The sequence below is a fragment of the Variovorax sp. 05N34 genome, from assembly GCF_056397405.1.
The window spans coordinates 224,655-282,325 of sequence record NZ_JBFTNI010000010.1; the positions used below are offsets into that span (position 1 = coordinate 224,655).

The window sequence follows — 57,671 nt, forward strand, 5'->3', positions numbered from 1 at the left end:
TGTGCATGCGGGGCGGCGATAACGCTTTGAAGCACTAGCGGCGGCGCGCGCGAAGCCCGTGAGTATAGCCCAACGCGACACCACACGCCAAATGGAAGTGTTGCGGCCTATTTTGTCTTGTCGGAACGCAATGCGCCAAGGGCAGCGAACGGGTTGGGCCGCTCTGCCTCTGCTGCCTCGAAGTCGGGGTCCACGGCGGAGAGTCGCATCGGCTCAGGACAAACCTCGTGCCGCGGCGTGACGGGGATTTCCATCAGAAGTTCGTCTTCAATGAGCTCGTGAAGGTTGAAGTCACGACTCGCCACGAGCACGTCCTCTTCCGCCTCCTCATCTTCCGCCGCGGCGGTCGCTTCGTCGGCGGCAAAACGAAACCAGCGGTCGATATGCAGCGTCACCTCGACAGGCGCAAGGCAACGTTGGCATACCAGCTGAACCCGAACTTCCGCGGTCAGGTGTAGCCACGGCACGTTGGCGCCTTCCGGCCCGTTGCGGGTCTGGCCGGCGGCTTCCCATCGAACGGTCAAATCGTCAGCGGGGGCCGCCAACTCGGCGCGCAGGCGTTCGTAGTTCTGGAGGGGCTCGTTTGCGGAAAGGACTGCAGCAGATGCGGCGAAGCCATTCACGTCGAGCCGGCTGGGGGCAAATTCTCTCGTCATCCGCGCCAGTCTAAACCGCTCGCGCACAATCATGACCATGCAACGCCAAGTGATTCTTGCCTCGACATCGCGCTATCGCCGGGAACTCATGCTCCGACTGCGCCTGCCTTTTGACATTCAGGCGCCTGAAGTTGATGAAACTGCAATGGAAAGCGAAACGCCAGCCGCGCTCGCCGATCGACTGGCACTCGAAAAAGCAAAAGCGGTCGCGCGCCTTTTCCCCGAAGCGATCGTGATTGGATCCGACCAAGTGGCCGACCTGCACGGCGAGCCCCTTGGAAAACCTGGGGACCACGCACGTGCTACAGCCCAATTGCGGCGAATGCGCGGCCAAACCCTGATCTTTCAGACGGCAGTCGCGGTTGTTTGCCAAAGCACCAGCTTCACCCAGCGCGACCTTGCGCCGGTAAAGGTAACTTTTCGCGACTTGAGTGACGCAGCCATCGAGGCTTACTTGAACGCGGAGCAACCCTACGACTGCGCCGGTAGTGCCAAGAGTGAAGGCTTGGGCATCGCATTGCTCGATGCCATCGAAAGCGATGATCCAACCGCCCTCATCGGCCTGCCGCTGATTCGAACAGCCAGGATGCTGCGCGCGGCAGGAGTCGACCTGCTGTGAATATCGAGGCCTACGGAAAGCTGTACCTCGTGCCGGCACCGCTGGACTTCGGGTGTGACGAGCAACTGGATCTTCAAGCCACAGTGCCACGTGGCACCCTACAAGCGGCCGCCCAGATCACGCACTGGATCTGCGAGAACGCGAAGTCGGCTCGGGCCTACCTCAAGCGGATCGACGCCATCTTGCCGCTCGCGGCCCCGCTCCAAGCTCTGCAGATCCAGGAATTGCCGCGCGAAGTGCACAAGAAAGGCGACCACGGCGGCCAGTTCGATGCCGGCCCTCTTCTTTCCGCTGCGCTCGAAGGGCACGACGTTGGCCTGCTCAGCGAAGCAGGCATGCCCGCCGTCGCGGATCCGGGATCGTCCGTAGCGAGGGCAGCGCATGAGTTGGGCATCGCGGTCGTTCCGCTGACCGGTCCTGTATCTCTGCTGCTCGCGCTGGCAGCGAGCGGGCTCAATGGTCAGAACTTCGCTTTTGTTGGGTATCTCCCGCAGGACACCGAGGCGCGAATCCGGCGCATACGCGAGCTCGAAGCGCTTGCCCTGAAGACCGGCCAGACGCAGCTTTTCATCGAAACCCCCTATCGCAATGCCGTGATGCTGCAGGCGTTGACGCAGACGCTCCAGCACAACACCCGCCTGGCCGTCGCGAGCGGGCTCACCCTGGGGTCTTCGCACGTTCGCAGCGAAACGGTCAAAGCCTGGCGCGCGCGTCCTCGGCTGGCGGAAGAGCGTGCGCCGGCGGTATTCGCCATCGGCCGCTGACCACCCCGCCGACGCCATGACGGTCGTTTCCGCAAGCATGCGCTGGGCTTCGCGAGCGCAGTTCTTCTGTTCAGGATTTGTCTTTGCGACGTGGGGAGTCCACATCCCCACCGTGAAAGCGCACTACGGCGTCGATGAAGCGCAATTGGGGCTCGCGCTGCTCGCGGCAGGAGTGGGGGCGCTCCTGGGCCTGACGCAGGCGAGTCGATGGATCGGCCGCTACGGCGCGGCTCGTGTGGCGGGCGTTTGCGGTTCGATATATGCGCTGCTGCTGGCAGGTTTGTTGATCGCGCCAGGCTATGCCGCGCTGCTCGTCCTACTCGCTGCATTCGGTATCGCCACGAGCGTCTTCGACGTGGCAATCAATACCGAGGCAGCGCAACTCGAGCTTCGAGGCGGCAAACCGTTGATGAGCGGCATGCACGGCATGTTCAGCCTCGGCGGCATGGTTGGCGCTACCACGGGCAGTGCGGCCATTGCAGCGGGGATGGCCGCGCACCACCATCTGTTGCTCGTCGCGGCGGCGATGGCGCTCACCGTCTCACTGTCCGCGCGGCGGATGCTCCCGAAAGAGGCAACGGCGTCCGCCAGCGCGGCCGAAGGCTTCCGGATGCCTCGCGGCACTCTCGCGGTACTCGGGGTGCTGGCGGCGCTCGGACTGATTGCCGAAGGCGCCATTTACGACTGGAGCGTCCTCTATCTTCAGCAGGAATTGGGCAGCCCGCAGCAGCAAGCCGCCCTCGCCTATGCGAGTTTTTCCGCGGCAATGGCTCTGACCCGCTTCGGCGGCGATGCCCTGCGCGCGCGCTTTGCGCCGGACGTGCTCCTGCGCGGCAGCGCGCTGCTCGCCGCCTTGTCGATGACGCTGGTGCTGATCACGGACACGCCCTGGATGGCCCTGATCGGATTCGCAGGTGTTGGCGTCGGCTTCGCCAATGTGGTGCCGATTCTTTTTGCGGCCGCTGCGCGCGTGCCGGACGTCGATCCGGCACAAGGCATCGCCGCGGTATCGGCCGTGGCCTACCTCGGCTTCATGTCAGGGCCGCCGGTGATCGGCTTCCTTGCGCAGCTCAGCAGTCTGACGGCCGCGCTGTACGTCGTGGTGGTCTTTGCCGCCGGACTCGCCGCGTCGGCGCGCCGCGCCAATTCAGAGTAGCCCGCTCAATTCAGCGCAAAGCAGGCGCGGCGTGCAGGGCTCGCACCGAGGCGTCGCCGAGGGCTGCACCAAATTTCTTCGCAAGCTTCTCGGCGACGTTGTCGCGACGCGTGTAGTCGATGACTTCTTCAGCTTTGATCACCTCGCGGGCCACATAGTCGACATTGCCGAGCTGATCGGCGAGCCCTAGTTCGATCGCCTGCTGGCCACTCCAGAACAGACCGCTGAACAAGCCGGGAGTGTCCAATTTGAGCCGATTGCCGCGGCCGGTCTTGACCACGTCGATGAACTGCGCGTGGATCTGATCCAGCATTTGCTGCGCGTGCGCACGCTGGGCGTCATTCATCGGGCTGAATGGATCCAGGAAGCCCTTGTTTTCGCCCGCGGTCAGAAGCCTGCGTTCCACGCCGACCTTGTCCATGAGGCCGGTAAATCCGAAACCGTCCATCAGCACACCGATGCTTCCGACAATGCTGGCCTTGTCGACGAAAACCTTGTCGGTTGCGGCGGCAATGTAGTAAGCGGCGGAAGCACAGGTCTCCTCGACAACGGCGTAGATCGGCTTTTTGTACTTGGCGCGCATACGCTTGATTTCGTCGTTGATGATGCCGGCCTGCACCGGACTGCCGCCGGGCGAGTTGATCAGCAGCACAATGCCCTTTGCGCCGTCGTCTTCGAACGCCGTCTTCATAGCCGCGACCACGAATTCAGCGCTCGCATCCGCGCCCGCCGCGATTTCGCCCTTGATTTCAACCACAGCGGTATGCGCGGTCGTCTTGGCGGCTGTTGGCGTCGCGCGCGAAACGGCAAACCACGCCAGGAAGATGAAGAACGCCAGCCACGCGAGCCGAACGAATATCTTCCAACGGCGGCTGGCTCGTTGTTCGCGCAAGGCAGCAAAGGCCAGCTTTTCAAGGGTCGCGCGCTCCCAGCCGGCTTGCTGCGTCGGGTCGTTCTTTGACATGATCGTTGGGTTAGGGCCGGGCGCAGTGCGCTCGAGAGGCTCGAAACCCTCGGGCTCCTTGCGGGTGGAATCTGTCATTTCAGAAGACGAGAGGTTGGAGGTTCCAGTCAGTATGCCAGTGGACAACGCCGTCATGCTCGCTCAACGCGATCTTCACCAGCCCGCCACGGCAAGGGCCCCCGGCACATTCCCCTGTGTCGGGCTTGTAGACGGCACCATGGGTTGCGCACAGCAGCCACTGCCCGGAGTCGTCGAAAAAGCGATCGGGCTGGAAGTCCAACTCCATCGCGACGTGGCTGCAGCGGTTCAGAAAGGCATATGGCCGGCCTTCGAATCGGATCGCAAAGGCGCGGCATGCTTGCCCGCCATGCACCACATCGAACGGCACGCCACGCCCGCCCTCGACCAGATCAGCGGCATTGCAAAGAGGAATGCACTCGCTCATGCGCGAATTGTCACGCGTTCCCAAGAAGCCAGTCGGTCAAACCAGAGACTGAATGCGCCACATGCAGCGGAGACAAGGCGTCGAACTCATGGGGTTTGTGGGCTCCGTAGCTGACGCCGACACTCGCACAGCCGGCGTTGATCGCGAGTTGCAGATCGTGCGTGGTGTCCCCGATCATGAGGGTTCGTTCGGGGCACGCATCGAGCTCTTCCATCAGTTCGAGCAACATCCGGGGATGCGGCTTTCCGAAGGTCTCGTCGGCCGTGCGAGAAGCATCGAACCGATCGCGCAAAGCAACTGTAGCCAGCGCCTCATTCAGTCCGCGGCGCGATTTGCCGGTTGCGACGGCGAGCATGTAGCCGCGCGCCCGAAGCGCATCGAGCATCGGCAGAACGCCGTCGAACAACACAAGATCGTCCTGATGCTGAAGATAGTGATAACGATAGCGCGCACCCAGTTCGGCGTACTTTTCCTTCGGTACGTCCGGGGCGGCTCGAGCGAGCGCTTCGGCAAGGCCGAGGCCAATCACCCAGGCGGCGTCGTTTTCGCTCGGCTTGGCACCGCCGACGTCGACCACCGCCGCCTGAATGCACCGAACGATGAGGCGGGTCGAGTCGTAAAGTGTCCCGTCCCAGTCAAAAGCAATCAGATCGAAACGGCGTGGGCGGCTATCAGTCATGTGGAATCGTCGAGGAATGGGTCGCGAGCACTTCAAGTGCAGCTTGGGGCATCAACGCGTGCAGTTCAGGCGGCAGATTGGCCCGAAGCTCCATGCGTTCATTGGTCGCTGGATGGGTGAATTGCAAGAGCCACGCATGCAGAAACATGCGTTTGAGGCCGATTTTCTGGAGGGCTCGATTGCGCTCGAAATCGCCGTATTTGTCGTCGCCCGCGATCGCGTGACCTGCCGATGCAAGATGCACTCGGATCTGGTGCGTTCTGCCAGTCTTGATGGTGACCGACAGCAGTGATACAGGCGCAGTGTCTCCCTTCAGGGTGAAGCTGGAAAGCACCTTCACCAAGGTGACCGCCCGCATGGCGTCCGGGTGGTCCTTGGCGACGACCCGCACGCGCCGCTCTCCTGCATCAGAGGTGCCGTCAGCACCCGGCAACAAATACTTGGCAAGGGACGCGTCAAGTACCTTCTTGTTGGCCGGCCAACTTCCTTCGACCAGCGCGAGATAGGTCTTGCCGGTCTCGCGCTCGCGGAACTGGTTTTGCAGCGCGGTCAATGCGCTGCGCTTCTTGGCGACCAGGAGGATGCCCGACGTTTCCCGGTCGAGCCGATGCACGAGTTCCAGAAATCGGGCGGCAGGCCGCGCCCTGCGCAATTGCTCGATGACCCCAAAGCTCACGCCGCTGCCGCCATGAACCGCCACGCCCGCAGGCTTGTCGATGGCGACCAACGCATCGTCTTCATGGATCACAGGGAATTCACGGGCGGGCGCTGGCGCAGATGCGCCCTCCTCTGACCGAGGTGATACGCGGACCGGAGGAAGACGCAAGACGTCACCGGAGGCCAGGCGAGTCTCGGCCTGCACGCGCCCCTTGTTGATGCGCACCTCTCCCGACCGGATGATCCGATAGACGTGGGTCTTCGGTACGCCCTTGAGTTGGCGGAAAAGGAAGTTATCCAACCGCTGCCCGGCAGACTCTTCGTCGACCGTCAGAAAGCGAACTTCGGTCGCCGCGGGGCTCGGCTTCGCACCTATAATGTTTTTCACCAGCGCGGCCATGTAAGTGCTTGATTAATCAGAAGTTTAGAGCACTGCAAGCGGCGCTGTGAGGTCGATGCCGCTTTGATGTCGAGTTCGCAAGCCACGCGCAAACGCGCAAGGCGGCGGGCACTGCACCCGAGTCAAGCCGACGCCCACGAAACACCGATACGGAATACCCCAGCCGGCAGGCTCATAGCTGCCGGCGGATCGAAGCGAGTACCTTGTGTTGATGCTATTGGTTCAACTTGTCCTGCGTTGGCTGATGCCGACGAGTTCGGGCATTGAGCCGCCAGCTGTGCGCGCCACCATTGCGCCAGTCGCCGTTGACAACACGGCGAGTCAACATCACGTCGGGCTCGCGCCCATCCATGCGCCCCCACCCTGGCCGGCATCGAGTTGACTCTCGATGCGGCTGCTCGCGCTCGCGCGGCAGCCACCATCTGCCAGGGCTTAGCGGCAATTCCTTCGTTTCGCGACGCGTCGTCCGTGCATCGTTAGGTCCGTCATGGACCGGTAGAACGAGACGAAACATACAGAAGGACAACGCATCATGAAACGGATGCTGATCAACGCCACGCAGGCCGAAGAGCGCCGCTTGGCCATTGTCGACGGGCAAAAGCTCCTCGACTACGAAATCGAAATCGAAGGACGCGAACAGCGCAAGGGCAACATCTACAAGGCCGTGGTAACGCGCGTCGAGCCGTCGCTTGAAGCCTGCTTTGTCGACTACGGCGAAGACCGCCACGGCTTCCTGCCGTTCAAGGAAATCTCAAAACAATATTTCGCCGAAGGCGTGTCGGCAAGCCAGGCTCGCATTCAGGACGCCATCAAGGAAGGCCAGGAACTGGTCGTCCAGGTCGAGAAGGAAGAGCGCGGCAACAAGGGTGCGGCGCTGACGACCTTCATTTCGCTGGCCGGACGCTATGTCGTCCTGATGCCGAACAACCCCCGCGGCGGTGGCGTGAGCCGGCGAATCGAGGGCGACGACCGCGCCGAATTGAAGGAGGCGATGGACCAGCTCGAATACCCCAAGGGGATGAGCATCATCGCGCGCACGGCAGGCATCGGGCGCTCGGCCCCAGAGCTGCAGTGGGACCTGAACTACCTGCTGAAGCTCTGGACCGCCATCGATGGCGCAGCCCAGGGCGGCAAGGGCGCCTTCCTGATCTACCAGGAATCGTCTCTCGTGATCCGCGCCATTCGCGACTACTTCAATCACGACATCGGCGACATCCTGATCGACACCGACGACATCTACGACCAAGCGCAGCAGTTCATGGCGCATGTGATGCCGGAGCATGCGTCGCGCGTGAAGCGCTATCGCGACGATGCGGCCCTTTTCAGCCGGTTCCAGATTGAGCACCAGATCGAATCGGCCTATGCCCGGACCGTGCAGCTCCCGAGCGGCGGCGCAATCGTCATCGATCACACCGAAGCACTCGTGTCGGTCGACGTCAACTCGGCACGCGCCATCAAGGGCGGCGACATCGAAGAAACCGCCACTCGAACCAACCTCGAGGCTGCCGACGAAGTGGCGCGCCAGATGCGCTTGCGGGATCTGGGCGGGCTGATCGTGATCGACTTTATCGACATGGACGAGTCCAAGAACCGCCGCGAAGTCGAAAGCCGCCTGCGGGACGCGTTGCGACAAGACCGTGCACGCGTTCAGTTCGGTTCGATCAGCAAGTTCGGACTGATGGAAATGAGCCGCCAGCGGCTGAAGCCGGCGCTCAGCGAAGGCTCCTCCATCCCCTGCCCGCGATGCGGCGGTTCCGGCCACATTCGCGACACGGAGTCGAGCGCTCTGCAGATCCTTCGAATCATTCAAGAAGAATCGATGAAGGACAACACCGCGGCCGTCCACGTGCAGGTTCCGGTCGAGGTTGCCTCGTTCCTCCTGAATGAAAAGCGCCCGGAGATCGCCAAGATCGAACTCAAGCAGCGCGTGACCGTGCTGATGGTGCCCAGCAAGACGCTCGAAACGCCCAACTACAAGCTGGAGCGGCTCAAGCACGACGATCCGCGCCTCGACCACATCGAAGCAAGCTACAAGATGGCAGACGAGGTCGAGGACCCAACTTCGGTGACCCGTCGATCGCAGGAGCCCACCAACAGGCAGACGCCGGTGATCAAGGGCGTCCTGCCCGATGCGCCGGCGCCTGTGATGGCACCGAAGCCGGAAGCCGCTCGCCCTCCAGTCGCGACGCCGGCAGCTGCAAGCCAAGCGCCGGCGGCCCCGGCGCCAGTCAAATCGGCGGAATCCGGACTCTTTGGCTGGATCAAGAGCCTTTTCGGTGCTGCTCCGGTTGCCGCCCCCGCTCCCGCCGCCATTCCAGTCGAAGCTCCGAAACCTCGCAAGGAAGGCCGCACGGCTCGAGACGGCGAAGCTCCACGCACCGCTCGAGACGGCGAACAGCGTCGCGGGCGCGGCGAAGGCCGCAACGGTCGCGAGGGTGAACGTCGCGGTGGTCGCTCCGGCGAGCGCCGCGAGGGGGAACGCCGCGAAGGCGAACGTCGCGAAGGACGCAACGAAGCGCGCAACGACAACCAGACCCGGGAACCGCGAGAAGCACGGCCCGTCCGCGACGGAGAACGCCGCGGTCGCGGCGAACGACGCGAAGGCGATGCACGCCAACAGCCGATCGAGGCGGCGGATGTTCAATTCGACGCGCAGGCAATGGCCTCGACCAGCCCTCCGGACAACTCCGCAGCGCCCTCCGAACGCACTCCGCGCGCTCGCGGCGAGCGCAGAGACCGTACGGGTGAACGTGGCGAACGTGGCGAACGCAGCGTCGAAGCCACCCGCGACACGAGCCTCAATGCGGAAGCGACGCCGAATGCTGGACAAGCCGAGCGCGGCGGGCGGAATGCTCGGGAAGAGCGCGCACCCCGCGGCGATCGCGGTGATCGCGGCGAAGGACGTCGGGAACGGCGCAACGAGAGCGTCGCACAAGCCGGGGAGATTTCTACTCCGGAACAGCAGCCGATGCTTGATCGCGACGCTGTTGCGGCGACGGACGGCCATGAGGACCGCGGCCAGGAAGCGGAACTTGCACCGCGCCGCGAAGGCGACGAGCGCCGCGGGCGTTCCCGTGATCGCTACGGCCGCGACCGTCGCGACCGCGCACCGCGCGAAGAGACCGATGCGGCTGCTCCGCTGACGGCTCCAGCCATCGCAACGGCCATGGCGACGCCGGCGGCCACGGAAGGCGATCATCTCCGGGAAGTGTCGGCGCCGGCTCGCAAAGAACCCGCGCTGGCCGTCGCGGCAGCGCCGATCGTAGTCGAGCCTCGCGTGTCTGCCCGCGCACTTCCGAAGGTCCAGCCATTCGTCCTGCCTCTGGACGAACTGGCGCAGGTCGCCGAAGGATCGGGCTTGCATTGGGTCAATTCGGATGCAGAGCGGGTTGCGCAGGTCAGGGCTGCCATAGCGGCAGAGCCGAAGCCGGCACACATTCCCCGCCCACGGCCGCCGGCGATCGTCATCGATGAAGGCCCGCTGGTCTTGGTCGAAACTCGCAAGGACCTGGCCGGAATGGTGTTGCCCTTCGAGAAGGCCACGCAAGACACGGGCGCTCACCCCTGAACTGGGGAGGCTCGCCCTCCGTCTCGATCAAAGGGAGGCTTGTCCTCCCTTTTTTTTTTGTCTTGTGGGCGGCGAGGCGCAGAAAAAGCGGGGACCGCCCTCATCGCCAGACTCCGCCGACACGAGTGTCCGCCAAATGCTGGCACGCGGCGTCCTTCACCTGACCATCATTACGACCACCGCGCCCCGAGGGGCCGCGGCGCGGCTCGCTATTTCCTCTCACGGGAGCTCCAGCTCCCATCCGAAACGGCCTTCCCGAGTCATTCCTGAGGCCGCATCGCCCAAACGACTCCCGTTGGGATTTCTTCACGTTTCGCCAAACGGCGTATGTAAACAACACCTTTTCCTACAGCCTCGTTAACAATTTGTCATACCAAAGGACTACACTGTCACCGAGCATGTTGCGATGCACCAAGCATCCGAACGCTTCCCTTTACAGAGGGGAAGCCTAGGCCGTTTGGCGGAAGATGTACGGCTTTTGTTGACACGACAGCGGCAGCAGCATATGTTCAAATTCTTGCCGATAGTAGTAAAGCGTTACACTGCCCCGCTCACTCGATTGAGGCAGCACCCGATACGGGAGAAGTTCAAATGTTTCGTTCCGACTCGACCGCAAATGGCAACGTGGTCCGGCGTTTTTCTTCCGAAGGGGGTGGCCCTTCGGTGCCCCCTGCTTACGCGCAGCCAAGGCGGTTGAGCTACTTAGAACGCACAGCCAAAAGGATGATCGATATCGTCGGTGCGCTCATTTTCTTTGCCCTTTTCGGCCCGCTGTACCTCATCGTGGCGTTGAGCGTGGCCGTCAGCATGGGTCGGCCGGTGCATTTCTGGCAAAACCGGCTTGGCGAACGCGGGCAGCGGTTTCGCTTCTACAAGTTTCGCTCGATGGTGCGCAACTCGGAGGACGTACTGGATGAGTTCCTGAGCCGCAACGACATGGCCAGGACCGAATGGGACACGTTCCAGAAGCTCGAAAAAGACCCGCGGATCACCCCCATCGGAATGTTCATTCGCAAGCTCAGCCTGGACGAACTGCCCCAGTTCTGGAACGTACTGAAGGGCGACATGAGTCTCGTCGGGCCACGCCCCTGCATGGAACGCCAGCGGAGTCTCTACGGAAAAGGCTGGGAACACTACTGCGCAGTGCGCCCCGGCATTACCGGCCTTTGGCAAGTGAGCGGCCGCAACCGGCTCTCCTATGCGCGCCGCGTCGAACTCGACGTTGAATATGTCTGCAACTGGTCGCTCTGGCTCGACATCAAGATCCTGCTGAAAACGGTTCGGGCCGTCGTGAGCGGAGAGGGGTCTCGATGAATTCCGTCCAGCCCGTCGTGCTCTGCGGTGGTAGTGGCACGCGCCTGTGGCCACTTTCGCGCAAGACTCTGCCCAAGCAGTTCGCCCCCTTGGTGGACAACAAGAGCCTGCTCCTGCTCACGCTCGAGCGCCTTCGCAAGCTCAATACTGAAGTCACTTGTGTAGCCGCCGAAGAGCATCGGTTTCTCGTCCAGGAAGGCATTGACGCCGCACAAGTGAGCGGCAAGCAGTTGCTCGAACCTGTCGCTCGAAATACGGCAGCCGCGATGGCAGCGGTGGCGCTCCTGGCTGAACCCGATCAATTGCTGCTCTTTGCGCCGGCTGACCATCACATCCCGGAAGGTGACCGGTTCGTTGCGACCATCCAACAGGGGATTCCCGCGGCGCTGCAGGGCTACCTCGTGACGTTCGGCGTGGAGCCGACTTTTCCGAGCACGGCCTACGGCTATATCCGTCAAGGCGAGAAGCTCGACGGCGCGCTTGCCACCGAGGCAGGCCATGCGGTGGCAGCGTTCATCGAAAAGCCGGCCGCGGCACGTGCCGAACAGTTGCTGCTTGAGGGCGGCAATCTCTGGAATGCAGGCATTCTCCTGGTGCAGGCCAAAGTGCTGATCGCCGCACTCGCGGAGCATGCCGGCGACATTCTTGACTCATGCAAGGCGGCCACTGCGGCGATTGAGACGGACGGGGATTTCCTCCGCATGGACAGCGCAGCCTTCGGACGCTGTCGCAGCCAAAGCATCGACTACGCGGTACTGGAGAAATGCAGCCGGGTCGCGGTGATCCCTTTTCAGGGCCGCTGGAGCGATGTCGGCAGCTGGAATGCGGTCGCCGATCTGCACGACGCGGATGTCAACGGCAACCGAATCAGCGGCCACGGCTTTGCAATGGGCGCCAGCAATACTTTCATCCATGCGCCCAGCCGGCCCGTGGTCGCCCTGGGTACGAAGGATCTGCTGGTCGTCGACACGCCCGACGCGCTGCTCGTTGCTCACAGTGAGTGTGCGGAGCAGGTCAAGGATGTGGTCGCCTTGCTGACCGCACAAGGACAAAGCCAGGCAACCCGGCATCGCCGCATTCCGAGGCCGTGGGGCGCCTACGACAGCATCGACGACGGCGAGCGTTTTGCCGTGAAGCGGCTGACCGTCAAACCCGGCGCGCGACTTGCGTTGCGGATGCACCATCACCGCGCCGAACACTGGGTCGTCGTCAAAGGGGCGGCGCGGGTCGTCTGTGACGACGTGGTGCGGCTCGTGAAGGAAAACGAATCGATCTACATCCCCGTCGGTGCGGTCTATCGGCTTGAAAACGCGGGCAAGACCACGCTCGAAGTGATCGAAGTCCAGACGGGTGGCTACTTGGCCGATGACGATGTCGTTCGTTTCGACGAGGCGTCCGCGGCCGCAGAAGGCGAAAAAAAGCTCGCCTGAATCTTCAATCCTGCGCCGAGGTGACATCGAATGAACGAGTTTCAGAAGCGAATCTTTGTGGCGGGCCACCGCGGGATGGTGGGCAGCGCGATCGTCCGCAGCCTCTCTGACAAGGGCTACACGAACATCATCAGCCGGAGCCATTCGGAGCTCGACCTCACCGACCAGGCTGAGGTCAGAGCTTTCTTTGCCGCCGAAAAGCCGCAAGAGGTCTATGTGGCGGCCGCCAAGGTCGGCGGCATCCACGCCAACAACACTTATCCGGCAGAGTTCATCTACTCGAACCTGATGGTCGAAGCGAACCTGATTCACGAGTCCTGGCGCACGGGCGTGAGCAAGCTTCTCTTTCTGGGGTCCAGCTGCATCTACCCGCGTCTCGCGCCGCAGCCGATGTCCGAGGATGCCTTGCTCACGGGCAAGCTGGAGCCGACCAACGAGCCTTATGCCGTCGCAAAGATTGCCGGCATCAAGCTCTGCGAGAGCTATAACCGGCAATACGGATGCGATTTCCGCAGCGTCATGCCGACCAATCTCTACGGACCCGGCGACAACTACCACCCAGAGAACAGCCACGTATTGCCGGCAATGATCCGCCGCTTTCATGAAGCAAAGCTGGCCGACGCACCTGCGGTCGTGATCTGGGGCACGGGCTCGCCGAAGCGCGAATTCCTCTACGTGGACGACATGGCAAGCGCCTGCGTCCACGTCATGGACCTTCCGCGCGAGGTCTATGCCGCCCACACGGAAGTCATGGCGAGCCACATCAATGTGGGAACCGGCGAGGATCTGTCGATCGCCGAGCTGGCGCAGCTGGTGAGCGACGTGGTGGGCTATCGCGGTCAGATTCAGTACGACACCAGCAAGCCGGACGGTGCGCCGCGCAAGTTGCTGGAGATTTCAAGGATTCGCAAGCTGGGATGGACGCCCAGGATGTCGCTGCACGACGGGATTGCGCACGCCTACGAAGATTTCTGCAGCGAAGAACTGGTCGCCTGAGCGGGGTTTGCCGGGCCGGGTTCGCCAACATGCAAAGATCATCGGTTTCATTGATTCCCCCCGGCGGCGGTGGCGTGCAGGACTATGCGAGCACCATCGCAGGTCCGCTTCACGCTCCGCCGCTCGAACTCACGCCGGACACAGACTCATCATCGTGGTCCGGCGATCTTCTGCTGCTCCACTTCAGCGGCTACGGCTTCCAGAAAAGGGGCGTGCCCCTGTGGCTCCTCAAGAGGATTGACAGCCTGCGTTCGCAGTTCGGCTCCTTCGGCGTCGTCTTCCATGAACTTTTTGCGTTCGGGCCGCCTTGGGGCTCGGCGTTCTGGCTCAACAGCATTCAGAAGCGGATCGCGCGCGAGTTGGTGTCCGTTTCAGACTTCTGGTTGACCAATCGGGACGAGTCGGCTCGCTGGCTGCTCGACCAACGCCAAGGCACGCCCCATCGGGTGCTGCCGGTTTTTTCAAACGTCGGAGAGCCGCAATCGATCGATGCCGAGAGACTTCCGAGGCTCGTCGTCTTCGGCAGCGCAGGCGTTCGTGCGAATGTCTACCGATGGGCCGAGGGCGAGGTTTTCCGCTGGGCCAGGAAGTCCGGCCTGGAAATCCATGACATCGGGCCCGCTTCGCAGGACCCGTTGCTCGTCCAGCGGCTTCGAGCAGAAGGCGTCGTATCGCACGGAAAGCTTTCGGCAGACCAGGTCAGCAAGGAGTTGTCGCAGGCAAGTTGCGGCGCCCTCGCCTATCCCACGGACTACGTTTCCAAGAGCGGCGTCTTTGCCGCCTACTGCGCGCATGGCATCTGCCCTGTCTTGCTTTCGAAGGAATACGACGCCCATGACGGGCTGCGGCCCAGCGTGCACTATGCTGCGGGCTTCGCCTCGCTGGACCCTGCGACTTCGGACACACTGGCCATCGGCCGCGAGGCGCGCCAGTGGTATGAACCCCATCGCATCGATGCGCATGTGTCCGCGTTGAAGACTTTGGTGACCGAGGTCCAAAAGTAAAGTGAACGACCTGCAATTTCTCTGGACGTCACGCGAGCGCCCCGAACTGGGTTCGAGGCGCTGGGTGGTGGTCTGGGCGAAACGTGCACTTCAGTTCCGCGCGCTCATGTCCATGACCTGGCACAGGCGCAAGCTGCGTTCAAGAGGCACTCAGATTGGACGGCTTTCAGTGCTGGACTCGCCCGACCTGAAGGGGCCCGGCGCCAACATCAGCATCGGGGAGCGGACATTCATCGCCCGCTCGGTGGAAATCGTCGCCCTTGAAAAGGTCACCATCGGCTCGCGGGTGGTCATCAACGACCGGGTGACGATCCTCACTGGGAGTCACCACGTCGGCGATCCGACCTGGCGCCAGTTCCGAAAGCCCGTTCGTATCGACGACTACGCGTGGATCGCCGTCGGTGCGACGATTCTGCCGGGCGTCACGATAGGCTATGGCGCCGTCGTCGGTGCTGGCGCCGTGGTCGCGAAGGACGTTCCACCGCTGGCGGTTGCGACGGGCAATCCCGCCAGCATTCGCCTGGACGTGCGGCCGCGCGACCTCGACTACGACCCCGTGATCTTCCTGGCGCCCTACGAAGCCTGGATCGGGCGCAGCAAGGGTCCGCTCGTCGCTTCGGCCGATGCTTTCCCGGCATCCGACAAGGGCTCGATGAATCCGGAAAAGCCGTTGCCATGAGCGCCACGCTCGCCAACTCCGCCTTTCCGCGGGCTTTGAACAAGTCGCTGGCGCTCAGCCGCGCCGGCTGGATGTTCCTCACGGTGTTCGTGATCATCGTTTTCGAAGGCGCATTGCGGAAATGGCTGGCGTCTTCGGTCACGTTGCCGCTGATCCTGCTGCGCGACGTCACGGCGCTACTCTTGATCTTTCACGCATGGAGATACGGCCACCTGAGACGGCAGATGAAGGTCGTGTCCGTGATGATCGCCTGGTCGTGCCTGGTGCTCGGATGGGGGCTGCTGCAACTCGTCGGAAGCGAGAGCTCGCCGACCATCCTCATCATCGGCTTGCGCTTCTGGCTGCTCTATAGCTGGTTCGCGGTGGCTGCCTTTGCGAGCTTGACCGAGGCCGACTACCGGGCTTCGATCATCGCAGGCGCCTGCATGATGCTGGTGATGGCGCCGCTTGCCGTGGTGCAGCACTTCTCTCCGCCAGGTGCCCGCATCAACACACAGTTGGACACCACAGACGAGGAAGGGATCTTCGTCGCCGTGGTCGGGGTCGTGCGCACAACCGGCACGTTCAGTTTCACGTCCGGCTATGCCACCTTCATGACGACGATCGCACCGCTGGTTTTCGGTATCTTGTCGGCGCGCAAGAACCGCAGCTGGCAATTCATGTTCGCGCTCGCGGTCTTCACGGCCTTCGCCGTGGGGGCGCTGGTGAGCGGCTCGAGAACCGCCGTGATCTCGTCAGGAATGATGTTCGTGGCCTACCTTGCCGGCCGGCTCTTTTTCTCGAAGGTCCAGCACAAGCCGGCGGCTGCTCTCGCCGTCGTTGCCGCAGTGGCGCTTTTCGCGCTCTTCGCCTACTTCTTTCAAGAGTCGATCAGCGTCACCCAAACTCGTTTTGAACAAGCGTCGGAAGCGGAAAACTTCTGGGGTCGCGTTCTCACGATCCTGTTCGGCGAATCGGACGTCTACAAGGCGGTCGGCTGGTTAGGCAGCGGCGTAGGCTACGGTTCGAACCTGGCGACCTTCGTGCGCGTCGGCACTTCGGAGGCCTTCGCGCTGGCCGAATCCGAGGGCGGGCGCATCTTGCTCGAAGGCGGCCTGCTGGGCTTCGCCTATACGTTCTTGAAGATCATGGTCATCGGGGTCGGTATCTTCAAGAGCCTGCGCCTTAGCGCGAAGACGAACTCACCCTATCCCTTGATCGTCTGGCTCGCCGCTACGCTGGCCATACTGACGTGGCAGTCGAGCGGTCAGTTGACCGCCAACGGCCTGTTCGGCATCGTGCTCGCCTTCGCCCTCCTGGTCTTCCGCTACCCGAGGCTCGAGATCTTTCCGCGTCGTATCTCTCAAACGTGAGACTGCTCCACTTCGTTCCATCGGTCGATCCGCGTGGCGGCGGCACCGTCGAAGGCGTCAGGCGTCTTCGTGATGCCCTCGCTGCGCTTGGGCACCAGGGTGATCTGATCACGCTCGACAGCCCCGATGCGGATCACGTGACCGGGTTTCCCGGCCAGGTCACCGCGCTCGGACCCTCGCGCGGCAGCTATCTCTACAACGATCGCGTGGTCCCCTGGCTGCAGGCGCATGCCGACGAGTACGACGCGGTGATCGTCAACGGCCTCTGGCAATACACCGGGCTTGCCGCATGGCGCGCGCTGCGCAGTTCGACGACACCGTACTTCGTCTATACACACGGCATGCTGGACCCATGGTTCAAGCGCCGCTACCCGCTCAAGCACATGAAGAAGTGGCTGTATTGGCCCTGGGGCGAATACCGCGTGCTGCGCGACGCCGCGGCGGTGATCTTCACATGTGAAGAAGAACGCCTGCTCGCGCGCGAATCCTTCTGGCTCTACAGGGCGCGCGAAGTCGTCGGCTCGTACGGAACCTCGACACCGCCTTCGAATGGCCGAACCCTCTCATCGACGTTCCTGTCGGCATATCCCGAGCTTCAAGGCAAGCGATTTGTGCTCTACCTCGGCCGCATCCATGAAAAAAAGGGCGGCGATCTGCTGGTGGATGCGTTTGCGCGCGTGCTCGCCGACTCGCCGGACCTGCATCTGGTGATGGCCGGCCCGGGTGATGACGACATCGTCGGCCGGCTGAAGAGTCGTGCCCAGGAGTTGGGCATCGCTTCGCGCATCTGCTGGACAGGGATGCTCTCCGGCGATCTCAAGTGGGGAGCGTTCTACGCCGCCGACGTGTTCTGCCTGCCCTCGCACCAGGAGAACTTCGGCATTGCCGTGGTCGAAGCGCTCGCTTGCGGCAAGCCCGTGCTCATCAGCGACAAGGTGAACATCTGGCGCGAAATCATGAACGACGGCGCGGGTATCGTCGCGGCCGACACGCTCGAAGGCACCGTCGATCTGCTCCAGCGCTGGCTAGCGTTGCAGAGCGCGGAAGTGACCGCCATGCGCATCGCGGCACTGCGATGCTTCCAGGAACGATTCCAGATCGGACAGGTGGCGGAGACGCTGGTTCGTATCATCGGTGACCACTCTCCCGGCACCTCGCACTTCGGCCCCATCGAGCGCGCGCCGAGCGAGCATCGGAATGCCGCCTGAGGGTCAATGAAGCTTCTCGTCTACGGTATCAACTTCGCGCCTGAACTGACCGGCATCGGCAAATACACCGGTGAGATGGTCGCCTGGCTGACTGCGCAAGGGCACGAAGTGCGCGTGGTCACGGCGCCGCCCTACTACCCCGACTGGGCCGTCTGGCCCGCCTACAGTGCATCGCGCTATGCCCGCGAAGACTGGCATGGAGCGACGGTCATTCGTACGCCGCTCTGGGTGCCCCGCAAGGTGACCGGGCTGCGCCGCCTGCTCCACCTGGGCAGCTTTGCCTTGACCAGCATTCCAGCCCTTCTGGCGCAATGGAAGTGGAAGCCCGATGTGGTCTGGGTCACCGAGCCCCCCTTGTTCTGCTCGCCCGCCGCCCTGGCGTTTGCGCGTCTTCGTTCAGCCAAGGCATGGCTGCACATCCAGGACTACGAAGTGGATGCGGCGTTCGAACTGGGTTTGCTCAAGGGCGCGCGGCTGCGATCACTGGTTACTTCAGTCGAACGCGGCCTGATGCGACGCTTCGACCGCATATCGACGATTTCATTGCGCATGCGGGAGCGCGCGAGCAGCAAGGGCATCGACGAGGCGCGCCTCGTCTCGCTCCCCAACTGGGCCAATGTCTCCGGCATTCGGCCGCTCAGTGCGGAAAGCCCGTATCGCGCCGAGTTGGGCATCGCGTCGGATGCGGTGGTCGCCCTCTATTCTGGAAACATGGGCGCCAAGCAAGGGCTGGAGACGCTGGCGGAGACTGCTTCCGCGCTGGCAGGCCGGCCTGAACTGCAGTTCGTGTTCTGCGGAAACGGCGCGGGCCGCGCAGAACTCATGCGGCGATGCGAAAAGCTGTCGAACGTGCGCTTTCTCGATCTTCAGCCGAGGGAACGCCTCGGTGATCTTCTGGGGCTTGCGGACATCCATCTGCTGCCACAGCGCGCCGATGCGGCGGACCTCGTGATGCCATCCAAGCTCACGGGCATGTTGAGCAGCGGCAGGCCCGTGGTGGCCGGGGCGCGGCCCGAGACCGAACTCGGCCAAGTCGCCTCGCGTTGCGGGATTGCGGTTGCCCCCGACGATCCGGCAGCCTTCGCCGCCGCCGTGGTTTCACTCGCATCGAAGCCTGAATTGCGGCGTGAACTTGGCCTCACGGCGCGGCGCTATGCCGAAGAACGCTTCGATCGCGACGCCGTGCTCAAGCAGTTCGAGCAGGATCTGGTGGCCTGCGTCAACGGCTCAGGCTCCGGCGGCTGACGCCGCCGCTGCTTTATCGCCCCGTCGACGCTAGTGCTTCACTGCTCTTCGGGCAGGATGCTCTCGTAGTTGTAGTTGGTGTGGCGATAGCGGCCGTACTTGTAGGCGGTGTAGCCTCTGCGCCCGATATTCATCGCGTTCAGCAGCACGCCGGTGGCGACCTTGCCGCCCATTGAAAGCCGTCGTGTGCTTTCCTTGATTTCACCCATGGTCGAAAGATCGGATCGCGCCACCAGCAGCACGGTGCCGGTATGCGCAGCAACCGTGCTGGTGTCGGCCGCCACCAGCACCGGCGGCGTGTCGATGACAACCAGGTCGTATTGCTCCGACAGGCGTTCCAGCATCGACTTGAACGAGTCGGACACCAACAGCTCGGCCGGGTTTGGAGGCAGTTGGCCGGTCGCCAGGAAATCGAGGCCCGGAACCACCTGCCGGTGCACAGTCTGCTGAACGGTCAAGCTGCCGGCGATCAACTCCGAAAGCCCGCCGTGGCGCTGCAGGCCGAAATACTGGTGCGTGTGGCCGCGTCGCAGATCGGCGTCGATCAGCAAGGTGCGGCGCCCGGCAGCAGCCATCAACGCGGCGAAGTTGGCCGAGACGAAGCTCTTGCCGACGCCCGGTGTCGGTCCCGTGATCAGCACCCGGTTGTTGGGTGACTCCAACATCGCGAACTGCATCGCCGTACGCAAGCTGCGAAGGCTCTCGACGGCAGGATCGTCCGGATGCTCGATCGCGAGCAGCCTGACGCCCGTCGCCCCGGTCAAGCGCCGCTTGGCAATGGCGTCCTGGTTGGCGCTCACCGGAATCGAAGAGAACACCGGCAAGCCGCTGTTGGCCTCGACCTCGTATGGATCGCGAATGCGGCGCTCCACAAAGGCGTTGCGCACGAAGGCGGCGACGATGCCAAGGAACAGCCCCAGCGCCAGGGCCGCGGCCATGATCACATTGCGCTTCGGCTTGATCGGATAGAGCGGCAGCACGGGCTGGTCGAGCACGCGGACGTTGCCGACCTTGCCTTCCTTGACCAGGCGCAACTGCAGCGCGTTGTTCAGCAGCGACTGGTAAAGCTCGGTGTTCACCTTGACGTCGCGCTCCATGCGCACGGCTTCCTGCTGGATCGCTGGCAGGCCCTTGATCTTGGCCTGGATGTCGCCCATGTCCGTCTTGAGGGCCGCGATCTGCGAGTCCAGCGTCTGGATCAGCGGGTGTGCCGAGGTGAAGCGGCTTTCCAGTTCACGCCGGCGCTGCTCTGCCTCGAGCAGCTTCGTCTGGCGGTCGACGGCCTGGCCGAGCACGAGGTTGGCTTCCTCGGTGAAAGCCACCGTGCCCTTCTGGTTCCGATAGCGGTTGTAGACCTCTTCCGAAGCCTCGAGTTGTTTCTTGAATTGCGGCAACTGGACGTCGAGGAAGGCGAGCGTCTTCTGCGCCTCCGCCGATTTGCGTTCGATGTTCTGCTTGACGTACTGGTCGCCGACCGCACTCAGGATCCGCGTCAAGCGGTACGGGTCGGTGTCTTCCCGCGAGACATTGATGATGCCGGAAGCCTTGCCGCGTTCCGTCAGGCTGAGGCTGCTCTGCAGGCCGAGAATGGTCGGCAGCTTGGCCAGTCGCTGGAGGTTGAAGTTCGCGCCGGACTTGCCGGCCAGCTTGGTCACGACCAGTTCGATCGGCCCGCGCGTGGATTCAGTCTTCAGGGGCGCGCCCACGGTGCCGGCGACCGGCTCGGTCAAGCCCGGGCCTGAGAGAGTGAAGTTGTTGTCGCCCTTTGCAGTGATCGTGAAGAGCGCGCCCTCCAACTCGACCGGCACGTCGAACTGATCCACCGCGATGGCTTCCTGGCCCGAAACATAGCCGTCGAGCCATAGAAAGCCCGGGTCCGAGAGGCCGGTGGAGCGGCGTGCCAACCAGCCACCGATGTAGGGGATGTAGCGCGGACCCGCGACGATGTAGAGCCGCGTCGCTTCCGCCGCCTGGGTCGCAATCAAGCGCGAGCGGAGAATTTCGATTTCCGCGCTCGCGGGCGTCTTCAGGTCGATCAGGCCTCCGGCCTCGCTCAGCACGCCCTTGCCGCTCGCGTCCGGCTCCTCGACCTGGATGACCATGTTGGTTTCATAGACCGGCCTCTCCAGGAACGCGTAGACGAAGCCGACCGCGAACACCACGAGCGTGATAGCGGCGATCAACCACTTGTTTGCAAGCAGCACCTCGACGTAGCGCCCGAGGTCGAAGTCCTCCTCCTCGGTAGGGCCGAACGAGCTGGGACTTGGATTGGGACTCGGAGTGGGTCCGGTCTTGGGTGTGAATGAGGAGTTCATCAACTGGATACTCTAGAAATGCGTTTGGCCCACTGCTGGGTACCGTCCTCGATCAGCGCCAGAGCGCTCCTGAATGCATCGCGGCCCTCGCGATAGGGGTCGGGCACGTCCTGATCGCTGAACTCGCAAAGCCGAAATACCTTGCCCTTTGAAAATTGATAGCGCGTCTCGATCTCGCGCCGTTGCTCGCGGTCCATCACCAGGATCAGGTCGGCCCGCTGGCACATGTCCTTGTTGACCTGCTGCGCGCGATGGCCGGCAATGTCGACCGCCCGCTCTTTCATCAAGTCGCAGGCGATCGGGTCCGGCGGCTGCCCGACCAAGGCCTCGAGGCCGGCCGAGGAGAGCTGTGCTTGCGGCAAGGCAGCGCCCAGCAACCCGGTCGCCATCGGACTGCGGCAGATGTTTCCAATGCACACGATGAGGACATTTCGAATGCTCACGTTGCGCGCCTATTGCACCGGCCTGACGACCGCGCGATACGTGGTCGCGGTGGTCGCGGTCGGAAGAATCAGGTTAAGCACGCGGTTCCACTGCACCAGCGGAACAGGGTCCACGTACACCACATCCTTCGGACGAAGGTCGAAGCCGTTCGCCATTGCAATCGCCGTTGGCGTCGCCGCGTCGAGATGGAAGATCGACTGGCCGCCCTTCTCTTCGTTGCGGATGACGTAGATCTGCAGCGGATTCGCCGTGGTCAGGTTCAGACCGCCGACTTCCGTCAGGGCGTCATTGAGCGAGAGATAGCCGTTGCGCATCAGGATGCCAAGCTGCTGGGTCACTTCACCCATCACGGTGACCTTGCTTTCATCGCGGTTGCGCACGTAGATCATGTCCCCCGATTTCAAGGGAATGCGGCTCGGATCGATCCCTGCGTCGGCCATGGCCATCAGGTTGAGCCGAATCGTCTTGCCGTCGCGCGTCAGATTGATGGACGAGCGGTCGCCCGACGGCAATATGCCGCCAGCGCGATTGATCGCCTCGGAGAGCGTCATCGGGATGTCGGTGAACACGAGCAAGCCAGGTTGCCGGATCTCGCCTTCCATGTAGGCCCGCTTGCTCCGGAAAGCCTCCACACGGACGCTCAGTTGCGGGTTTCGGTAGACACGCGACAGCCGCTTGACCAGCGCATCTTCCATTTCCTGGATGGTCATGCCGGTGACCACGAGCGAGCCGGCGTACGGGAAGCTCAACTGGCCAGTGTTTGACACGATGAAGCCAGGCGCCGGGGAAACGCTGGCCGGGTCGGCCACGGTTGTCGCAGGGACGCCGCTGAACACGATTTCCGGGTGGTCCAGCACGGTGATGCCGACGACGTCACCGGGGCCGAGTCGGTACGGGCCCGGCTCGCCGAGCAAGCCCATGATTTCCGTACCCAATGTGGTCTTCTGCGTCGCAGCGCGCTGGGCCTGGATCAATTGCGGCGTGATCTCGGTGATGGCGCCAGCCGGCGGGGGATCGATCTCGGCCGTCGAGAAGCCGGAAGGCGAAACGGCTTTAGCGGCATCGTTGCCCGCGGAGCGGAAGCCTGGCGCCAGCGGCGCGCACCCCTGTACCAGGAGACCGACAGCAAGCAAACAAGCGGCGTGTAGTGAAAAACGTTTCAAGACCGACCTCATCGTGACCCAAGAATGAATACTTTTGCAAACAGTTACGAACTGTACCTCAGCTAAGGCTGGCACTCAAACCCTTTCTTGGCGTAGTTCATTAGGTAGAGGGCGGCGTAGGAAAAAGGCCGGTCGGGACGTCGTCCAGAATGCCCGACCCTCTCTACGGCCGATGTGCCCTCATCGGCATGCTATTGATTCAATAGCACTTTTCCGCAGCCGGCCGCGCGGCCTCAGGGGCTTTCGGTTTGCGCGGCACGCTTCCAGGCTGCGGAAGCCTGATCGGCATCGTCGCGAGCTTCGGCCAGTTGCGCAAGCGCTTGCCAGGCACGCCTGTGTAAATTAGCGTCCTGTAGGCCCAGTCCTGCCCGAGTCAACAACTGTTGGGCCTTGCCCCAAAGCTGCCGCTTCATGCAGGCCATGCCGGCAAGGTATTGCAGGTTGGGGTCCCGCGGGTTGTTCTTCTGCGCTGATTCAATGCGGGCGAGCCATTCGGCGTCGACCGAGTCGAGCCCCGCTTCAAGCGCCCGCACCAGTTTCACACGCAGGGATTCGCCCAGACTCTGCGGCTGCTGAACCATGCGTTCCCAGATCGGCAGGAGCCACGCGCGCGCCACCGTCAGGTCGCCGCGCAGTGCCACCATGCGTTGTGCGGCATGGATTGCGACCTCAGGCATTTCGCGCTCGGAGTCTTCGAATGCACTCCATGCGCGCATCAGTTGGGCCGGATCGTGCACGCTCGACAGCAGCTCGGTCGCCAGGCCGCGCACGATACTTTGCGCCGCCGACTGCGAAAACGCCCGATGCTTCGCCAGCAGCCGAGCGGTTTCGAGCGCCTCCAGCGTCCGCCCATCCTGCCGCGCGCCCTTCAGGCGCAGCCTCAGCGCCAGCGTCCGCCGCTGGGCGCCGTGCGGCAGCTCTTCGAGGCGTGCCAGCGCAGCCGGCGCATCGCGATCGTCGAGGGCCCATCGGGCAGCGCGCAACTGCACGCCCTCGCGCGTCTCCGGAGTGACCATCAGTCCGCGCTCCGCGCTCTCATTGAGCGCCTGCTGAAGGTGGGCGTCACGCGCGGCCCGGTCCTGAAGGGCCTGGGCACTTTCAGCCGCCAAAAGATGCGCCATCACGCGAACCTGGTGCGCCTGCGGAAGCTTGGCGTCCAGTGCGGCAAGCGTCCTTTCCTGGACCAGCGCAGCGAGTGCCGCCTTGCGCGCGCGCGAGAAGCGCCCCGCCAGAAGCTGCACGGCCGAATCGAGCAGCGCGCCGTGCAATGCGCGTTCCTTTTGCTGCAGGCGCCATTGGCGCGCTTGCTTCGGCAGCGAAAACAGCGCCGAAAGACCACGCAAAGCGAAGTGCAGGAAAACGAAGGCCACCAGCAGGAGCAACAGCACCAGGTTCAGCGACAGATCAACTCGCCATGGCGGCCAGAACACAGTGATCGTGCCCTGGTTGTTGCCGGCGAAAAGCGCCACGGCGGCCGCGACGGCGAACAGTCCGAGAAGCCAGAGAGCTGCGCGCATGGGCCTAGCGACCGGCGGCCGCGGTGGCAAGCGCGGCCAAGGTTTCATCGACCCGCGGCGGCTCGCTGGTCTTCAGTTGCCCCTGAATCTCCTGAAGCATCGTCGCCGCAGCCTGCACGCGGCGCGATGCCGGATCGAAATAGCGATTGATCGACGTCGAGACGGACGCCAGCTCTCCGCGGGCCGTTTCCACCTGGCGCGACAGCACGGATAGCCGCGCGTTGAGCAGCTTGAGCTTCAGGTTCTCCCGAAGGAAGAAGGTCTGGTCAGGCGTGAGCAGCACCGCTTCCGGTCGGTCCACACGGCCGACACGCAGCAGCGAACGCGCTTCGTTCTGGACCAGCAGGAGGAAACGCCTCCACCATGGCGCGCCGGGCGGCAAGGGTTCGGACTGGAGCGAATTCACGCCTTTGCCGCCCGCGGAGACAGCATTGACAACTGGCAGGTCGTCGACGCTGCGGATCAAGTCGTCGATCCTCCGGAGCGTGTCGCCGGCATCGGCATTGGCACTGGCGCGGAGCCTGTCGGCATCGTGCTGCATCGCACGCTGCAGCGGCGCGAGGCGCGGTTGCCCGGCGCGGTCGATCCGCAGATCGCCGGCCTTGAGTGCCGCCAGCAACGGCTGCACGTTGCCCGTGACCTGCGCTTGCTGCAATGCCGACCGAATGGCCGCTTCGATATCGACCACCAGGTTCTCGTCGCGCGAGCGCGAGAGGCTTTGCATGAGTTCTTCGAGTTGGGAACGCTGAAGCGCGACTTCGCCGACGCGCGTCTCCACGAGTGCGAGTCGGCCGGCCGTATCGCGAACGATCTCCTGGGCCTGGCGGGCCAATGTGCGCGCCTCGAGGGACTGTGCCAGGGCATCGGCGCTTTGGCGCGCCAGCTGCTCCTGCATGCCGCTGACTCTTTGCCACAGCGCCAGCGAAACGATGAGCGCAACCAGCGCCACGACCGCAAGCAATCCGATCAGCAATCTCCACAGCAAGGCAGCGGCTGATGCGCCGGACAGGGAAGCGGCTTGCACAGGGGGGCGGACAGTGGAATCCGGCATGGGCTCGATCAGGACGGAAGCGTCGCTCATGCGCAGGATTCTATCGATGCGATCAGTGCCGCCAGGGACGGGCTGGAGACGATCACGCGCCCAAAACCCGCTGCACGCGCGGCGTCCGCCACGCGTTCGTGCGTGGCAATTGCGCTTGCGTCGTGCCAGGCGATACCGGGGGTCATCCGCTGCAGATTGGTGATCGCTTCCGAGCTGCTGAACAACCAGATTGCGGAACCCGTTGCAGCTTCGGCCGCGAGCCGCCGCTCATCGTCGCTGAAGCTGGGGCTCACGCGCCGGTAAGCGGCCACGCCTTCGCAGATGCCGCCTGCCTCCGTGATTTCGCGAGCGAGCCAGTCGCGACCGGTCGCTTGCCCGGACGCGTCGCCGCCGCGAACGATCAGCACGCGGGTGCCCGGCTGCACCTGGCCCCGCACGAGCTGCCAGAGCGCCTCAGAATCGAATTGCGCGGCATCGGAGGCCGGAGCATCAATGGACGACCCAGGCACGCCCGCTTCGCACAGTGCACGGGTCGTGCCGGGCCCGGTCGCCCAGAAGCGGCAGCGAACGGCCGCATCGACCTCCGACTCGCGAAGGAAATGGCCGGCGGCTGCCGCGCTCACGAACATCAAGGCGTCGTATTCGCCGACACGCTGGCGTGCAGCGTCAAGCAACGTCCGGTCATGGAGCGGGGCGATGGTGATCAGCGGCAACGCAAGCGCATCCCATCCCTCCGAATCCAACGCATGCACCCATTTCACCGCCTCTGCGGCAGGACGCGTGACGATCACTCGCCGCGGCATCGTGTCAATGGGCGCCAGCGGCGCGCAGCATCCTGGCGGCGGAGTCACCAAGCGCGCCAGCCTGGGCAAGATCAGCCGCCTCGGCCACGGCATGCACGCGCACCAGCGGCGTCACGCCCTCAGGGTCGCCCCAGGCGGCATCGATGCGCAATGCGCCGTTCGACTGCCATCGGGCGTGCGCCGCGAGCGGCATTGAACAACTACCGCCCATGGCGCGGCTCACTGCGCGTTCGGCGGCCGTGGCAATTCCGTCGGTGCGGCTCGACAACGGCGAGAGCAGGTTGATGAGGTCCGCGCGATCTGCCCGGATTTCGATGCCCAGTGCGCCCTGTCCCGCAGCGGGAAGTATGGTGTCGGGCTCGAATGTTTCGCGGATGCGGTATTCAAGATCGAGCCGCTTGAGCCCGGCGGCTGCGAGCACGATGGCGTCGTACTGCCCTTCATCGAGCTTGCGCAATCGCGTATCGAGGTTGCCGCGCAAAGGCTCGATGCGGAGGTCAGGGCGCAGTGCACGCAGCAGCACCACGCGCCGTAAGCTCGAAGTACCGACAACAGCGTTCGCAGGCAGTGCATCGAGAGAGGCATAGCGCGGCGAGACCAGGGCATCGCGCGGGTCTTCGCGCTCCAGCACGCAGGCGAGCGCGAAGCCTTCGGGAAGATCCATCGGCACATCCTTCAATGAATGCACGGCGATGTCGGCGCGCCCTTCTTCGAGCGCGAGTTCGAGTTCCTTGACGAACAGGCCCTTGCCGCCAACCTTGCTGAGCGAGCGATCCAGGATCTGGTCGCCCCGCGTCGTCATGCCGAGCAGACTGACGGTGTGGCCCTGTTCTTGCAGCAGCGCCTTGACATGCTCGGCTTGCCACATTGCCAGGCGGCTTTCGCGCGTGGCGATCACGATGTTGCTCAAGACCGTTCCAGTGAGAGAGAGTACCTGCAGGGATGCTAGCATGTTGCGCCGCAGCAACGTTGCCGCAGGCCGACCTGACGAGGAGAAGATTCGCATGAAGACGACCCCCGCCCCTGCTGCCGCCAAGCGCAGGCCCAGTGACGAAGACCTGCCGCTGATTGCCGACATCCGATTGCTCGGACGCATCCTGGGCGACGTGATCCGCGAGCAGGAAGGCGAGGAGAGCTATGCACTCGTCGAGAAGATCCGCAAGCTGTCCGTTGCCTTCCGGCGCGATGCGGACCATGCCGCGGACCGCGCGCTCAAGAATCTGCTCAAGGGGCTGAGCGCCGAGGCGACGGTCAGGGTCATTCGCGCGTTCACTTACTTCAGCCATCTGGCCAACCTCGCCGAAGACCGGCACCAGATCCGCCGCAGCACCGAGGCCGAACGGGCCGGAGAAAGCGCCGAAGGCAGCCTGGCGGTCGCCCTCGCACGCATCCGCAAAGCCGGCATCAAGCCCGAAGCCGTGGTCGAATCGCTCGCGCACAGCTATGTGTCTCCGGTGCTCACGGCACATCCGACGGAGGTGCAACGCAAGAGCATCCTCGACGCCGAGCGCGCCATCGCACAACTGCTCGCGGCGCGCGACGACATCGCGCTGCGCCAGCTCGCGTTCGCCGGCAAGAAAGATGCCCTCACGCCCATCGAATACGCCGAGAACGAGAAGCAGATGCGCACCCGCGTCACCCAGTTGTGGCAGACGCGCCTATTGCGCTTTTCCAAGCTGACGGTGGCCGATGAGGTCGAGAACGCACTCAGCTATTACGAAGCGACCTTTCTGCGCGAGATTCCGCGCGTGTATGCCGAGCTTGAGAAAGCGCTGGGCAACGGATCCGGCAGCGCGCCTCCCGTGGCGCCTTTTCTTCGCATGGGCCAGTGGATCGGAGGCGACCGCGACGGCAACCCCAATGTGACCGCCGAGACTCTGGAATACGCTCTGCGTCGCCAAGCCGAGCTGGCATTGCGCCATTACCTGACCGAAGTGCACTTCCTCGGCGGCGAGCTTTCGTTGTCGGCCACGCTGGTGGACGTGTCGGTGGAGATGCAGGCCATGGCCGAGCGCTCGCCCGACAAGAACGAGCATCGCGTCGACGAACCCTACCGCCTCGCGCTGACCGGCATCTATGCGCGGCTGGCAGCCACGCTGCGTGATCTGACCGGCGGGCAAGCCGCTCGCCACGCCGTGCCGCCGCAGAATCCGTACCTCAAGGCCGAGGAGTTCCTCGCCGATCTGCACACCATCGAAGAGTCCCTGGTGGATCAGCACGGCGCCGTGCTGGCCTCTTCACGTCTGCATCCGCTCATCCGCGCAGTGGAGGTGTTCGGATTCCATCTCGCCACGGTGGACCTCCGGCAAAGCTCGGACAAGCACGAGGCAGTGGTGGCCGAGCTCCTCGCCAATGCGCGCATCGAGCCCGAATACGCCGCGCTGCCCGAAGAAGCCAAGCAGACGCTGCTGCTGCGTCTGCTGGACGATGCGCGCCCCTTGCGCGTTCCCGATGCCGACTACTCGCCGCTCGCGAAGAGCGAACTCGCCGTCTTTGCGGCGGCCCGCGCCGCGCGCGCGAGGTTCGGCGCGGCGGCCATCCGTCACTACATCATCAGCCACACCGAAACCGTGAGCGACCTGCTCGAAGCGCTGCTTCTTCAAAAAGAGGTTGGCTTGCTGCGCGGCACCTTGGCGGAGAACGCCACCTGCGATCTGATCGTCGTGCCGCTCTTCGAGACCATCGAAGACTTGCGAAACGCCGCGCCGATCGTGCGCGCCTTCTATGCCCTGCCCGGCATCCATGCCCTGATCCAGCGCTCGGGCGCCGAGCAGGACGTGATGCTCGGCTACAGCGACAGCAACAAGGACGGCGGGATCTTCACCAGCAATTGGGAGCTCTATCGCGCCGGGCTGGCCCTCGTGGCATTGTTCGACGAATTGAATGCGGAGAGCCGCGTGCCGATCCGCCTGCGCATGTTCCATGGCCGTGGCGGCACTGTGGGCCGTGGCGGCGGCCCCAGCTACCAGGCAATCCTTGCGCAGCCGCCCGGCACCGTGCGCGGGCAGATCCGGCTGACCGAGCAAGGCGAAGTGATCGGGTCCAAGTACGCCAACCACGAGATCGGCCGGCGCAACCTCGAGACCCTGGTCGCGGCCACGCTCGAAGCCACGCTGTTGCCGACGGCCAAGGCGGCGCCAAGCACCTTCATGGCCGCGGCGGCAGAACTCTCGGCCGCCAGCATGGCCGCCTACCGCGCGCTGGTCTACGAGACGCCCGGTTTCGGCGACTACTTCTTCAGCGCCACGCCGATCCGCGAAATCGCCGAACTCAACATCGGCTCGCGCCCCGCTTCGCGCAATCCAAGCCGCAGCATCGAAGACCTTCGCGCCGTGCCGTGGAGTTTCAGCTGGGGGCAATGCCGGCTCACGCTGCCGGGCTGGTACGGCTTCGGTTCCGCCATCGAGCAGTTCCTCGCGGTGGGCAATCCGGCCGCGCGCAAGGAGCGCCAAGCGTTGCTGCAACGCATGTATGCGCAATGGCCGTTCTTTCGCACCCTGCTGTCCAACATGGACATGGTGCTCGCCAAGAGCGATCTGGCCCTGGCGTCGCGCTATTCGGAACTGGTGGCGGAGCGCAAGCTTCGGCAGAAGGTCTTTTCGATGATCGAGGCCGAATGGCACCGCACGTCGGACGCCCTCGTTCTGATCACCGGCGCGCGCCAGCGGCTGGAGGGGAATGCCGAGATGCAGCGGTCGATCCGCCATCGCTTTCCGTACATCGATCCGCTTCATCACCTGCAGGTCGAATTGATGCGACGCTATCGCGCCGGCCAGGTTGATGAACGCCTTCGCAGTGGCATCCACATGTCGATCAACGGCGTGGCCGCAGGGCTTCGAAACACCGGCTAGAGAGGCCGATCGGAAAGCTACTCGCCCAGCAGCTCTCCGATCGGCTGCAGATCCTCGATGTGGTCGCAGATGGCCTTGGCGACCATCATGATCGGAATGCCGAGCAGAAGCCCCCAAATGCCCCAGAGCCAGCCCCAGAAAATCACCCCGACGAACACGGCGACGGGATTCATGCGGCTCGAGCGGCTCGTGAGAAACGGAACGAGCAGGTTGCCCACCAGCGTGTGGATCAACAGCGAAACGCCTCCAACCAGCAGCCCCATCTGGATGCTGTTGAATTGAAGGAAAGACACCAGCCCGGCGGCGGCCATGACGATGACAGAGCCAATGTAGGGAATGAGATTGGTCACCGCCGCAACAATGCCCCAGACCGCCGCGTTCTCCAGTCCGATGCCCCAGAAGGAGAGCCCGGTGGCAACGCCGACCAGTGCGCTGGTCAGGATCTGCACCATCAGGTAGCGCTCGATGTTCTTGGTGATGTCGTTCAGCACGTGCACCGTGATCTTTTTCTTCTCCAAGCTGGGCCCTGTGATCTTCACGAGCTTGCGGCGAAAAGTGTCCCCCGACCCCAGCGCGAAAAACGTCAGGAACCCGACCAGCGTGAGCTGGCCGGCCGCGGCGAGCAGGCCAACCGTGCCACTCCAGAGATAGTCGCGCACATTGAATGACGGCCTCTCGATCACCACGCGAGCCACGCCTTTGCGGGCCGCAACCTTGGCCGAGTTTTCTTCCGCCGCCTGCTCGATCTGCGCGGCTGCCTTCTGCACCGTATCGAGGGCACTCGTGTCCGCGTTGCGGGGGCTGGTGCGCATCGCGAGCCTCAGCTTCTGCGCCGCAACCGGCAAGGCATCGAGCAGCGCCGAGGCATTGCCGTAAAGCGAATAGCCGGTCCAGCCGAAAGCTCCGCCGACGCCGAGCAGGATCACGGCCGCGCCGATCCAGCGCGAGATCCTGCAGCGTTCGAGCAGGTCGACCAGAGGCGACAGGGCATAGGTCAGCATCAGGCTGACCATCAATGGAATGAACACCGCTGCCGCCCAATGCAGCGCGAAGACACTGGCGAGGACGGCAAGCAGCACCAATGAGGCGCTGCGCACATCGACCGGCATGTGCAGCAGCACGCGTTCGGTCGGCGGCTCTTCGGCGGACGGAACCTCCTCTCCGGTTCTTTCGCTCGCCTTTTCTGCAGACGCCAGTTTGGCTTCGCCTTCGACCTCGACGACTTCGAGTTTTTTCTTGATCTTCAAGTCGGACTCGGTCACGGCGCTCATCGCGGCTCCTTCAACACTTCTCGAACCGTCGGCAGCTGACGTCGCGAGACCACAACCGGCTCGGGAATACCGTCCAGCCGCAACGCCCAGCCTTCCGCATCCTCGCCATCATCGTATTTTTCGAGCGCACGGATCGCCCCGCGTGCCACCAGCGCATTGCGGTGCACGCGCACAAAACGCGCCGGGTAGCGCTCTTCGAGCTCGGCCAGCGAGCCATCGAAGATATGGCTGCGAGATGCCGTGCGAACGGTCAGGTACTTGAACTCGGACTTGAGATACAGCACTTCGGACAGCGGCACTCTTTCGGTACGCCCGCGGTCCTGGATGAGCAGCACGTCCTGCGGCTCGGCCTGGGGGGTGGCGCGGCGATCGCGGAGATGGCGCTCGACCTTCTGCAGCGCTTGCTGAAGGCGTTCGCCCCTTACCGGCTTCGTGAGGTAGTCGACGGCCTCCAGGTCGAAAGCTGTCACGGCATGAGCGGCATAGGCCGTGACGAACACCACCGCCGGCGCACCTTGCTGGCTGCGCAGACTGCGTGCAAGTTCAAGGCCGTCGATGCCGGGCATATGGACATCCAGCAGCACCAGGTCGAAGTGCGTTGCAGAGAGGCATTTCAGCGCGACATCACCGTTCGCGGCCTCGGACACCACTTCGGCGGCCGGCGACCGGCATTCGGCCAGCAGCGCGCGCATGCGCGAGCGCGCCAGGGCTTCGTCATCGACGATCAATGTGCGTAGAGTGCTCATGATGCAGCGGGAATGGCAATGCGGACACGGTAGTGCTTCTGGTCCATGCCGGCACTGAATTGCGCCTGCATGTCGTGCAGAAGCCGCAGCCGGTCGCGCACGTTGGCGAGCGCGATCCCGTGGCCGCGCGGAAGGGGCTGGTCCGCCCATCGCAGTGGAGGAAGGCTGTTGATGACTTCGATCAGCACCAGGCTGCCCCGGCGTTCAGTGCGGATGCGAAGCTTGGCAGCTTCAGGGCTCGGCTCCACGCCATGCTTGACCGCGTTTTCCACCAGGGGCTGCAACAGCAGTGGCGGCAGCCGAGCCGAATTGGCATCGGGATCGATGTCCCAACGCACCCGCATGCGGTCGCCGAAGCGCACCTGCTCGATGGCAAGGTAGCGCTGCGCCAGTGCGATTTCATCAGCAAGGGTGACCGAGTCCCCGGGATCGGCGAGCGCCTGCCGGAACAGCTCGCTCAGGTCTTCAAGCATTGCCTCGGCTTTCGCGGGCTCTTCGCGCACGAGCGCGATGGCGCTGTTGAGGGTGTTGAAGAGAAAGTGCGGCCGGATGCGTGACTGAAGCTCTTCGAGCCGCGCGGTGGTGGCGGCAGGCGTCTGCCCGCGCGCCCGGAGTATCAATGCCGCCATCATCAAGCTTGCGAACAGCGCGCCCGCCAGGGCACTGCCGATCCATGGGGCGACGCCGACCACGCCGGTCAGGCGAAGCAGGGCGCATCCATAGAGCCCTGACGCAGCGCCGAGGATGGCACCGGCTGCGTACTGCCCCCGCTTGGGCAATCGCCCCAGCAGCTTCTTGAGCGCACAGGCAGCCAGCAGCCAGAGCAAGGTCGCGGGCAGCGCGCCGCCTGTCACGGTGGCTGCAAGCAGCAGCCACTCGGCGATCGTCGACGCGAGAAACAGCGCGACAATCGCGACGACTGTCTCGACGAACAGCACCGCACGCAGCACCACGCCGATCTGGCACGCATCGAAAACCACCGACCCGTCGCGCAGCGGCGCTCGCACACCGGCTTGCGAAGGCGTGGGCGAAGAAGGGGTGGCCGATAAAATCGACGGGTTTCGCATCAATGAAACACTGGGTGACCAACCCATTATTGCCTCCCGACTGTTTCCCATGACCCAAAACCAATTCGACAAGAAATCCGAAGCCTGGTCCGCCCTGTTCTCCGAACCGATGAGCGACCTGGTCAAACGCTATACCGCCAGCGTCTTCTTCGACAAGCGGCTGTGGCAGGCAGACATCGAGGGTTCGCTAGCGCATGCGGCGATGTTGGCAGCACAGGGCATCATCGGCGCGCAGGACCACGCCGCAATCGAACGCGGGATGAAGCAGATTTCGGAGGAAATCGAGTCCGGCAGCTTCGACTGGAAACTCGATCTCGAAGACGTACACCTGAACATCGAGGCGCGCCTGACGCAATTGGTCGGCGACGCCGGCAAGCGGCTCCATACTGGCCGAAGCCGCAACGACCAGGTCGCGACCGATGTCCGGCTCTGGCTGCGCGGCGAGATCGACCTCATCGGCGGGTTGCTGGTCGATCTTCAGAGGTCGCTGCTCGAGCTCGCCGACAAGAACGTCGACGTGATCATGCCGGGCTTCACCCACCTGCAGGTTGCGCAGCCGGTGAGCTTCGGGCATCACATGCTGGCGTACGTGGAGATGTTCTCGCGCGATGCCGAGCGCATGGCCGACGTGCGCAAGCGGGTCAACCGGCTGCCGCTCGGCGCCGCCGCTTTGGCGGGGACAAGCTACCCGCTCGATCGCGAGGCCGTTGCCAAGGCGCTGGGCATGGACGGCGTCTGCCAGAACAGCCTCGACGCCGTGAGCGACCGGGATTTCGCCATCGAATTCACCGCCGCGGCTTCGCTCGCCATGGTGCACATCAGCCGGCTGAGCGAAGAGCTCGTGCTTTGGATGAGCCAGTCCTTCGGCTTCATCGACATTGCCGACCGCTTCTGCACGGGCAGCTCGATCATGCCGCAGAAGAAAAATCCGGACGTCCCTGAACTCGCGCGCGGCAAGACGGGCCGCGTGGTCGGGCATTTGATGGCGCTCATCACCCTCATGAAGGGGCAGCCGCTGGCCTACAACAAGGACAACCAGGAAGACAAGGAGCCGCTCTTCGACACGGTCGACACGCTCAAGGACACGCTTCGCATCTTTTCCGAGATGGTGGGCGGAATCACCGTCAAGCCCGAAGCCATGGAAATCGCCGCCCTGCGCGGCTATGCAACCGCAACCGACCTCGCCGACTACCTGGTGAAGAAGGGCCTGCCCTTCCGCGACGCTCACGAGACGGTGGCGCACGCCGTCAAGGCAGCGATATCGCACAAGGTGGACCTGTCGGAGCTGCCGCTTGCCGTGCTGCAGGGCTTCAATCCGACCATCGACAAGGACGTCTACAGCGTGCTGAGCTTGCGCGGCTCACTGACCGCGCGCAATGTTCTCGGCGGGACTGCGCCAGCCCAGGTGCGCCAACAGATCGCACGGCACCGCGCACGCCTCTCCTGAGCAATACGCCCTTGGGCGAGGCCGCGTCGGCCGTCGGGAGTGTTCCCAATTGTAAGTTTGTAGTGCTAAAGTTTGGCACGCTTCGCGCTTGCACTTCAGCAAGACCTGCCGCCCGAAGGTCGACATCTAGCGTCTAACTCATGGAAACACCCAGCTGCGTCGTCGTCATCCTGACTTTCAACTCCGCCTCGATCGTGCGGGAAACCGTGTCCCAGGCGAAGAAGGTGAGCCCTCACGTGTTTGCCGTCGACTCGCATTCGACGGATGGCACGCCCGCGATCCTGGCCGAACTCGGCTGCACCGTGGTGCAGCGCCCGTTTTCGAACTACAGCGACCAGCGAAACTGGGCCATTTCACAGATCGAGCCGTCGTATGGCTGGCAACTCCATCTGGACGCGGACGAAGTGCTGGACGAGCGGGCGGTGGCGGAGATCAACGCCGTCCTGGCCGGCACGCCTGAATTCGATGCGTACCTCATCAGACGGCGCGACTACTTCATGGGCAAGATGCTGCGTTTCAGCGGCGTTAACCCCTGGCACCTGCGGCTCTTTCGCTCTGGCGTCGGACACTGCGAATCCCGGCTCTACGACCAGCACTTCATCAGCCCCGCGAAGCCGGGCCGGCTGAGCGGCTACATGCACGACAAGAACTCGGCGAGGCTGACGGACTGGATCGCCAGCCACAACCGCTGGAGCGATGCCGAAGCCAAGGAAAAGCTCGGCCCCCGCGCCCCATCCGACAAAGTCTTGCAAGCTCGGCTGACAGGCGATGCGCGCGAACGGACGCGCTTCATCAAGGAAATCTATTACAAGCTCCCCACGGGACTTCGTTCACTCAGCTATTTCGTCTACCGTTATGTTTTTCGGCTCGGCTTCCTGGATGGCACGAGGGGCTTCTACTTCGCCTTCTTCCAGGCGCTGTGGTTTCGCATGCTCATAGACGCGAAGATGTACGAGAAACGCACCCAGCAAACCCTGAACTGATCTTTACGGAGTGATCACGCGCATGCGTCAATACAACGCCTCCAAGCGAATGCTCGTCACCGGCGGCGCCGGTTTCCTCGGCAGCCATCTGTGCGACCGCCTCCTCGAACAGGGGCACGACGTGCTGTGCGTCGACAACTTCTTCACCGGCACGAAGCGCAATGTCGAGCACCTGCTCGACCACCCGCGCTTCGAACTGATGCGGCACGACGTGACCTTTCCGCTCTATGTCGAGGTGGACGAGATCTTCAATCTCGCCTGCCCCGCCTCGCCGGTTCACTACCAGCACGATCCGGTGCAGACCACCAAGACGAGCGTGCACGGTGCGATCAACATGCTCGGCCTGGCCAAGCGGGTGCGCGCCAAGATCCTGCAGGCCTCCACGAGCGAGGTCTATGGCGACCCGGAGATCCACCCGCAGGTCGAGTCGTATTGGGGCCGTGTGAACCCGATCGGCATCCGAAGCTGCTATGACGAAGGCAAGCGCTGCGCCGAAACTCTGTTCTTCGACTATCACCGCCAGCACAAGCTGCGCATCAAGGTCGTGCGCATCTTCAACACCTACGGACCGCGCATGCACATGAACGACGGCCGCGTGGTGTCGAACTTCATCGTGCAGGCGCTCCGCGGCCAGGACATCACCATCTACGGCGACGGCCACCAGACGCGCAGCTTCTGCTACGTGGACGATCTCGTCGAAGCCATGATGCGCATGATGAACACCGGCGACGACGTTCCCGGGCCGGTCAACATCGGCAACCCCGGCGAATTCTCGATGCTGGAGTTGGCGAGCAAGGTCATCGAACTCACCGGTTCGAAGAGCAAGCTGGTGCGCATGCCGCTGCCTGCCGACGATCCCAAGCAGCGTCGGCCGGACATTTCAGTGGCGCAGAAGGAACTCGACGGCTGGGCGCCCCGCACTCAGCTCGCCGAAGGTCTCAAGCAGACAATCGCCTACTTCGACAAGATCCTCGCGGAACCTGCCGCGACCTGACCTCATGAATATCACCATCATTGGCACCGGCTATGTCGGGCTTGTCACGGGCGCGTGCCTGGCGGACATCGGCAATCACGTCTTCTGTCTCGACCTGGACGAACGCAAGATCGCCACGCTCAATTCGGGCGGCATTCCGATCTACGAACCTGGCCTGGCCGAAGTCGTCGAGTCGAACGTCGCCGCCAAGCGGATTTCCTTTTCCACCGACATCGAAGCCGCCGTGGCGCATGGGGACATCCAGTTCATCGCCGTTGGAACCCCGCCCGACGAAGACGGCAGCGCCGACATGCAATATGTGCTGGCCGCCGCGCGCAACATCGGCAAATACATGAACAGTTTCAAGGTCATCGTCGACAAGTCGACGGTGCCCGTAGGCACTGCCGATCGCGTGACGGCGGTGATCCAGGAAGAGCTCGACAAGCGCGGCCGCGCCGATCTGCATTTCTCCGTGGTCAGCAACCCCGAATTCCTGAAGGAAGGCGCGGCCGTCGAGGATTTCATGCGGCCCGACCGCATCGTCATCGGCTATTCGGACGACGAACACGGCCGCGAGGCACTGCGCTGGATGCGCAAGCTGTATGCGCCCTTCAACCGGAACCACGAGCGTACGCGGGTGATGGACGTGCACTCGGCGGAGTTCACCAAGTACGCCGCCAACGCGATGCTCGCCACACGCATCAGCTTCATGAACGAGCTGGCCAATCTGGCTGATCGCGTGGGCGCCGACATCGAAGCCGTGCGCCAGGGCATCGGGTCCGATCCGCGCATCGGCTACAGCTTTCTGTATGCCGGCACTGGCTACGGCGGAAGCTGCTTCCCCAAGGACATCCAGGCGCTGACGCGCACCGCGCGGGGCAACGGGCAGACGCTGCGCGTGCTCGAAGCCGTGGAAGCCGTCAACAACGAGCAGAAGCGCGCGCTGACCAACAAGGTGCTCGCGCGATTCGGCAACGACCTCAGTGGACGGACCTTTGCGCTGTGGGGGCTGGCTTTCAAGCCGAATACGGACGACATGCGCGAAGCACCGAGCCGCGTCGTGATCGACGTGCTGCTGCGTGCCGGTGCCAAGGTGGTGGCGCATGACCCGATCGCGGTCGAGGAAACCCGGCGCGTGCTGCAACTCGACTTTGCGGACGCGCCTTCGCTGGTCGAGCAGATCAGCTACTGCTCGCCCAAGGATCCGATGAGCGCGCTGGACGGCGCGGACGCACTGATCATCATCACCGAGTGGAAGGCCTATCGCAGCCCCAACCTCGAGCGGCTCAAGTCGCTGATGAAGTCGCCGGTCATCTTCGACGGCCGCAACCTCTACGAGCCGAGCACGATGAAGCAAGCCGGCATCGTCTATCACGGCATCGGGCGCAACAGCTTCTGAGTCCGTGTCGATGGCGTTGAAATCTGCCCGGCTGGCCGTTCTCTCGCTGGCACTGCTGAGCGGGTTTGCGTCGCAGGCGCAAAACGTCTCCGCTCAGGCCCGCTGGCAAGGCGAGCTGAATGCCTTTGCGCAAGCCGACCGCGAGCATCCCCCCGCCAAGGACGGCGTTCTCTTCGTCGGCAGTTCGACCATTCGCATGTGGCCGGACATCGCGCGCGACTTTCGGGACCAGCCGGTGGTGATCAATCGCGGGTTCGGCGGCTCGACCATGGAAGATTCCAGCTTGTTCGCCCGGGAGCTCGTCGTGCGCTACAAGCCGAGGCTCGTGCTGGTCTACGCCGGCGACAACGACCTGGCCGAGGGCCGCTCGCCGATGCAAGTGCTTGAAAGCTTTGCGCGCTTCGCGAACGTGGTGCGCTCCGATCTGCCGGACACTCGCATCGCCTTCATCTCGGTCAAGCCCAGCCCCTCCCGGGAAAAGCTGATGCCGCAGATCCGGGAAACCAACGACGCGATCGCGGCCTATCTTCGCAGGCTTCCCAACAGCGACTACATCGACGTATACACGCCGATGCTGGGCGTGGACGGACGGCCCCGCCCCGAGTTGTTCCGCGCCGACCAGTTGCACATGAACGACGAAGGCTATCGCTTGTGGCAGTCGTTGATCGCGTCGCACCTGCCCGATCCGACCCAGCGCCCCGATCCGTCAGTCGCTCAGGGGCTGCGCTAGGCGGGCGGGCATTTTCTTTCGCTCGTCTCCCCAGAGGCTGATGCGCGCCACCGCGTAGAGCCCGCAAAACACCGCGCCCAGCAGCAGGGCGTCGCCCCACCAAGGCCGCACGGTCTGGCTGTCGCCGTAGATCGCGAGCACCAGCAGGACCGCCACCAATTGCGCGCAGAACACCGGCAATGAAGCGCGCCCCATCGCTTCCAGCCAATGCAGGCGCGGTATGCGCCGCATGAAGGCCGGACCGAACTGGATGGCGAGGATGCCGAGCACAGCGAGGTTCACGATCCGGAGCGGACCGAGCAGCCATTTGTCGAACAGCAGGTTGAGCTCCGTATCGCCCCCGAAAGGCGCTTGCCCGTTGATGCCGTGGTGCCGCCAGTAAACGCCGTAGATCGCCGTCGCGCCAGCGAGCGTGATCAACCACCTTGGAAAGCGAAAAGGCTGCGCGTCGGGCGCATTGCGGCTCGCGCCCATCCACAAGCCGGCGAACCAAAGGAACTGCCATGCAAAGGCGTTGAAAGCCCCCGTCTCATGAAACGGCACCGACAGGCCCAGGTGCCGTGCCGCCGCTTCGTAGAGCCACTCGCTCAAGCCGAACTGCGCCAGCGCCCAAACGGTTGCGCTCGCCGCCATCACGCCGATCCAGCCACGCCGCAGTGCGAAAGCCAAGACCCAGGGGCTCATCAGCATGAAGAAGATGTACATCGGCAAGATGTCGAGCAGTGCCGGTTCATAGATCAGCAGCAGCGAATAGATGAAGCCCTCGCGCGGATTGGCGAGATAGAAGGACAACAGGTTCTTGACTGCCGGCTGGTCGATGCGCAGCCCCACTGCCGAGATGATGGTGAACAGGAACAACAGCGTCGCGGCCTGGCTCAGGTACACCTTGAGCGCGCGCCGCCAGAAAGCCCGGCGCATCGAGCTCACGCCCTGGTTGTAGCTGACGCGGCTGTAGACCCCTCCCGACACGAAGGCCGACAGCAACACGAAGCCCTCCGCCGCCGAGACGAATCCGAAGGGCTGCCCCAGCGGATCGGTGAGGCGCGTTGGCAAGTGGGTCACTGTCATCAGCACAAGCATGAGCCCGCGCAGCGCATCGATCTCCCAGTAGCGTTTCACCGGATGCTCGGGTTCGTCTGAAGAAAGGTCAGGCCAGTTTGCTGATCGCGTCGATCACGGTGGCACTGTAGTTGCGCCACGTATAGGTGGCGGCGTGCTGAATCGCCTGTTGTTTCATCGCGGGGAGTTCCTGCCTGTTCTGGCTGAACCAGGCGAGTTTTTCCGCGATTTTTTCGGGCGAGCGAATCGGCACCAGGAAACCGGTCTTGCCCTCGATGATCAGGTCTTCCCCGCCGGTGTTGGGCGTGATGACCAGCGGCAAGCCCTGGCTCATGGCTTCCTGCATCACGAGCGCGCGCCCCTCGAAGAGCGAAGGCAGGCAGAAGACGTCGCAGCTTCGCATCAAGGCCAGCACTTCGGCGTGCGGCCGGCCCTTTTCGTAGGTGAAGCCCGCATATTGCCGGCGATAGAACTCGTGGCTGCCAAGCAGTGTGCCCATGACGACGAGTTCGATGTTCTCGCCCTCGAGCAGGTGCATGGCCTGCAACAAGTCGGCCAGGCCTTTGCGCTGTCCCATCGAGCCCGCGAACAGCACCCGCAACGGGCGCGACGGATCCACGGCTTGCAAGGCCCCAAGGTTTGCGGACACCGGCGAGCCGAAAGGCGACAGCACGCGTGCCTTGCCGGCAGCCCAGGCCGGCAGCGAGTCAGCGACGAAGGTGCTCGGAACGACCACCAGGTCGGCGAGTTCGAGTTCCTGGACCTTGCGCTCCAGCTTGGCCTCCGAATCGGACATGCCTCCGCCCAGGGTTTCGATCCATTCGGGCAGGCGCTGCGCCTCTTCCTGCATCAACTTGCGGCCCACCTCCCAGTAGGCGATCGGAAGGTCATAGACACGGTGAATGCCGAGCGCCTTCGCTGCCCTGAAACTGTCGAGCGCCGAGTCTTCGTAGCTGTAGACGGCGCCGAGTTGCTGCTGCCGATGCACGCCCGGCAGCGCTCGCGCGACGAAGCGATCGAAATCGTGCAGCACGGCATCAATCGACGCGAATCCCGCTTCATGTCGTCGCCAATAGTCCCAGCCGTATCGGTTGCAGATCATCCGCGCGAACTCGCGCCAAGGATGCTGGATGATCTTGCGGCTGGGAAGGTCGAAGCGCCGCCGAAGAAGCTGCCGGCCCAATCGCTCAGGCACGAGCTTGACGGCGACACTGTCGGGGCCGACCGCGAAAGTCGTTGCAAAACGAGCCAGCATGTCCGCCCCCTCCAGGCCATCGAGCATGGCTCGGACGTTCTGGTTGCCGGCGGGATGGCTGAACAGCAATTTCATATCGATCGATCATAGTGGAGGCACATCGCGTGCCAGAGCCGCGCGTGGTCGATGCGCTACCCTTCGGGCCGAAGGAGAAGTCTGTTGAAAACAACAATGACATTGCGCTGTGTGAGCGCCATGGCGCTGGCTCTGTCCGCGCTCGGCGCACACGCCTTTCAGATCGCCAGCCTCACGCCACAAGGCGAAGTCGCACGCATTCGCCAGGTGGTCGCCAAGTTCGACCAGGCTGCCGTCAAGTTCGGCGACCCCAAGGCACCGGCGCCGCTCGCCGTGAGCTGCTCGGACGCGCAAGCCGCCAAGGGCAACGGGCGCTGGACCGGCGAGAAGCAATGGGTTTTCGATTTCGAGAACGATCTGCCACCGGGCGTGCGCTGCACGGCGACGCGCGTGGCTGGATTCAAGTCGCCTGCGGGCGCGGAACTGACCGGCCCCGAGCGCTACCAGTTCAACAGCGGCGGCCCCTTCATTCGCTACTGGCAACCCAGCAACGGAAAGATCGACGAGCAGCAGTTGTTCATGCTCGAACTCAACGGCCCCGCCACGGGCGAGAGCGTGCAGGCCAACGTGTGGTGCGCCGCCGACGGCATCGGCGAACGCATTCCGGTCAAGCTCGTCGACGGGGCACAACGCGAGGCCCTGCTCAAGTCTTTCGGGCGCGACAAGGAGGCAGAAAAGGCGCCCCTGCGCTTCGTGACCCTGCAGTGCAATCGAACGCTGCCCGCTGGCGGCCGCGTGCAGCTGGTCTACGGCAAGGGCGTGGCCACACCTTCGGGGGTCGTGAACACGGTCGAACGGCGGCTGAACTTCGAAGTGCGCGAACCCTTCGCCATTTCGTTCAGCTGCGAGCGCGAGAACGCGCAGTCCGCTTGCCTGCCGCTGCGGCCGATGGAGCTGCGGTTCAATGCATCGGTGACCCGCAAGCTGGCCGCACAGATCGTGCTCAAAGGCAACGGCAAGAGCCTGCCGCCGAAGTTCGACGACAACGCCAGGAACGACGAGGACGCGGTGGTCGAATCCGTGAGCTTCCCGGCGCCTTTCGCGGAACAGACGCCGTACACGATCGAGCTGCCGAAGAACTTCCAGGATGCCTCCGGTCGCCCTTTGGCTTCGCAGGGCAGCTTTCCGATGAAGGTCGCGACCGGCGCGATGCCGCCGCTGGCTAAGTTCGCGGCCTCTCCGTTCGGCGTTGTCGAGCGCCTGGCGGAGCCCGATGGCGTCGCGCTGATGCCAGTGACGGTGCGCCGGGTCGAGCCTGCGCTGCAGGTGCGGGCGCTCACGCCTGGCAAGGTCAGCGACATGAACCCGAAGACCGACGCGGAAATCATCGCGTGGTTTCGCAAGGTTCGCCGCTATGACAACTACACGGTGTCCCGCAAGCTGGCAGCCCGGGACGTCAAGGGCGCGCTGCCGAAGGTGATCGACAAGGACGATCGCGACGACATCCAGACGCGCATGATTTCACTGCTGGCGGGCCAGAGCGGCGTCAAATCGCTGGACATGCCGAAGACCGAAGGCACCGACCCCCGGCCTTTCGAGGTGGTTGGCATTCCGCTGACACCAGGCTTTCACGTGCTGGAGATCGCGTCGCAGAAGCTGGGCGACGCACTGCTCGACGAACGCTACGGCAGCGGCCGCACGATGTACGTGCGGACTACCGCACTGGCGACCAACCTCGCCGTGCACTTCAAGCTGGGCCGGGAGAATTCGGTGGCCTGGGTGACCACGCTGGACAAGGGCAAGGTGGTGCCGAACGCCAGCGTCCGCGTGTCGAGCTGCAACGGCAAGGAAGTGGCCTCCGGCATGACCGACGCAAGGGGGATCGTGCAATTGACGGGCATCTCTTCCAATGCCCCAGGCTGCTCCACCGACGAGGACTACAGCGCCGACGCCTACTTCGTCAGTGCCCGCGCCAAGGATGCCGAAGGCGTCGAGGACCTCGCCTTCACATGGAGCGACTGGCAGCGCGGCATCGAGCCCTGGCGCTTCAATGTCCCGACGAGCCTGGACGCCGAGCCCGACCGCATCGCCCACACGGTGTTCGACCGCACGCTGCTGCGCGCCGGCGAAACGGTGTCGATGAAGCACATCCTGCGCACGCAGATGCGCAGCGGCTTCGGACTGCCTCCTGACCTCCCCGACACACTGGTCGTGACGCATGTCGGCAGCGGACAGCAGTTCACCCAGCCCGTCAAATGGCGCAACACCCCAACCGGTGGGCGCAGCGCGGAAAACACCTTCGACATTCCACCGGCCGCCAAGCTCGGCATCTACCAAGTCGAATTGCGCGCTGGCGCCGGAGACGGCCGCCGCACCTACGCCACAGGACAGTTCAGAGTCGAAGAGTTCCGCCTTCCGGTGCTCGAAGGCCGGATCGCACCCGCCGACAAGAATCCGCTGGTGGCGGCCACGTCCGTGCCAGTCGACGTGCAGATCAACTACGTGGCGGGCGGCGGCGCGGCCAGCCTGCCGGTGCGCGTGTCCGCGATGGTGCGTGGCAAGAGCCTTTCGTTCCCGGACTTCGAGTCGTTCAGCTTCTCGCCGCCTCGAAGGGAGCGCACGGCGGCCAGCGACACGGGCGAGGAGGAATCGACCCCCGACGACGCGCGCATCGTCGCGGACAAGCTGCCGCTCACGCTCGACCGCAACGGCACCGGCAAGGTCGTCATCGACAAGATCCCCGTCGACAAGGCGACGCCGCGCGAACTCCTGCTCGAGGCCACCTATGCCGATCCCAATGGCGAAGTCCAGACCTTGCGCAGCACGCAGACGCTCTGGCCCGCGGGCGTGATCGCCGGCATCAAGACCGAAGGATGGGTTTCGACGAAGCAGAAGATGCGCTTTCAGGCGCTCGCGCTCGATCTGGCCGGCAAGCCGCAGGAAGGCGTGACGCTCAACGTGCGTGCGGTCGCGCGCATCACTACCACCAGCCGCAAGCGGATGGTCGGCGGCTTCTACACCTACGACAACAAGACGGATGTCAGGGACATCGGAACGGTCTGCAGCGGCAAGAGCGACGCGCGCGGGCTGTTGTTGTGCGAGGTCGACCTCAAGGAAGCAGGCGAGATCGAACTCGTCGCCAGCGCCACCGACAAGGAAGGCCGCGACAGCCGCGCTGCGAGTTCGGTCTATGTCACGCGACAGGGCGAGCTCTGGTTCGGCGGGGAGGACAACGATCGCATCGACGTTCTTCCGGAAAAGAAGAGCTACCAGCCCGGCGAGGTCGCCCGTTTCCAGGTGCGAAGCCCGTTCCGCTTTTCGACGGCGCTGGTGTCCGTCGAGCGCGAAGGCGTCATCGAGACGCACGTGGTGCAGCTCAACGGACAGGATCCGACGATCAGCCTGCAGATCAAGCCCGATTGGGGGCCGAATGTCTACGTCAGCGTGCTCGCGCTGCGCGGTCGCCTGCGCGAGGTGCCGTGGTACAGCTTCTTCACCTGGGGCTTCAAGGCGCCGCGCGAATGGTGGACGGCCTTCTGGTACGAAGGCAAGGAATACGTCGCACCGACCGCATTGGTGGACCTCAGCAAGCCGGCATTCAGGCTGGGGCTGGCGGAAATCCGCGTCGGCACGCAGGCCAACCAGATCGACGTGAAGGTGGCGAGTGACAAGCTCAGCTACCCCGTGCGCGGCAAGGCACAGATCACGATCACCGGCAAGCTGCCTGATGGCAAGCCGGCTGCCGGTGCCGAAGTGGCACTGGCCGCGGTCGACCAGTCGCTCCTCGAACTGATGCCCAACGACAGTTGGAACCTGCTCGAAGCCATGCTGCAGCGGCGCAGTTGGGGCGTCAGCACTTCCACGGCGCAGATGGAGATCGTCGGCAGGCGGCATTACGGGCGCAAGGCGGTGCCGGCCGGCGGAGGCGGCGGCAAGAGCCCGACGCGCGAACTGCTCGACACGCTGCTGCTGTGGAAGCCTGCGATCGTGCTCGATCCCAATGGACAGGCTACCGTCACGGTGCCGCTGAACGATGCGCTCACCACCTTCAGGATCGTTGCGGTCGCCGATGCCGGCACGGGCTTGTTCGGCACCGGGCAGACATCGATCCAGTCGGCGCAAGACCTGCAGATCATCAGCGGCTTGCCGCCGCTGGTGCGCGAGGACGACCAGTTCCGCGCACAGATCACGCTGCGCAACACAACCCACAAGGACATGAAGGTCGAGGCGACGCCGCGCGCCACCCTGCTGACGCTGCCGCCGCAGACGGTGGACATCCCCGCCGGCGAGGCCCGCGAGATCGGCTGGACGGTGACGGCCCCGGCGCAGCTCGCGCAAACGCGCGCCGAAGCGATCCTGTGGGAGATCGAGGCTCGCGACACGCTAGGCGATGCTCGCGATGCGCTGAAAGTGCGCCAACGCATCGTGCCTGCGGTACCGCTGACGGTTCAGCAAGCCACGCTCGTGCAGATCGAGGCGCCCTTCAGCCTCGAGGTGGCGCCGCCGGCCGACGCCCTGCCCGGTCGCGGCGGCGTGCGGCTCTCGCTTCAGCCTCGCCTGGCCGAAGGACTGACCGGCGTGCGGGACTGGTTTGCGGCCTATCCGTACGCCTGTCTGGAGCAAAAGACCAGCAAATCCATTGGCCTGCGCGACGGCAAGGCATGGCAGGCCGTCGTCGGGCAGCTGCCGAGCTACCTCGACAGCGATGGGCTCGCCAACTACTTTCCCCCGCGTGACGGGGAAGCCAATCGCGGCAGCGACGTTCTGACGGCTTACCTGCTCGCCGCGACCCACGAAGCAGCGGCGCTCGATCCGGCCTTCGCGCTGCCCGACGCCGCGCGCGCACCGATGGAACAGGGCCTGATCGCGTTCGTCGAGGGCCGCATCCAGCGCGAGTTCTGGAGCCCGCGCAAAGACCTGGACGTGCGCAAGATCGCCGCGCTCGAAGCGCTGTCGCGCTACGGAAAGGCGCAAGGCCGCATGACCGGCAGCATCACGATCGCGCCCAACCAATGGCCGACCAGCGCAGTGATCGACTGGCTCAGCATCCTCAAGCGCGTGCCGGACGTGCCCCAGCGCCAGCAGCGGATGGACGAAGCCAACAACGTGCTCAAGGCACGCCTGAGCTATCAGGGCACGAGGCTGATCTTCAGCACTGAACAGGACGACAACTGGTGGTGGCTGATGACCAACGGCGACGTCAACACCGCGCGCCTCCTGCTGACGGTGATGGACGATCCCGCCTGGAAGGACGATATTGCGAAGCTCGCCAACGGCTTCATCGGCCGGCAACAGAACGGCGCATGGCACACCACCACGGCCAACCTGTGGGGTGGTCTGGCGCTGGAGAAATTCTCGAAGCAGTTCGAAAGCGCACCCGTCACCGGCGTCACGGCCGCGAGTCTGGGCGCCGCCAAGGCAGAGGTCGATTGGAACAAGGTCGAACGCGTCAAACCCGGCGATGCCGGCGGCGCGCCGAACCAGACGACCGCGTTCGGCGCTCCGGCGTCGCCGGGGAATTTGCGCAACAACAGCATGTTCCTGCCGTGGCCGACTTCGTCGACATCGCCGGCACCGCAGTCCGCCCACGACGCACTGCTCGTGACGCAAAACGGCGCCGGCAAACCGTGGTTGACGGCGCAGTCGATCGCCGCTGTCGAACTCAAGGCGCCCTTCGCTGCGGGCTATGCGATCAAGAAGACCATCACCCCCGTCGAGCAGGCGGTGCCCGGCATCTATACGCGCGGCGACGTGCTGCGCGTCAGCCTCGAAGTGAATGCGAGCGCGGACATGACCTGGGTGGCAATCACCGATCCGATTCCGGGCGGCGCGACGATTCTCGGCAGCGGGCTGGGGCGCGATTCGCAGATAGCGACCCAGGGCGAGAAGCGCTCCGGCAGCGGCTGGCCTGCCTTCGAGGAACGCAGCTTCGAGTCCTTCCGCAGTTACTACGAGTACCTTCCGAAGGGGGTCGTGAAGATGGAATACACCTTCCGGCTCAACAACGTGGGCGATTTTTCGCTGCCGCCCAGCCGCGTCGAAGCGCTGTATGCACCGGAAATGTTTGGCGAGGCCCCCAATGCCCGAATCAAGGTGGAGGCGCCGAAGTAGCGGTCGGGCTTGAGCTTCTGCTCGAACTTGAGCAAACTGCGCGCTGCCCGCAAGGAGTGAAGACGATGTGCAGAAGCATCAAGACCCTGTTCAATTTCGAGCCCCCCGCGACCGAGGACGAGATGCGCGCCGCGTCGCTGCAGTTCGTCCGCAAGCTCAGCGGGTTCAACCATCCTTCGAAGGCCAATGAGGCGGCCTTCGATCGTGCGGTGGAGGACGTGACGGCTGCGGCGCGCGCGCTCATCACGTCGTTGGTCACGACTGCCGATCCGCGCGATCGCGAGATCGAAGCGGCCCGCGCCCGCGCCCGCAGTGCGGAGCGCTTCGGCACGAGCCATTGAACGAAAGAACGAGAAACGGGCGGACCGGTCGCATGACCCTCATCTGAAAGACCTTTGAATGTCCATTGAACTCTGGCTCGCTTTCATCGCTGCTTCGGCGGTGCTCCTGATCATTCCCGGGCCGACCATCCTGACTGTCATCAGCTATTCGGTGGCGCATGGCCGGCGCGCAAACGTGCCGCTGGTCGCAGCAGTGGCGCTGGGCGACTCGACGGCCCTCGTCGTCTCGCTGCTCGGCTTGGGCGCTTTGCTGGCGACGTCCGCGTTCTGGTTCATGGTGATCAAGTGGGCGGGCGGCCTGTACCTGCTCTTCCTCGGGATCAAGCTCCTGCGTGCCGGAATCTCTCCGACCGAAATCGCGGCGCCCGCGGCGCCCGGTTCGCGCTTGCGGCTCTTCGCCAATACCTACTTGGTCACGGCGCTGAACCCCAAGGGCATCGTGTTCTTTGTGGCGTTCCTGCCGCAGTTCATCAATCCCCGCGCCGATGCAACGCAACAACTCTGGATGCTCGCGATCACCTTCGTGAGCATGGCGACGCTGAACGCCACGCTCTACGCGGTGTTCGCAGGCTCCGCGCGCAAATTGCTTTCATCGCCTCGCGCGCAACGGCGGTTCAATCTCGCGGGCGGTTCGCTGCTCTCCATCGCGGGGGTCTGGGCGCTCCTGGCGCGGCGTCCCGGCTGAAAAGTACGCCCGCGGTCGTTCTCGCAGGTTCGGCCCGGGGCACGCGTCTTGCTGGCCCGATGAGGTCGCGAGGTCTTGGGGCCGCGGGACGCCTCGAATTGGAGACCTCATGAACGCGCGCTACCTCGGCCTCTTGCCCACGCACGGCCGATTCGACTACACACCGATCACCCGACGGCCGAATCACGCATGGCCGAACGGCGCGCGCCTGGCGGTCTATATCGGACTCAACCTCGAGCATTTCGCCTTCGGCGAAGGCTTGGGCGCATGCATTGGCCCGATGGCGCCGCATCCCGATGTGCTGAATTTTTCGTGGCGCGAATATGGCAATCGCGTGGGCGCCTGGCGCTGCCTGGAGTTGTTCGACAGCCTGGGATTGCCATCCAGCACACTCCTCAATACGGCACTGTATGACCACTGCCCCGAGCTCGTCGCGGCATCGATGGCACGCGGCGATGAACTCATCGGGCACGGACACAGCAACGCAGAGCGACAGGCGGACATTGACGAGGCCGGCGAAGCGGCGCTGCTTGCGCACTGCCGTGCCAGCATGCTGGCGCACAGCGGCTCCGCGCCCGCCGGCTGGCTTTCGCCCTGGATATCGGAAAGCCACTGCACACCCGATCTGCTTGCGGAGGCAGGTTACAGCTACACGCTCAACTGGTGCCATGACGATCAGCCCATCCGCATGCGCACGCGCAGCGGAATTCCGCTGTGGTCGGTGCCGTATCCGCAGGAGCTGAACGACATCCCGATGATCGTGGCGCGGCAGATGGACGCCAAGGATTTCGCCCAGGCGATCATCGACAACGCCGACGAGATGCTTGACCAGTCGCGCCGTCAGCCGCTGGTGATGGGCGTTGCGCTGCATCCGTACATCGTCGGGCAGCCGTACCGCCTGCGCCATCTGCGGCGCGCACTCTCGCACTTGGCCCGCATGCGCGATCGCGGCGAAATCTGGTTCACCCAACCCGGCGCCATCTGCGAGCACATGGAATCGATCGAACCCGCCGCGGCTGTGGCAAGCTAACAGGCTGGCCGTCATGCGCGGCCACCTCGCTCATGCCACGCCGCCTCCCGACCTTTCTCTTTGTGCTGCCCGCCCTCGGGGCGCTGCTCGCCGCACCCGCGTGGGCGCTTGCCACGTTTGATGAGGTCCGTCGCGACTTCCATCCTTCCGACACGATGGTGCTGGACCGGGACGGCGAGCTACTGCAACGCGTGCGCACGGATGCGACTGCGCGACGCGGCCAATGGGTCGCCCTCCCGGACATCTCGCCTAGCTTGCGCACCGCGATGGTCCTGAGTGAAGACAAGCGCTTCTATGAACACAGCGGCGTCGACTGGCGGGCAGTGTCCGCTGCCGCCTGGGGCAACTTGTGGAACACGCGCACGCGCGGCGCATCGACCATCACGATGCAGCTTGCCGGGCTGCTCGACGACGATCTGCGGCGCAGTGGCGGCGGCCGCAGCCTGGCGCAAAAGGTCGGGCAGACGGTTGCGGCACAGCGGCTGGAGCACGGCTGGCGCAAGGACCAGATCCTGGAGGCTTATCTCAACGTCGTGCCGTTTCGCGGTGAAATCGTCGGCATCGACGCACTCTCGCGCACGCTCTTCGGCAAGGCGCCGCACGGTCTCGACGCGCGCGAAGCGGCCGTCGCGGCGGCGCTGGTGCGCGCACCCAATGCCAAGCCGGCGGCGGTTGCCCAGCGCGCGTGCGAACTGATGCAATCCATGGAGCCCGCAAGCAGGCCCGACTGCGATTCGATTGACATGTTCGCGAGCGCTGCATTGCAGCGACGGAGCTTCGACGCGAGCGAAGGCATCGCGCCTCATCTTGCGCGGCGGGTTGTCGCTTCGCGGGGCGACAGCGCACCGGACAGCATTCGCACCACCTTGCGCGCGCCACTGCAACGGGTTGCGCTGGGCAGCCTGCAACGGCATCTACGCGAACTGCGCGGCCGCAATGTGGAAGACGGCGCCGTCGTCGTGCTCGACAACCCGACGGGCGAAGTGCTCGCATGGGTCGGCTCGTCGGGCGGCATCAGCCGCGCGGCGGAAGTGGACGGCGTGCTCTCGCAACGGCAGCCGGGCTCCACACTCAAGCCCTTCTTGTACGCGCAGGCGATCGCCGAACGGCGGCTGACGGCGGCTTCGCTGCTCGACGATTCCTCGGCGCAGATCGCGACGGCGAGCGGCCTCTATATTCCGCAGAACTACGACCATCAGTTCAAGGGTTATGTGTCCATGCGCACCGCGCTGGCGGCCTCGCTCAACGTGCCTGCCGTCCGCACGCTGATGATGGTTTCGCCCGATGCCTTCGCGCGCCAGCTTCGGTCGGCCGGAATGACGCTCGCACAGGGCGGTGATTACTACGGTTACAGCCTTGCGCTGGGCAGCGCCGAGATCTCGCTGCTGGGGCTGACCAACGGCTACAGGACGCTCGCCAACGGCGGCCGGTTCGGAGAGACGCGCTACCTGCCGGCCCGGACGCCAACCACGCCGAACGTCGGCAGGGCAGTGAACGATGCGCCGGCCATCGATCCGCGGGCCGCATTCATCGTCGGCGACATCCTGAGCGACGCCAATGCACGCGCGCGCACCTTCGGGCTCGACAGCGTGCTCGGTACGCGCTTCTGGACGGCGGTGAAGACCGGCACCAGCAAGGACATGCGCGACAACTGGGCCATCGGCTGGTCGCAGCGCTACACCGTGGGCGTTTGGGTGGGCAACGCCGGCGGCGCGCCGATGTGGGATGTGAGCGGCACCAGCGGCGCGGCGCCCGTATGGGCCGAACTGATGGGCTTCCTGCATCGCAATGAACGCAGCCTCGCCCCTTCGCCRCCAGCCGGGCTCGTGCAGGCGCATGTGCGTTTCGGTGAAGAAATCGAGGCAGCGCGAGACGAATGGTTCATCGCCGGCACCGAACAGCCGGTGTTCTCGCTGGCGCCAAGCGTGTCGGTTGCCGAATCGTCGCCGCGCATCACATCGCCCTCGAACGGAACCATCATCGCGCTCGATCCGGACATTCCGCCCGATCGCCAGCGCGTGCGCTTCGAGGCCGAAGGCCGTGGCGTGCGGTGGCGCATCGACGGCAAGGCCTTCACGCGCGGCAGCACCGCACTCTGGCTGCCATGGCCCGGCCGCCATGTGGTGGAGCTTGTCGATGCCCAGGACCGCGTGGTGGACCAGATCAAGCTCGAAGTGCGCGGGGCGGGAGTCGTGGCCAGCGTGAAGCGCTGAATCCGACAGCTGTCAGTGCACATCGACTCCGCCGTGCTGTCGAATGTCGGACACCCATGTCGCTCCCCAACCCACGCTAGGCAGAGCAGCGCGCTGCTGGAACGAGCGCCGCCCCAGGACTATCACTGCTTCAACAGTCCACCAACAAGAACGGGAGCGCGAAATGTTGATCAGGATGAAAACAGTGCCGCAGTCTCAGGACCCGCAGGTCGTCATCGAATGCATTCGTGCATGCATCTGGGCGAGCATCGAAGGCTGGCCCTTCTGCCGGCTGAAGTAGCTTGAATCTACGGTGAGGCTCCCACGGTCAGGCTTGCTTCGACTCTCGCGCCCTGCGCGCCTCATATGCCTTGAGGTGCACGTAGGCCACCCGCAGCAGCGACAACGGCTTGCCATCTCCATCGCCACGCGCTATCAGGTCACCGATGATGTGGTCCGCCTCTATCGGCGCTGCGCGCTCGATGTCCTTGAACATCGACGCGGTCATCAATGACTCCGGCGCGGTGACGATCGCGCGAGCACGCTCGAGAGCGGCCGGACGCATCGTGAACCCGTTTCGCTCGGCAATGGCGGCGCACTCGTCCACCATGCCGACGGCAAGATCGGCGCCGCCAGCGCGCACGATGTCGCCGACCGCCGCCCGCATCAGGCAAGTCATGCTCGCGGCCGATGCGATGAGCACCCATTTCTCCCACATGTCCTGCAGGATGTTGTCCGAAGCGTTGGCGTCGAACACCGGCTTTTCGAACGCGGCCTCCAGCGCCTTCACTCGCGCGGAGCGTGTGCCGTCCAGTTCACCGTAGGCCAGGCTGTGCACGTCGCTCAGATGAAGCACGGCGCCTTCGTCGTCCAACACGGCCGAGATCATGCAAAGCCCGCCGAGCACGCGCTCCTTGCCGAAGCGCCGCGCAAGGTCGTCGAGATGGCGCATGCCGTTCAAGACCGGCAGGATCGCGGTGTCAGGGCCCACGGCGGGCGCGAACGAATCCATCGTTTCCGCGAGGTCGTAGGCCTTGCAGCCGACGATGACGACATCGAAGGGACCGCCGATGGCATCTGCCTGCACCGAGGGCGGCGAAGGCAGGATGAAGCCGCCGTGCGGGCTCTTGATCACGAGGCCCGTCTTGGCGAGCTGTGCCGCTCGTCGAGGGCGCAGCAGGAAAGTCACGTCTTCTTCGGCCTGCAACAGCCTGCCACCGAAATACCCACCCAGCGCACCGGCGCCCACAACCAGGAATCGCATCGGATTGTTCCCGCTCGAATGATGAAAAGGCGGATTCTGCGCCGCGGTGAAAAGTCTTGCTCACCGACCCGCTCGGGGCCTGCGGATAATAGGCACTACTCAAGACAGACAACCCAGGAGCCCTTTCCAGTGCCAGACCTCTCCAAGATCACGAACATCGAAGACCTGCGAGTCATCGCCAAGCGCCGCGTGCCCCGCATGTTCTACGACTACGCAGACTCCGGGGCCTGGACCGAAGGAACCTACCGCGCCAACGAGGAGGACTTCCAGAAGATCAAGCTGCGCCAGCGCGTCGCCATCAACATGGATGGCCGCTCGACACGCACCACCATGATCGGCGAGGAAGTCGCGATGCCCGTCGCCATCGCGCCGACGGGCATGGCAGGCATGCAGCACGCCGACGGCGAAATCCTCGGCGCGCGCGCGGCGAAAGCCTTCGGCATTCCGTTCACGCTGTCGACGATGAGCATCTGCTCGCTCGAAGACATCGCCGAAGCGACCGATCGCCATCCCTTCTGGTTCCAGCTCTACGTGATGAAGGATCGAGATTTCATCGAACGGCTCATCGAACGCGCACGCGCAGCCAACGTGTCGGCGCTCCAATTGACGCTCGACCTGCAAATCCTCGGGCAACGGCACCGCGACATCAAGAACGGCCTGACCGCACCGCCCAAGCCCACGATCAAGAATCTCATCAATCTCGCGACCAAGCCGCACTGGTGCCTGGGCATGCTGGGCACCAAGCGCCGCACTTTCCGCAATATCGCCGGCCACGCGGAGAGCGTGAAGGATTTGTCGTCGCTGTCGTCATGGACGGCCGAACAGTTCGACCCCACCCTCAGTTGGGCCGACGTCGAGTGGATCAAGAAAATCTGGGGCGGCAAGCTGGTCCTCAAGGGCATCATGGACGTCGAGGATGCGCGCCTTGCGGCCTCCAGCGGCGCGGATGCGCTGATCGTGTCGAACCATGGTGGCCGCCAGCTCGACGGCGCACCTTCGTCCATTGCCGCGCTTCCGGCCATCAGCGAGGCTGTGGGCACTGAAATCGAAGTCTGGATGGATGGCGGCATCCGCAGCGGCCAGGACGTGCTCAAGGCCCGCGCGCTCGGCGCCCGCGGGACGATGATCGGGCGGAGCTTTCTTTATGCACTCGGCGCGTACGGCGAGGCCGGTGTGACGCGCGCGTTGCAGATCATCCAGCGCGAACTGGAACTGACCATGGCGTTTTGCGGCCGAACGCAGATCGACGAGGTCGATTCGAGCATCCTGCTCCCCGGCACATTCTGACCAGATCGCGGCGCTGGCTGACAGCACGCGCGCCTCGGGGGCGGCAGTATATTCAGCGCCCCTATCGATCGCAAATCAGAGAGGCGCGAGTCCAGTTATGAGCACAATCACATCCCCAGCGGGGGCCACTCCCCTCGATCCTGAGGCATCCCACCGGGCCTACACCAGCGAAGAAAAGCGCCATCGCATCTTCGCGATCATGGCGGCATCGTCCGGCAACCTCGTCGAGTGGTTCGACTTCTACGTCTACGCCTTCAGCGCGCTGTATTTCGCGCCTTCGTTCTTCCCGAAGTCCGACCCGACGGCGCAGTTGCTCAACACGGCTGGCGTGTTTGCCGCTGGCTTCCTGATGCGGCCCATCGGGGGCTGGCTGTTCGGTCGCGTGGCGGACAAGTACGGCCGCAGGACATCGATGCTGATCTCGGTGACGATGATGTGCGCGGGATCGTTGGCGATCGCATGCCTGCCCACGTACGCCGCCATCGGCGCATGGGCGCCCTTCTTGCTCCTGGTGTGCCGCCTGTTCCAGGGTCTTTCGGTGGGTGGCGAGTACGGCACGACAGCGACCTACATGAGCGAGGTCGCGCTGCGCGGCCAGCGCGGATTCTTCTCTTCTTTCCAATATGTCACGCTGATCGGCGGCCAATTGCTCGCCGTGCTGGTCATTGTGGTGCTCGAACAGTTGCTGAGCGAGGCCGAGCTCAAGGCCTGGGGCTGGCGCATTCCGTTCGTGATCGGCGCCATCGCCGCCGTGGTTGCGCTTTTCCTGCGCCGGACGTTGCAGGAAACGCAGTCCGCCGAGATCCGCGCCAACAAGGAAGCCGGCAGCCTCTCGGTTCTGTTCCGCCATCACAAGGCTGCTTTCTTCACCGTGCTGGGCTTCACCGCCGGCGGTTCGCTGATCTTCTACACCTTCACGACCTACATGCAGAAGTACTTGGTCAACACGGTCGGCATGCCGATCAAGACGACCAGTTACGTGATGACGATCGCGCTGTTCGTCTACATGTGCATGCAGCCGGTGTTCGGCGCGCTTTCCGATCGCATCGGCCGGCGAACCAACATGCTGCTCTTCGGCGGCCTCGGCGCGCTCTCCACGGTGCCGATCCTGACGGGCCTGCAGAGCGTGACCAGTCCTGTCGTCGCGTTCTTGCTCATCATCCTTGCGCTGGCGATCGTCAGCTTCTACACCTCGATCAGCGGCATCGTGAAGGCCGAAATGTTCCCGCCCGAGGTGCGCGCACTCGGCGTCGGGCTTGCCTATGCGGTGGCCAACGCGATCTTCGGAGGCTCGGCGGAATATGTTGCGCTCGGTCTCAAGTCGATCGGGCACGAGACGGCGTTCTACTGGTACGTGACCGCAATGATGGTGCTTGCCTTCTTCGTCAGCTGGCGGCTGCCGCGACAGGCCGCCTACCTGCACCACGATCACTGACAGCGACTGCATTCACGCGCGATCCTCTGCGTCGGCCAGCGCATGCCGGATGGCGAACGCCGCGGCCTCGGTCCTGTTTGCCGACTGCGTCTTGCTCAGGATGCTGCGCACATGGTTGGCGATTGTGTTGGGGCTGACGAACAGTTCGCGCGCGATCTGCCGGTTCCCCTTGCCCGCCGCGACGAGACGCAGGACTTGCGCCTCTCGGCCGCTCAGTCCGGCCGGGTAGCGGGGCACTGCCGTCGTCGCTTCCATCCTCGTGCGGCAGACTTCGACGCGAACCGCGAGCGCGCGCATATCGAGCGCTGCGGCTTCCGCCGCGGCATCCTCGAGCAGGTCCAGCGCCGCGTCGCGATCTCCGGGCGCATCCCTGGCCAACAGCACGCGCGCATAGCCGAGGCACGCGTGCGCGAAGGCGGGTCGCGCGTTCTGGCCGCGATTCATAGACACCGCCGCCTTGAAATGCGCTTCGGCTTCATCCCATCGGCGCATGGTGGACGACAGCAGGCCCAGAAAGGCGTCCGCAGCGCCAAACGAGGCGATCGATGTGCCGACGAACAGATTCCGCCCGTGACACGGCTCCAGCAGCTTGTAGAGCACCGCCGCCCGCGCGGCATCGCCGAGCGCGGCGCACACTTGTGCCAGATAGGCCAGACTCGCCATCCAGATACCGTCGCGCGGCAATGATTCGAAGCTGCTCGCCGCCAGCAGTTCGAACTCGGAGCGCGCGTCTTCGAGCTGATCCAGCTCGGCGTAGATCAGTGCCAGCCCGGGCCGCCACAGGTTGCTCTGGGCATTGCCTTGCACAAAATGGCGGACCAGCGGGGCCACCTCCTGCAAGCGTCCCTGCTCGCGGCGCAAGGTGAACATCTGTACGCCGTAGACGCCGGCCGCATCCAGTCCGGGCATGCGATTGCCGATCTCGAAAGTGCGCCGCGCCAGCCGTTCGGCGTCCTCGAAGCGCCCTTCGAAGAGCGCATGCATGGTGCGAGACGACGAGCCGACGTACCGGAAGAAGGGCTGCCTGAATTCTTCCCCGCCGCGCTCGTAGCGCTCGAGTTGATCGCGCCAGGTCGCCATGTCCCCGAGTTCGAAGGTGTCGAACATGCGCCATGCCAATGCAGAGCACATCAGGAAGCGGTCGCCCTGCTGCATCGCGATCTCCATCGCCTCGTCCGCATTCGCCACTCGCTCGCCGATGCGGTCGTGGTGCCATCGCGCCGACAGTGTCGCCAGCAGGGTCACCGCAAGCGTGGACGGATCGCCCGCCTGTCGGGCAACGCTCACTGCCTCGGCATGCACCTTCGTTGCCTGGACCTCCTCGCCGCTGAAGATGAGCGCCCGCGCGAGCGAGCTGAGAAGTTGCGCCTTCAGTGCGCGGTCATCGACGGCAAGCGCGTTCAGCGCATCGCGCAGAAGCCGCGCCGCTGCGATGCCGGGCAGCCCGGGACACCAGCTAGCCATCTCGAATCCGATGGCGGCCCGGGCAAGTTCGTGCGCGGCATCGAGTTGCATGCTGGTTCGCGCCGCCTGTTCGAAGGCTTGTCGAGCCTGCAGATATTCGCCGGCACGGGTGTGTGCCTCTCCCAGTGCGTTCAGGGTGCGGCAACGCGCAAATCCCGCAGATGCATCCCCGCCTCGGATGACATCCATCGCCTGGAGCGCGAGTCGGTAGTAGCGCGTTGCTTCTTCATGGGCCTGCAAGGCATCGGAGCTCTCGGCAGCCTTCTGCGCGTAGTGGATGGCGCGCGCGGCGTCGCCCCCCGGTAGTGCAGCCCAGAAGTGATGGGCCAGCGCGGGGAGCTGATCGGTCGCGGCATCTCCGAAAACCTGTTCGATCGCTCTGCCCACCCTGAGATGCAATCTGCTGCGGCGCGGCGGCGGAATTTCGTCGTACAGCGTCTCCCTGAAAAGCGCATGTCCGAAGTGGTAGCGACCAGGATCGTCGAGCGCCTCGATCACGCGCGACTGCAGCGCCTCTTCGAGCGCGCCCATGCATGCGTCCTCCTCCACGTCGTCAATGGCGCGCAGCAGCAGGTCGAGGTCGAAGGCGCGGCCGATCACCGATGCGCAGGCGAGCACCTGGTTGGCGAGCGGAGACAAGCGATTC

The 57,671-nt window shown here is 64.2% G+C and carries 44 protein-coding genes (1 of these 44 only partly in view); 25 read left to right on the plus strand and 19 right to left on the minus strand.

Translation table 11 applies throughout. The features are described 5' to 3' along the window. Nucleotides 1-107: 107 nt before the first annotated feature. Nucleotides 108-656 (minus strand): YceD family protein, encoded by a 549-nt coding sequence (locus AC1DMA_RS25510; RefSeq protein WP_478127371.1) that lies wholly within the window; start codon nucleotides 654-656, stop codon nucleotides 108-110. A 37-nt stretch (nucleotides 657-693) separates the two neighbouring features. Here AC1DMA_RS25510 and AC1DMA_RS25515 point away from each other — a divergent pair, with 37 nt between their 5' ends. The 3 genes from AC1DMA_RS25515 to AC1DMA_RS25525 are packed head-to-tail and all read left to right on the plus strand — an operon-like array spanning nucleotide 694 to nucleotide 3,195. After that, a complete protein-coding gene (locus AC1DMA_RS25515; RefSeq protein ID WP_478127372.1) occupies nucleotides 694-1,275 on the plus strand; it encodes a Maf family protein in 582 nt (193 codons plus the stop codon). Further along, nucleotides 1,272-2,039, plus strand: coding sequence for an SAM-dependent methyltransferase (locus AC1DMA_RS25520; protein WP_478127316.1), 768 nt, complete (start codon nucleotides 1,272-1,274; stop codon nucleotides 2,037-2,039). Before AC1DMA_RS25515 ends, AC1DMA_RS25520 begins: the two co-directional genes overlap by 4 nt. 16 nt (nucleotides 2,040-2,055) lie before the next feature. Further along, complete coding sequence (locus AC1DMA_RS25525; RefSeq protein WP_478127317.1) at nucleotides 2,056-3,195, plus strand: MFS transporter; 1,140 nt, start codon at nucleotides 2,056-2,058, stop codon at nucleotides 3,193-3,195. A gap of 10 nt (nucleotides 3,196-3,205) precedes the next feature. Here the strand turns inward: AC1DMA_RS25525 and AC1DMA_RS25530 are convergent, their stop codons facing one another. From AC1DMA_RS25530 to AC1DMA_RS25545, 4 genes are read right to left on the minus strand one after another with little or no spacing between them, the layout of a single operon-like run. Beyond that, a complete protein-coding gene (locus AC1DMA_RS25530; protein ID WP_478145886.1) occupies nucleotides 3,206-4,237 on the minus strand; it encodes a S49 family peptidase in 1,032 nt (343 codons plus the stop codon). Between the two features lies 1 nt (nucleotide 4,238). Beyond that, complete coding sequence (locus AC1DMA_RS25535) at nucleotides 4,239-4,604, minus strand: Rieske (2Fe-2S) protein (protein ID WP_478127318.1); 366 nt, start codon at nucleotides 4,602-4,604, stop codon at nucleotides 4,239-4,241. Between the two features lie 10 nt (nucleotides 4,605-4,614). Next, nucleotides 4,615-5,283 carry an HAD-IIIA family hydrolase gene (locus tag AC1DMA_RS25540; protein WP_478127319.1) on the minus strand — a complete coding sequence of 223 codons (669 nt, stop codon included), beginning with the start codon at nucleotides 5,281-5,283 and terminating at the stop codon, nucleotides 4,615-4,617. Further along, nucleotides 5,276-6,328, minus strand: a complete 1,053-nt coding sequence (locus AC1DMA_RS25545; RefSeq protein WP_478127320.1) for an RluA family pseudouridine synthase — start codon at nucleotides 6,326-6,328, stop codon at nucleotides 5,276-5,278. The genes AC1DMA_RS25540 and AC1DMA_RS25545 overlap by 8 nt, the downstream gene beginning before the upstream one ends. 544 nt (nucleotides 6,329-6,872) lie before the next feature. Between AC1DMA_RS25545 and AC1DMA_RS25550 the strand changes: the two genes are divergently transcribed. From AC1DMA_RS25550 to AC1DMA_RS25590, 9 genes are all read left to right on the plus strand, one after another. Next, nucleotides 6,873-9,908: an Rne/Rng family ribonuclease gene (locus AC1DMA_RS25550; protein WP_478145860.1), complete on the plus strand. Its 3,036-nt coding sequence runs from the start codon at nucleotides 6,873-6,875 to the stop codon at nucleotides 9,906-9,908. A gap of 723 nt (nucleotides 9,909-10,631) precedes the next feature. Continuing rightward, entirely contained in the window at nucleotides 10,632-11,222 is a 591-nt protein-coding gene (locus tag AC1DMA_RS25555) for a sugar transferase (RefSeq protein WP_478127322.1), read from the plus strand. Further along, nucleotides 11,219-12,652 carry a mannose-1-phosphate guanylyltransferase/mannose-6-phosphate isomerase gene (locus AC1DMA_RS25560; protein WP_478145861.1) on the plus strand — a complete coding sequence of 478 codons (1,434 nt, stop codon included), beginning with the start codon at nucleotides 11,219-11,221 and terminating at the stop codon, nucleotides 12,650-12,652. Before AC1DMA_RS25555 ends, AC1DMA_RS25560 begins: the two co-directional genes overlap by 4 nt. Nucleotides 12,653-12,682: 30 nt before the next feature. Then, nucleotides 12,683-13,648: a GDP-L-fucose synthase gene (fcl, locus tag AC1DMA_RS25565; RefSeq protein WP_478127324.1), complete on the plus strand. Its 966-nt coding sequence runs from the start codon at nucleotides 12,683-12,685 to the stop codon at nucleotides 13,646-13,648. A 29-nt stretch (nucleotides 13,649-13,677) separates the two neighbouring features. Then, nucleotides 13,678-14,652, plus strand: a complete 975-nt coding sequence (locus tag AC1DMA_RS25570) for a hypothetical protein (RefSeq protein ID WP_478127325.1) — start codon at nucleotides 13,678-13,680, stop codon at nucleotides 14,650-14,652. A 1-nt stretch (nucleotide 14,653) separates the two neighbouring features. Beyond that, nucleotides 14,654-15,331: an acyltransferase gene (locus AC1DMA_RS25575; RefSeq protein WP_478127326.1), complete on the plus strand. Its 678-nt coding sequence runs from the start codon at nucleotides 14,654-14,656 to the stop codon at nucleotides 15,329-15,331. Continuing rightward, nucleotides 15,328-16,683, plus strand: coding sequence for a hypothetical protein (locus tag AC1DMA_RS25580; RefSeq protein WP_478145862.1), 1,356 nt, complete (start codon nucleotides 15,328-15,330; stop codon nucleotides 16,681-16,683). The genes AC1DMA_RS25575 and AC1DMA_RS25580 overlap by 4 nt, the downstream gene beginning before the upstream one ends. Then, complete coding sequence (locus tag AC1DMA_RS25585) at nucleotides 16,680-17,891, plus strand: glycosyltransferase (RefSeq protein WP_478145863.1); 1,212 nt, start codon at nucleotides 16,680-16,682, stop codon at nucleotides 17,889-17,891. The genes AC1DMA_RS25580 and AC1DMA_RS25585 overlap by 4 nt, the downstream gene beginning before the upstream one ends. Nucleotides 17,892-17,897: 6 nt before the next feature. Further along, entirely contained in the window at nucleotides 17,898-19,136 is a 1,239-nt protein-coding gene (locus AC1DMA_RS25590; protein WP_478127329.1) for a WcaI family glycosyltransferase, read from the plus strand. Between the two features lie 38 nt (nucleotides 19,137-19,174). Here AC1DMA_RS25590 and AC1DMA_RS25595 read toward each other — a convergent pair whose 3' ends face one another. The 7 genes from AC1DMA_RS25595 to hemC form a co-directional block, all read right to left on the minus strand. Continuing rightward, nucleotides 19,175-21,451: a polysaccharide biosynthesis tyrosine autokinase gene (locus AC1DMA_RS25595; protein WP_478145864.1), complete on the minus strand. Its 2,277-nt coding sequence runs from the start codon at nucleotides 21,449-21,451 to the stop codon at nucleotides 19,175-19,177. Next, nucleotides 21,451-21,888, minus strand: coding sequence for a low molecular weight protein-tyrosine-phosphatase (locus AC1DMA_RS25600; protein WP_478145887.1), 438 nt, complete (start codon nucleotides 21,886-21,888; stop codon nucleotides 21,451-21,453). The genes AC1DMA_RS25595 and AC1DMA_RS25600 overlap by 1 nt, the downstream gene beginning before the upstream one ends. A 15-nt stretch (nucleotides 21,889-21,903) precedes the next feature. Beyond that, nucleotides 21,904-23,058, minus strand: coding sequence for a polysaccharide biosynthesis/export family protein (locus AC1DMA_RS25605; protein WP_478127331.1), 1,155 nt, complete (start codon nucleotides 23,056-23,058; stop codon nucleotides 21,904-21,906). 233 nt (nucleotides 23,059-23,291) lie between these two features. Further along, nucleotides 23,292-24,575, minus strand: a complete 1,284-nt coding sequence (locus tag AC1DMA_RS25610; RefSeq protein ID WP_478145865.1) for a heme biosynthesis HemY N-terminal domain-containing protein — start codon at nucleotides 24,573-24,575, stop codon at nucleotides 23,292-23,294. Nucleotides 24,576-24,579: 4 nt separating this feature from the next. After that, nucleotides 24,580-25,656 (minus strand): uroporphyrinogen-III C-methyltransferase, encoded by a 1,077-nt coding sequence (locus tag AC1DMA_RS25615; RefSeq protein WP_478145866.1) that lies wholly within the window; start codon nucleotides 25,654-25,656, stop codon nucleotides 24,580-24,582. Next, entirely contained in the window at nucleotides 25,653-26,420 is a 768-nt protein-coding gene (locus AC1DMA_RS25620) for a uroporphyrinogen-III synthase (RefSeq protein WP_478145867.1), read from the minus strand. Before AC1DMA_RS25620 ends, AC1DMA_RS25615 begins: the two co-directional genes overlap by 4 nt. 4 nt (nucleotides 26,421-26,424) lie before the next feature. Further along, the gene (hemC, locus tag AC1DMA_RS25625) at nucleotides 26,425-27,372 is read right to left on the minus strand and encodes a hydroxymethylbilane synthase (protein ID WP_478145868.1); all 948 of its coding nucleotides are present in this window, start codon (nucleotides 27,370-27,372) and stop codon (nucleotides 26,425-26,427) included. 52 nt (nucleotides 27,373-27,424) lie between these two features. On the opposite strand from hemC, the gene ppc reads away from it, so the two are divergent. Beyond that, a complete protein-coding gene (gene ppc, locus AC1DMA_RS25630) occupies nucleotides 27,425-30,271 on the plus strand; it encodes a phosphoenolpyruvate carboxylase (protein WP_478145869.1) in 2,847 nt (948 codons plus the stop codon). A 17-nt stretch (nucleotides 30,272-30,288) separates the two neighbouring features. On the opposite strand, the gene AC1DMA_RS25635 is transcribed toward ppc, so the two are convergent. Genes AC1DMA_RS25635 through AC1DMA_RS25645 form a run of 3 tightly spaced genes read right to left on the minus strand, consistent with a single transcriptional unit; the run spans nucleotide 30,289 to nucleotide 33,355 of the window. Next, nucleotides 30,289-31,542: an AI-2E family transporter gene (locus AC1DMA_RS25635; RefSeq protein ID WP_478145870.1), complete on the minus strand. Its 1,254-nt coding sequence runs from the start codon at nucleotides 31,540-31,542 to the stop codon at nucleotides 30,289-30,291. Beyond that, nucleotides 31,539-32,288: a LytR/AlgR family response regulator transcription factor gene (locus AC1DMA_RS25640; RefSeq protein ID WP_478145871.1), complete on the minus strand. Its 750-nt coding sequence runs from the start codon at nucleotides 32,286-32,288 to the stop codon at nucleotides 31,539-31,541. Before AC1DMA_RS25640 ends, AC1DMA_RS25635 begins: the two co-directional genes overlap by 4 nt. Continuing rightward, on the minus strand, nucleotides 32,285-33,355 hold the full coding sequence (locus AC1DMA_RS25645) for a sensor histidine kinase (RefSeq protein WP_478145872.1): 1,071 nt from the start codon (nucleotides 33,353-33,355) through the stop codon (nucleotides 32,285-32,287). Before AC1DMA_RS25645 ends, AC1DMA_RS25640 begins: the two co-directional genes overlap by 4 nt. A gap of 49 nt (nucleotides 33,356-33,404) precedes the next feature. Between AC1DMA_RS25645 and argH the strand changes: the two genes are divergently transcribed. The 5 genes from argH to AC1DMA_RS25670 all read left to right on the plus strand — a co-directional run bounded on the left by argH (nucleotide 33,405) and on the right by AC1DMA_RS25670 (nucleotide 38,887). After that, nucleotides 33,405-34,802 carry an argininosuccinate lyase gene (argH, locus tag AC1DMA_RS25650; protein ID WP_478127340.1) on the plus strand — a complete coding sequence of 466 codons (1,398 nt, stop codon included), beginning with the start codon at nucleotides 33,405-33,407 and terminating at the stop codon, nucleotides 34,800-34,802. 140 nt (nucleotides 34,803-34,942) lie between these two features. Further along, nucleotides 34,943-35,785 carry a glycosyltransferase family 2 protein gene (locus AC1DMA_RS25655; protein ID WP_478127341.1) on the plus strand — a complete coding sequence of 281 codons (843 nt, stop codon included), beginning with the start codon at nucleotides 34,943-34,945 and terminating at the stop codon, nucleotides 35,783-35,785. A gap of 22 nt (nucleotides 35,786-35,807) precedes the next feature. Continuing rightward, a complete protein-coding gene (locus tag AC1DMA_RS25660) occupies nucleotides 35,808-36,779 on the plus strand; it encodes a UDP-glucuronic acid decarboxylase family protein (RefSeq protein ID WP_478127342.1) in 972 nt (323 codons plus the stop codon). A 4-nt stretch (nucleotides 36,780-36,783) separates the two neighbouring features. Beyond that, a complete protein-coding gene (locus AC1DMA_RS25665) occupies nucleotides 36,784-38,157 on the plus strand; it encodes a UDP-glucose dehydrogenase family protein (protein WP_478127343.1) in 1,374 nt (457 codons plus the stop codon). Nucleotides 38,158-38,167: 10 nt separating this feature from the next. Beyond that, complete coding sequence (locus AC1DMA_RS25670) at nucleotides 38,168-38,887, plus strand: SGNH/GDSL hydrolase family protein (RefSeq protein ID WP_478145873.1); 720 nt, start codon at nucleotides 38,168-38,170, stop codon at nucleotides 38,885-38,887. On the opposite strand, the gene opgC is transcribed toward AC1DMA_RS25670, so the two are convergent. Both opgC and AC1DMA_RS25680 read right to left on the minus strand, forming a co-directional pair. Next, nucleotides 38,864-40,006: an OpgC domain-containing protein gene (gene opgC / locus AC1DMA_RS25675; protein ID WP_478145874.1), complete on the minus strand. Its 1,143-nt coding sequence runs from the start codon at nucleotides 40,004-40,006 to the stop codon at nucleotides 38,864-38,866. The two genes, AC1DMA_RS25670 and opgC, sit on opposite strands and share 24 nt — an antisense overlap. A gap of 28 nt (nucleotides 40,007-40,034) precedes the next feature. Beyond that, nucleotides 40,035-41,276 (minus strand): glycosyltransferase family 4 protein, encoded by a 1,242-nt coding sequence (locus AC1DMA_RS25680; RefSeq protein ID WP_478145875.1) that lies wholly within the window; start codon nucleotides 41,274-41,276, stop codon nucleotides 40,035-40,037. 96 nt (nucleotides 41,277-41,372) lie between these two features. On the opposite strand from AC1DMA_RS25680, the gene AC1DMA_RS25685 reads away from it, so the two are divergent. From AC1DMA_RS25685 to pbpC, 5 genes are all read left to right on the plus strand, one after another. Then, complete coding sequence (locus tag AC1DMA_RS25685) at nucleotides 41,373-47,327, plus strand: alpha-2-macroglobulin family protein (protein ID WP_478145888.1); 5,955 nt, start codon at nucleotides 41,373-41,375, stop codon at nucleotides 47,325-47,327. Between the two features lie 65 nt (nucleotides 47,328-47,392). Then, nucleotides 47,393-47,668: a DUF2277 domain-containing protein gene (locus AC1DMA_RS25690; RefSeq protein WP_478127347.1), complete on the plus strand. Its 276-nt coding sequence runs from the start codon at nucleotides 47,393-47,395 to the stop codon at nucleotides 47,666-47,668. Between the two features lie 58 nt (nucleotides 47,669-47,726). Further along, nucleotides 47,727-48,353, plus strand: coding sequence for a LysE family translocator (locus tag AC1DMA_RS25695; protein ID WP_478127348.1), 627 nt, complete (start codon nucleotides 47,727-47,729; stop codon nucleotides 48,351-48,353). 109 nt (nucleotides 48,354-48,462) lie between these two features. Beyond that, nucleotides 48,463-49,383, plus strand: coding sequence for a polysaccharide deacetylase family protein (locus AC1DMA_RS25700; protein WP_478127349.1), 921 nt, complete (start codon nucleotides 48,463-48,465; stop codon nucleotides 49,381-49,383). Between the two features lie 32 nt (nucleotides 49,384-49,415). Then, nucleotides 49,416-51,596, plus strand: coding sequence for a penicillin-binding protein 1C (gene pbpC / locus AC1DMA_RS25705; RefSeq protein WP_478127350.1), 2,181 nt, complete (start codon nucleotides 49,416-49,418; stop codon nucleotides 51,594-51,596). A 307-nt stretch (nucleotides 51,597-51,903) separates the two neighbouring features. On the opposite strand, the gene panE is transcribed toward pbpC, so the two are convergent. Continuing rightward, nucleotides 51,904-52,839 carry a 2-dehydropantoate 2-reductase gene (gene panE / locus AC1DMA_RS25710; RefSeq protein WP_478145876.1) on the minus strand — a complete coding sequence of 312 codons (936 nt, stop codon included), beginning with the start codon at nucleotides 52,837-52,839 and terminating at the stop codon, nucleotides 51,904-51,906. 129 nt (nucleotides 52,840-52,968) lie between these two features. Between panE and AC1DMA_RS25715 the strand changes: the two genes are divergently transcribed. Then, nucleotides 52,969-54,126, plus strand: coding sequence for an alpha-hydroxy acid oxidase (locus tag AC1DMA_RS25715; RefSeq protein ID WP_478127352.1), 1,158 nt, complete (start codon nucleotides 52,969-52,971; stop codon nucleotides 54,124-54,126). A gap of 97 nt (nucleotides 54,127-54,223) precedes the next feature. Then, nucleotides 54,224-55,561: an MFS family transporter gene (locus tag AC1DMA_RS25720; RefSeq protein ID WP_478145877.1), complete on the plus strand. Its 1,338-nt coding sequence runs from the start codon at nucleotides 54,224-54,226 to the stop codon at nucleotides 55,559-55,561. Between the two features lie 12 nt (nucleotides 55,562-55,573). Here AC1DMA_RS25720 and AC1DMA_RS25725 read toward each other — a convergent pair whose 3' ends face one another. Beyond that, nucleotides 55,574-57,671, minus strand: partial view of a helix-turn-helix transcriptional regulator gene (locus tag AC1DMA_RS25725; RefSeq protein ID WP_478127354.1) — the 3' portion only. The gene runs 1,016 nt beyond the window's last position; only the last 2,098 of its 3,114 coding nucleotides appear in the window; its start codon lies off the right edge, out of view — the gene reads right to left on this strand; the stop codon is at nucleotides 55,574-55,576.

Coding starts and splice junctions, on each gene's coding strand:
- AC1DMA_RS25645 (WP_478145872.1), bottom strand. CDS start 33,355: ATGCGAAACCCGTCGATTTTATCGGCCACCCCTTCTTCGCCCACGCCT.
- AC1DMA_RS25615 (WP_478145866.1), bottom strand. CDS start 25,656: ATGAGCGACGCTTCCGTCCTGATCGAGCCCATGCCGGATTCCACTGTC.
- AC1DMA_RS25680 (WP_478145875.1), bottom strand. CDS start 41,276: ATGAAATTGCTGTTCAGCCATCCCGCCGGCAACCAGAACGTCCGAGCC.
- AC1DMA_RS25700 (WP_478127349.1), top strand. CDS start 48,463: ATGAACGCGCGCTACCTCGGCCTCTTGCCCACGCACGGCCGATTCGAC.
- AC1DMA_RS25560 (WP_478145861.1), top strand. CDS start 11,219: ATGAATTCCGTCCAGCCCGTCGTGCTCTGCGGTGGTAGTGGCACGCGC.
- AC1DMA_RS25530 (WP_478145886.1), bottom strand. CDS start 4,237: ATGACAGATTCCACCCGCAAGGAGCCCGAGGGTTTCGAGCCTCTCGAG.
- AC1DMA_RS25580 (WP_478145862.1), top strand. CDS start 15,328: ATGAGCGCCACGCTCGCCAACTCCGCCTTTCCGCGGGCTTTGAACAAG.
- AC1DMA_RS25665 (WP_478127343.1), top strand. CDS start 36,784: ATGAATATCACCATCATTGGCACCGGCTATGTCGGGCTTGTCACGGGC.
- AC1DMA_RS25540 (WP_478127319.1), bottom strand. CDS start 5,283: ATGACTGATAGCCGCCCACGCCGTTTCGATCTGATTGCTTTTGACTGG.
- AC1DMA_RS25515 (WP_478127372.1), top strand. CDS start 694: ATGCAACGCCAAGTGATTCTTGCCTCGACATCGCGCTATCGCCGGGAA.
- AC1DMA_RS25510 (WP_478127371.1), bottom strand. CDS start 656: ATGACGAGAGAATTTGCCCCCAGCCGGCTCGACGTGAATGGCTTCGCC.
- AC1DMA_RS25655 (WP_478127341.1), top strand. CDS start 34,943: ATGGAAACACCCAGCTGCGTCGTCGTCATCCTGACTTTCAACTCCGCC.
- ppc (WP_478145869.1), top strand. CDS start 27,425: ATGAAGACGACCCCCGCCCCTGCTGCCGCCAAGCGCAGGCCCAGTGAC.
- panE (WP_478145876.1), bottom strand. CDS start 52,839: ATGCGATTCCTGGTTGTGGGCGCCGGTGCGCTGGGTGGGTATTTCGGT.
- AC1DMA_RS25555 (WP_478127322.1), top strand. CDS start 10,632: ATGATCGATATCGTCGGTGCGCTCATTTTCTTTGCCCTTTTCGGCCCG.
- AC1DMA_RS25695 (WP_478127348.1), top strand. CDS start 47,727: ATGTCCATTGAACTCTGGCTCGCTTTCATCGCTGCTTCGGCGGTGCTC.
- AC1DMA_RS25595 (WP_478145864.1), bottom strand. CDS start 21,451: ATGAACTCCTCATTCACACCCAAGACCGGACCCACTCCGAGTCCCAAT.
- AC1DMA_RS25590 (WP_478127329.1), top strand. CDS start 17,898: ATGAAGCTTCTCGTCTACGGTATCAACTTCGCGCCTGAACTGACCGGC.
- AC1DMA_RS25620 (WP_478145867.1), bottom strand. CDS start 26,420: ATGCCGCGGCGAGTGATCGTCACGCGTCCTGCCGCAGAGGCGGTGAAA.
- hemC (WP_478145868.1), bottom strand. CDS start 27,372: ATGCTAGCATCCCTGCAGGTACTCTCTCTCACTGGAACGGTCTTGAGC.
- AC1DMA_RS25550 (WP_478145860.1), top strand. CDS start 6,873: ATGAAACGGATGCTGATCAACGCCACGCAGGCCGAAGAGCGCCGCTTG.
- AC1DMA_RS25535 (WP_478127318.1), bottom strand. CDS start 4,604: ATGAGCGAGTGCATTCCTCTTTGCAATGCCGCTGATCTGGTCGAGGGC.
- AC1DMA_RS25690 (WP_478127347.1), top strand. CDS start 47,393: ATGTGCAGAAGCATCAAGACCCTGTTCAATTTCGAGCCCCCCGCGACC.
- AC1DMA_RS25670 (WP_478145873.1), top strand. CDS start 38,168: ATGGCGTTGAAATCTGCCCGGCTGGCCGTTCTCTCGCTGGCACTGCTG.
- AC1DMA_RS25660 (WP_478127342.1), top strand. CDS start 35,808: ATGCGTCAATACAACGCCTCCAAGCGAATGCTCGTCACCGGCGGCGCC.
- AC1DMA_RS25640 (WP_478145871.1), bottom strand. CDS start 32,288: ATGAGCACTCTACGCACATTGATCGTCGATGACGAAGCCCTGGCGCGC.
- AC1DMA_RS25525 (WP_478127317.1), top strand. CDS start 2,056: ATGACGGTCGTTTCCGCAAGCATGCGCTGGGCTTCGCGAGCGCAGTTC.
- AC1DMA_RS25570 (WP_478127325.1), top strand. CDS start 13,678: ATGCAAAGATCATCGGTTTCATTGATTCCCCCCGGCGGCGGTGGCGTG.
- fcl (WP_478127324.1), top strand. CDS start 12,683: ATGAACGAGTTTCAGAAGCGAATCTTTGTGGCGGGCCACCGCGGGATG.
- AC1DMA_RS25635 (WP_478145870.1), bottom strand. CDS start 31,542: ATGAGCGCCGTGACCGAGTCCGACTTGAAGATCAAGAAAAAACTCGAA.
- AC1DMA_RS25720 (WP_478145877.1), top strand. CDS start 54,224: ATGAGCACAATCACATCCCCAGCGGGGGCCACTCCCCTCGATCCTGAG.
- AC1DMA_RS25685 (WP_478145888.1), top strand. CDS start 41,373: ATGACATTGCGCTGTGTGAGCGCCATGGCGCTGGCTCTGTCCGCGCTC.
- argH (WP_478127340.1), top strand. CDS start 33,405: ATGACCCAAAACCAATTCGACAAGAAATCCGAAGCCTGGTCCGCCCTG.
- AC1DMA_RS25610 (WP_478145865.1), bottom strand. CDS start 24,575: ATGCGCGCAGCTCTCTGGCTTCTCGGACTGTTCGCCGTCGCGGCCGCC.